This window comes from Kiritimatiellales bacterium (genome assembly GCA_041656295.1).
Classification (GTDB): domain Bacteria; phylum Verrucomicrobiota; class Kiritimatiellia; order Kiritimatiellales; family Tichowtungiaceae; genus Tichowtungia.
The window spans coordinates 57,672-115,342 of the sequence record JBBADV010000008.1; the positions used below are offsets into that span (position 1 = coordinate 57,672).

The 57,671-nt window shown below is 51.1% G+C and carries 48 protein-coding genes (2 of these 48 cut by a window edge); 28 read left to right on the top strand and 20 right to left on the bottom strand.

Annotation, left to right across the window (positions count from 1 at the left end):
* Positions 1–320, top strand: partial view of a UDP-N-acetylmuramate dehydrogenase gene (gene murB, locus WC959_06865; protein ID MFA5688850.1) — the final stretch only. Its footprint begins 625 nt before the window's first position; only the last 320 of its 945 coding nucleotides appear in the window; its start codon lies beyond the left edge, outside the window; its stop codon occupies positions 318–320.
* A 15-nt stretch (positions 321–335) separates the two neighbouring features.
* Here the strand turns inward: murB and WC959_06870 are convergent, their stop codons facing one another.
* Both WC959_06870 and WC959_06875 read right to left on the bottom strand, forming a co-directional pair.
* Positions 336–1,379, bottom strand: coding sequence for a 2-hydroxyacid dehydrogenase (locus tag WC959_06870; GenBank protein MFA5688851.1), 1,044 nt, complete (start codon positions 1,377–1,379; stop codon positions 336–338).
* A 92-nt stretch (positions 1,380–1,471) separates the two neighbouring features.
* Positions 1,472–1,750 (bottom strand): hypothetical protein, encoded by a 279-nt coding sequence (locus tag WC959_06875; protein ID MFA5688852.1) that lies wholly within the window; start codon positions 1,748–1,750, stop codon positions 1,472–1,474.
* A 176-nt stretch (positions 1,751–1,926) separates the two neighbouring features.
* Between WC959_06875 and gltX the strand changes: the two genes are divergently transcribed.
* Entirely contained in the window at positions 1,927–3,225 is a 1,299-nt protein-coding gene (gene gltX / locus WC959_06880) for a glutamate--tRNA ligase (protein MFA5688853.1), read from the top strand.
* A 126-nt stretch (positions 3,226–3,351) separates the two neighbouring features.
* Here gltX and WC959_06885 read toward each other — a convergent pair whose 3' ends face one another.
* The 6 genes from WC959_06885 to WC959_06910 are packed head-to-tail and all read right to left on the bottom strand — an operon-like array spanning position 3,352 to position 9,007.
* Positions 3,352–3,957, bottom strand: coding sequence for a hypothetical protein (locus WC959_06885; GenBank protein MFA5688854.1), 606 nt, complete (start codon positions 3,955–3,957; stop codon positions 3,352–3,354).
* On the bottom strand, positions 3,941–5,011 hold the full coding sequence (gene aroB, locus WC959_06890; protein MFA5688855.1) for a 3-dehydroquinate synthase: 1,071 nt from the start codon (positions 5,009–5,011) through the stop codon (positions 3,941–3,943). The genes WC959_06885 and aroB overlap by 17 nt, the downstream gene beginning before the upstream one ends.
* Positions 5,012–5,065: 54 nt before the next feature.
* Positions 5,066–6,205: a trypsin-like serine protease gene (locus WC959_06895; protein MFA5688856.1), complete on the bottom strand. Its 1,140-nt coding sequence runs from the start codon at positions 6,203–6,205 to the stop codon at positions 5,066–5,068.
* The gene (tsaB, locus tag WC959_06900; protein MFA5688857.1) at positions 6,171–6,857 is read right to left on the bottom strand and encodes a tRNA (adenosine(37)-N6)-threonylcarbamoyltransferase complex dimerization subunit type 1 TsaB; all 687 of its coding nucleotides are present in this window, start codon (positions 6,855–6,857) and stop codon (positions 6,171–6,173) included. Before tsaB ends, WC959_06895 begins: the two co-directional genes overlap by 35 nt.
* Positions 6,858–6,867: 10 nt before the next feature.
* Positions 6,868–7,296, bottom strand: coding sequence for a tRNA (adenosine(37)-N6)-threonylcarbamoyltransferase complex ATPase subunit type 1 TsaE (gene tsaE / locus WC959_06905; protein MFA5688858.1), 429 nt, complete (start codon positions 7,294–7,296; stop codon positions 6,868–6,870).
* A gap of 22 nt (positions 7,297–7,318) precedes the next feature.
* Positions 7,319–9,007 carry a TIGR03790 family protein gene (locus WC959_06910; GenBank protein ID MFA5688859.1) on the bottom strand — a complete coding sequence of 563 codons (1,689 nt, stop codon included), beginning with the start codon at positions 9,005–9,007 and terminating at the stop codon, positions 7,319–7,321.
* A 54-nt stretch (positions 9,008–9,061) separates the two neighbouring features.
* Between WC959_06910 and WC959_06915 the strand changes: the two genes are divergently transcribed.
* Complete coding sequence (locus WC959_06915; GenBank protein MFA5688860.1) at positions 9,062–9,694, top strand: hypothetical protein; 633 nt, start codon at positions 9,062–9,064, stop codon at positions 9,692–9,694.
* 9 nt (positions 9,695–9,703) lie between these two features.
* On the opposite strand, the gene WC959_06920 is transcribed toward WC959_06915, so the two are convergent.
* The gene (locus WC959_06920) at positions 9,704–9,964 is read right to left on the bottom strand and encodes a hypothetical protein (GenBank protein MFA5688861.1); all 261 of its coding nucleotides are present in this window, start codon (positions 9,962–9,964) and stop codon (positions 9,704–9,706) included.
* A 314-nt stretch (positions 9,965–10,278) separates the two neighbouring features.
* On the opposite strand from WC959_06920, the gene WC959_06925 reads away from it, so the two are divergent.
* The 8 genes from WC959_06925 to WC959_06960 all read left to right on the top strand — a co-directional run bounded on the left by WC959_06925 (position 10,279) and on the right by WC959_06960 (position 17,468).
* Entirely contained in the window at positions 10,279–12,240 is a 1,962-nt protein-coding gene (locus tag WC959_06925; GenBank protein ID MFA5688862.1) for an ATP-dependent helicase, read from the top strand.
* A gap of 140 nt (positions 12,241–12,380) precedes the next feature.
* Positions 12,381–13,115, top strand: a complete 735-nt coding sequence (locus WC959_06930) for a DUF481 domain-containing protein (GenBank protein ID MFA5688863.1) — start codon at positions 12,381–12,383, stop codon at positions 13,113–13,115.
* A gap of 80 nt (positions 13,116–13,195) precedes the next feature.
* Positions 13,196–15,226 carry a methionine--tRNA ligase gene (gene metG, locus WC959_06935; GenBank protein MFA5688864.1) on the top strand — a complete coding sequence of 677 codons (2,031 nt, stop codon included), beginning with the start codon at positions 13,196–13,198 and terminating at the stop codon, positions 15,224–15,226.
* A gap of 3 nt (positions 15,227–15,229) precedes the next feature.
* A complete protein-coding gene (locus tag WC959_06940; GenBank protein ID MFA5688865.1) occupies positions 15,230–15,892 on the top strand; it encodes a hypothetical protein in 663 nt (220 codons plus the stop codon).
* Positions 15,889–16,158, top strand: coding sequence for a hypothetical protein (locus WC959_06945; protein MFA5688866.1), 270 nt, complete (start codon positions 15,889–15,891; stop codon positions 16,156–16,158). The genes WC959_06940 and WC959_06945 overlap by 4 nt, the downstream gene beginning before the upstream one ends.
* 16 nt (positions 16,159–16,174) lie before the next feature.
* Positions 16,175–16,648 (top strand): HAD hydrolase-like protein, encoded by a 474-nt coding sequence (locus WC959_06950; GenBank protein ID MFA5688867.1) that lies wholly within the window; start codon positions 16,175–16,177, stop codon positions 16,646–16,648.
* Positions 16,633–17,334 carry an MBL fold metallo-hydrolase gene (locus tag WC959_06955; GenBank protein ID MFA5688868.1) on the top strand — a complete coding sequence of 234 codons (702 nt, stop codon included), beginning with the start codon at positions 16,633–16,635 and terminating at the stop codon, positions 17,332–17,334. Before WC959_06950 ends, WC959_06955 begins: the two co-directional genes overlap by 16 nt.
* 5 nt (positions 17,335–17,339) lie before the next feature.
* The gene (locus tag WC959_06960) at positions 17,340–17,468 is read left to right on the top strand and encodes a hypothetical protein (GenBank protein ID MFA5688869.1); all 129 of its coding nucleotides are present in this window, start codon (positions 17,340–17,342) and stop codon (positions 17,466–17,468) included.
* 146 nt (positions 17,469–17,614) lie between these two features.
* Here WC959_06960 and WC959_06965 read toward each other — a convergent pair whose 3' ends face one another.
* From WC959_06965 to WC959_07000, 8 genes are all read right to left on the bottom strand, one after another.
* A complete protein-coding gene (locus tag WC959_06965) occupies positions 17,615–18,940 on the bottom strand; it encodes a phosphomannomutase/phosphoglucomutase (GenBank protein ID MFA5688870.1) in 1,326 nt (441 codons plus the stop codon).
* A gap of 31 nt (positions 18,941–18,971) precedes the next feature.
* The gene (locus WC959_06970; GenBank protein ID MFA5688871.1) at positions 18,972–19,433 is read right to left on the bottom strand and encodes a DUF1573 domain-containing protein; all 462 of its coding nucleotides are present in this window, start codon (positions 19,431–19,433) and stop codon (positions 18,972–18,974) included.
* Between the two features lie 17 nt (positions 19,434–19,450).
* On the bottom strand, positions 19,451–20,464 hold the full coding sequence (locus WC959_06975) for an ABC transporter permease (GenBank protein ID MFA5688872.1): 1,014 nt from the start codon (positions 20,462–20,464) through the stop codon (positions 19,451–19,453).
* The gene (locus WC959_06980) at positions 20,461–21,756 is read right to left on the bottom strand and encodes an ABC transporter permease (protein MFA5688873.1); all 1,296 of its coding nucleotides are present in this window, start codon (positions 21,754–21,756) and stop codon (positions 20,461–20,463) included. The genes WC959_06975 and WC959_06980 overlap by 4 nt, the downstream gene beginning before the upstream one ends.
* Positions 21,756–23,585 carry an ABC transporter substrate-binding protein gene (locus WC959_06985; GenBank protein MFA5688874.1) on the bottom strand — a complete coding sequence of 610 codons (1,830 nt, stop codon included), beginning with the start codon at positions 23,583–23,585 and terminating at the stop codon, positions 21,756–21,758. The genes WC959_06980 and WC959_06985 overlap by 1 nt, the downstream gene beginning before the upstream one ends.
* 20 nt (positions 23,586–23,605) lie before the next feature.
* Positions 23,606–23,941 (bottom strand): preprotein translocase subunit SecG, encoded by a 336-nt coding sequence (gene secG / locus WC959_06990; GenBank protein MFA5688875.1) that lies wholly within the window; start codon positions 23,939–23,941, stop codon positions 23,606–23,608.
* Positions 23,942–24,021: 80 nt separating this feature from the next.
* A complete protein-coding gene (gene tpiA / locus WC959_06995) occupies positions 24,022–24,777 on the bottom strand; it encodes a triose-phosphate isomerase (protein MFA5688876.1) in 756 nt (251 codons plus the stop codon).
* A gap of 402 nt (positions 24,778–25,179) precedes the next feature.
* Positions 25,180–28,197: a PD-(D/E)XK nuclease family protein gene (locus WC959_07000; GenBank protein ID MFA5688877.1), complete on the bottom strand. Its 3,018-nt coding sequence runs from the start codon at positions 28,195–28,197 to the stop codon at positions 25,180–25,182.
* Positions 28,198–28,319: 122 nt separating this feature from the next.
* Here WC959_07000 and WC959_07005 point away from each other — a divergent pair, with 122 nt between their 5' ends.
* From WC959_07005 to WC959_07025, 5 genes are all read left to right on the top strand, one after another.
* Positions 28,320–29,258, top strand: coding sequence for a serine O-acetyltransferase (locus WC959_07005; GenBank protein ID MFA5688878.1), 939 nt, complete (start codon positions 28,320–28,322; stop codon positions 29,256–29,258).
* Positions 29,259–29,343: 85 nt separating this feature from the next.
* On the top strand, positions 29,344–29,541 hold the full coding sequence (gene rpmI, locus WC959_07010) for a 50S ribosomal protein L35 (protein MFA5688879.1): 198 nt from the start codon (positions 29,344–29,346) through the stop codon (positions 29,539–29,541).
* Positions 29,542–29,563: 22 nt separating this feature from the next.
* Positions 29,564–29,920, top strand: coding sequence for a 50S ribosomal protein L20 (gene rplT / locus WC959_07015; GenBank protein ID MFA5688880.1), 357 nt, complete (start codon positions 29,564–29,566; stop codon positions 29,918–29,920).
* A 186-nt stretch (positions 29,921–30,106) separates the two neighbouring features.
* Positions 30,107–33,880, top strand: coding sequence for a DUF3857 domain-containing protein (locus WC959_07020; GenBank protein ID MFA5688881.1), 3,774 nt, complete (start codon positions 30,107–30,109; stop codon positions 33,878–33,880).
* 64 nt (positions 33,881–33,944) lie between these two features.
* Complete coding sequence (locus WC959_07025; protein MFA5688882.1) at positions 33,945–35,183, top strand: anaerobic sulfatase maturase; 1,239 nt, start codon at positions 33,945–33,947, stop codon at positions 35,181–35,183.
* Positions 35,184–35,254: 71 nt separating this feature from the next.
* Here the strand turns inward: WC959_07025 and ilvN are convergent, their stop codons facing one another.
* Both ilvN and ilvB read right to left on the bottom strand, forming a co-directional pair.
* Positions 35,255–35,755 carry an acetolactate synthase small subunit gene (gene ilvN, locus WC959_07030; GenBank protein MFA5688883.1) on the bottom strand — a complete coding sequence of 167 codons (501 nt, stop codon included), beginning with the start codon at positions 35,753–35,755 and terminating at the stop codon, positions 35,255–35,257.
* A 91-nt stretch (positions 35,756–35,846) separates the two neighbouring features.
* Positions 35,847–37,574, bottom strand: coding sequence for a biosynthetic-type acetolactate synthase large subunit (gene ilvB / locus WC959_07035; protein MFA5688884.1), 1,728 nt, complete (start codon positions 37,572–37,574; stop codon positions 35,847–35,849).
* A 634-nt stretch (positions 37,575–38,208) separates the two neighbouring features.
* Between ilvB and WC959_07040 the strand changes: the two genes are divergently transcribed.
* The 5 genes from WC959_07040 to WC959_07060 are packed head-to-tail and all read left to right on the top strand — an operon-like array spanning position 38,209 to position 46,126.
* The gene (locus tag WC959_07040; GenBank protein ID MFA5688885.1) at positions 38,209–39,447 is read left to right on the top strand and encodes an AGE family epimerase/isomerase; all 1,239 of its coding nucleotides are present in this window, start codon (positions 38,209–38,211) and stop codon (positions 39,445–39,447) included.
* Between the two features lie 17 nt (positions 39,448–39,464).
* Entirely contained in the window at positions 39,465–40,811 is a 1,347-nt protein-coding gene (locus WC959_07045; protein MFA5688886.1) for an MFS transporter, read from the top strand.
* Positions 40,812–40,835: 24 nt separating this feature from the next.
* Entirely contained in the window at positions 40,836–42,014 is a 1,179-nt protein-coding gene (locus WC959_07050) for a hypothetical protein (GenBank protein MFA5688887.1), read from the top strand.
* A gap of 10 nt (positions 42,015–42,024) precedes the next feature.
* Positions 42,025–42,744: a hypothetical protein gene (locus tag WC959_07055; GenBank protein ID MFA5688888.1), complete on the top strand. Its 720-nt coding sequence runs from the start codon at positions 42,025–42,027 to the stop codon at positions 42,742–42,744.
* Positions 42,745–42,760: 16 nt separating this feature from the next.
* Positions 42,761–46,126, top strand: a complete 3,366-nt coding sequence (locus WC959_07060; protein MFA5688889.1) for a hypothetical protein — start codon at positions 42,761–42,763, stop codon at positions 46,124–46,126.
* 233 nt (positions 46,127–46,359) lie between these two features.
* Here WC959_07060 and WC959_07065 read toward each other — a convergent pair whose 3' ends face one another.
* Complete coding sequence (locus tag WC959_07065; GenBank protein MFA5688890.1) at positions 46,360–47,367, bottom strand: LacI family DNA-binding transcriptional regulator; 1,008 nt, start codon at positions 47,365–47,367, stop codon at positions 46,360–46,362.
* Between the two features lie 197 nt (positions 47,368–47,564).
* Here WC959_07065 and WC959_07070 point away from each other — a divergent pair, with 197 nt between their 5' ends.
* The 7 genes from WC959_07070 to WC959_07100 form a co-directional block, all read left to right on the top strand.
* Positions 47,565–50,915, top strand: coding sequence for a hypothetical protein (locus tag WC959_07070; protein MFA5688891.1), 3,351 nt, complete (start codon positions 47,565–47,567; stop codon positions 50,913–50,915).
* Between the two features lie 147 nt (positions 50,916–51,062).
* Positions 51,063–51,740: a hypothetical protein gene (locus tag WC959_07075; GenBank protein MFA5688892.1), complete on the top strand. Its 678-nt coding sequence runs from the start codon at positions 51,063–51,065 to the stop codon at positions 51,738–51,740.
* A 3-nt stretch (positions 51,741–51,743) separates the two neighbouring features.
* Positions 51,744–53,309, top strand: coding sequence for an alpha/beta hydrolase (locus WC959_07080; protein MFA5688893.1), 1,566 nt, complete (start codon positions 51,744–51,746; stop codon positions 53,307–53,309).
* Positions 53,302–55,116 carry an alpha/beta hydrolase family protein gene (locus tag WC959_07085; GenBank protein MFA5688894.1) on the top strand — a complete coding sequence of 605 codons (1,815 nt, stop codon included), beginning with the start codon at positions 53,302–53,304 and terminating at the stop codon, positions 55,114–55,116. The genes WC959_07080 and WC959_07085 overlap by 8 nt, the downstream gene beginning before the upstream one ends.
* 75 nt (positions 55,117–55,191) lie before the next feature.
* On the top strand, positions 55,192–55,971 hold the full coding sequence (locus tag WC959_07090) for a PEP-CTERM sorting domain-containing protein (GenBank protein MFA5688895.1): 780 nt from the start codon (positions 55,192–55,194) through the stop codon (positions 55,969–55,971).
* Positions 55,972–56,064: 93 nt separating this feature from the next.
* The gene (locus WC959_07095; GenBank protein ID MFA5688896.1) at positions 56,065–56,832 is read left to right on the top strand and encodes a PEP-CTERM sorting domain-containing protein; all 768 of its coding nucleotides are present in this window, start codon (positions 56,065–56,067) and stop codon (positions 56,830–56,832) included.
* A 216-nt stretch (positions 56,833–57,048) separates the two neighbouring features.
* Positions 57,049–57,671 carry the 5' portion of a glucosamine-6-phosphate deaminase gene (locus WC959_07100; protein ID MFA5688897.1) on the top strand. It continues 139 nt past the right edge of the window, so 623 of the gene's 762 nt are visible here — the first part of the coding sequence; it begins with the start codon at positions 57,049–57,051; its stop codon lies off the right edge, out of view.

Genomic DNA, 57,671 nt, shown 5'->3' on the forward strand with positions numbered 1-57,671 from the left:
AATTCCGGCGTACGCACCACCCCGACTGGCGCACAACGCCGTGCGCCGGAAGTGTTTTTCGTAATGTCGAACCCACCTCCGGATTATCGGCAGATGGGCGCCGGAAAGCCGCCGGCTGGTTTCTGGCGCAGTCCGGCGTCTGCGGCATGAAAACCGGCGGCGCATACATTTATGAAAAGCATGCCAACATCATCATTGCCGATTCAACCTGCACTGCCGACGATGTTCATCAGCTCGTTGAAAAAATGGCCGGCGCCGTAAAACAAAAATTTAATATCGAGCTTATTCCTGAAGTCCGCTTTCTTGGAAAATTCAGTTGAGCAGAGTTTTGTTTTTCAAAAACAGCGTCCGGTTTTTTTATGCAGGCATTCCGGCTTTTCGCAACGGTAACAGATCTCATTTAGAAGCGGTTTATTGTCGAAATAATCCCGGATGTTATGCAGCGTTGTTTCGGCGATGTTTTCAAGCGCCTCTCGAGTGAAAAATGCCTGATGCGCCGTGACGAGCACGTTTGGAAATGTCAACAGGCGCGCGAGGACATCATCGGTCAGGATTTCACTGGAATGATCTTCGAAGAAATATTGATCCTCCTCTTCGTAGACATCGAGCCCGGCGCAACCGATTTTTTGCGATTTCAACGCATTAATCAGATCCTTTGTTTTAATCAGTCCGCCGCGACTGGTGTTAATGAGCATCACACCCTGTTTCATTTTTCCAAGGCTTTCGGCGTTAATCAGGTGTTTTGTTTCTTTGGTCAGCGGACAATGCAGACTGATGATATCAGACTCTCTATAAAGTTCGTCGAGCGAGACATAATCCGCGCCGGCGTTTGCCGCCCATTCCTTATTCGGGAATACATCATACACCAGCACACGCATGCCGAACCCCTGCAGAATTTTTACAAGAATCTGCCCGATACGTCCGGTGCCGATCACGCCGGCGGTTTTGCCATTGAGATCAAATCCGAGCAGGCCGTTCAGCGAAAAATTACTGTCGCGCGTGCGAATAAACGACCGGTAAATTTTCCGGTTCAGCGAAAGAATCATGGCGGCAGCATGTTCAGCAACGGCGTACGGCGAATAGGCCGGCACGCGCACCACATGAATCCTTTCATATGCCGTTTCCAGATCCACATTATTGTAGCCGGCACTGCGCATAGCAATCAGACGGATCCCGTTCTGATGCAGCGATTGCAGTACGTCTGCTGAAATTTCATCGTTTACAAATGCACAGACTGCATCATAACCCGCTGCGAGCGACACCGTATCTTTTGTCAGCCGGTTATTGATATATTTTAACTGAAAGCCATAGCGCTCATTTGCACGGTTAAACGATTCACGGTCGTACGGCTTTGCATCAAAAAACATAATTTTTTTCATGCCGGCACGTTATCAAGCCTGGACGGCATAAACAAATTTTTACGGCAGAAATCAGTTTGTTATGAAAAAACGGTTCGTCACGGAAGAGCGTCTCAGAACTGCCTTTGCGTTGCGAGATCGGGCAGGCCGTAGATTTTCAGATACTCGGCGCGGTATCTGTACGCCTGTCTCATCAGCCATCCGATTTTATTATTAAACTTTTCTTGAGAGGCGTTGCTCAGATATCCGTCCTCAGTAGCCGGGGAATTCTCTCCAGATGTCGCCGGATGCTTTTGGTCATGTGGCGCAGGCAGTGCGCTCCGCTCGCCGCGGTGCTCTGCCGCTAGACTGAGCAATCCAAGCCTGGTGATCATTTTATCATTTACTCTCATCTCTGTTATTCCTGTTCATTCCGGCATCCAGGCCGGCGGGTGTTATTTTTTTTGACCCCGACAGGGGTAATATTTTTCTGCCTGACTGTCTGATCTGATTGCGACTGATACAGTTCTAAATTTTCGACTTTCAAGCTTTTGACTTTCAGACTTACGACCTTTAAACTCCGCTGCTTATGAAAACCAGAACCCGCTTTGCGCCGAGTCCGACCGGTCATGTGCATATTGGCAACATCCGCGCCGCAATTTTTAACTGGCTGTTTGCACGCCACACCGGCGGACAGTTTTTGCTGCGCGTCGAAGATACCGATATTGAACGCTCAACGCCGGAAGCGATTCAAACGCTGCTGGATGCCATGGAATGGCTGGGACTGAATTTTGATGAAGCGCCGCTGTATCAGACGATGCGCAGACAGGCGCATATTGCCGGCGCGCAAAAACTGATTGAAGCCGGATATGCCTACGAAGAAACTGCCGGCGAACGCGCCGGTTGCGTCCTGTTTAAAATGCCCGGCACGGATATGGAGTTTACTGACATTGTAAAAGGGCATTTGAAAAAACCGGCGGCGGATATGGCGGATTTCGTCATTGTGCGCTCTAACGGAACGCCGGTGTTTCATCTTGCCAACGTGCTCGACGATATAGAGCAGGGCATCACGCACGTTATTCGCGGCGACGATCATGTTGAAAACACATTCCGGCACATTGCCCTGTATCGTGCGCTCGGTGCGCCGGTGCCGCAGTTTGCGCACCTGCCGATGATTGTGAACGCACAGGGCAGGCCGTATTCGAAACGCGACGGCGATGCATTTGTCGGCGATTTCAAAACCAACGGATTTCTGCCCGCCGCGCTGTTCAACTATCTCGCGCTGCTTGGCTGGTCGCCCGGCGACGGACGTGAAGTGATGTCGCGCGACGAAATGGCCGCTGCATTCGATTTATCAACCGTACGCTCATCGCCGGCGCAGATGGATATGCGGAAAATGCTCTGGATGAACGGCGAATATATCCGCGCACTGCCGCCGGCGGATTTTGCGGCAATCTGCCGGCGCGAACTTTCCGCCGCCGGAATTGCGCCGGACGAAAACTCCACCGCAGTTTTTGCATTGATGCAGGAGCGCATCAAACTGCCAGCGGAAATTACCGGAGCAACAGAATATTTTTTCCGTGACGATTACGAATACGATGAAAAAGCGGTGCAAAAAAAGATAAACAGTTCCGCCGCCGGAATTCTCGAACAGATCATTGCATTGCTTGAATCACTGCCGGAATTCGGCGCCGGAAACATTGACGCAGCGCTGCATCAGTTTGTTGAAAGCAGCGGATTAAAATTCGGCGACGTCATGCCGCCGCTGCGCATCGCCGTATCCGGTCAGCCGTCCGGCCCCGAACTCGCGCATGTGTTGGCAATTCTCGGCAAAGAAAAAGTGATTGCGCGAATCAGAAAAACACTCAAACAGTTTTGTGCCGGCTGATTATTGATGTGTTTCTGCTGAAAAACCGGTGGCGAGAGCAGCAGTATCGATACTGCCGCCGGCTCCATGAGTCAAAAAATGATTTTGAGGCCCAACTCTGCTTCGCACAGTAACAACAAATATGCTCTAGCTGCGTCTGGTTCGCCGGCGTTTTTCAAACAGATTAAGCTGCGGATCTTTAAGCAGATCATAGTTTTTGAGAATACGCAGAGTTTGGAGCAGATCGGACTTTTCGTAGTTTTTAGAAACATCAACGCTGGAAATTAATTCGAGCATGATCGTGCGGAATAAAATGACGCCGTCGATTCCGTTTGCGCGCATCATCGCAAGCGTTTCCTCCTGCGGCGCGGCGGCGGCGCTCAGATCAGAAAGACACAGAATCGCGGCGATATTTCCGGGGCCGAGAATTTTGCGCGCTTGGCGCATCACCGGCAGTTCGGTGAACCGGAAAATATCAGGATTTTTTTTAAGGACAGCCGGACTGAAGCGGTCTGTGTGCCAGCCGCGAATACTGACAACGGCGCGCGGCACTTTACTTAATTCCGGCGCACCCCAGAGCATTTTTTCCGGTATCACGGCGGACGCCGGTGCGGTGGGATGAGCAATCAGCAGATCAATTTCCTCAACATCAAGTTTATGCCGTGCAACCACCTGATGTTTATTCGGCTGGATGACGAGAAAACCGAGCGATTCAAAATATTCCCGTACAATCTGGTCATTCACGGATGCCATACCAAACCTCCTTCAGCAGTTCGTCGGGAACTTCACAACCGAAATCTACATGTCCGATTTTATCCGGCAGCACAAACCGCGGACTGCCGTTTACAGATTTTTTATCGGCGCGCATCACGCCGCGAACTTTCGGCCAGCGCAGTTCCGGCGTTTTTACCGGCAGTGACAGAGATGCGAGCAGCTTTTCAATCCGTTCCGCATCTGCAGCTGAAAATCCGTTGAGCGCGGCGGCGAGGCGCGCGGCATATACCATACCGATTGCCACCGCTTCACCGTGCAGAACAGCTCCGTAACCGGCAACGTTTTCGATGGCATGCGCGAGAGTATGGCCGAAATTTAAAATTCCGCGCAATCCGCCTTCACGTTCATCCTGCCGGACGATATCGGCTTTAATTTCGCAGCAGCGAGCAATGATTTTTCCCAGATCCGCATGTGCTACGCCCGCCTCAAGATCAGCAAATAAACCGGCATCCCGAATGATGCCGTATTTTACAACTTCCGCCATTCCGGCGGCGAATTCGCGCGGGGGCAGCGAGTTGAGCGTGCAGACATCCATCAGAACAAATTCCGGCTGGTGAAATGCGCCGACAAGATTTTTACCTGCCGGAATGTTGATGCCGGTTTTACCGCCGACGGAGCTGTCAACCATTGCCAGCAGTGTGGTCGGTACCTGAATAAACCGGATTCCGCGCAGCCAGCTTGCGGCGGCATATCCGGTTAAATCGCCGATTACGCCGCCGCCGAGTGCGATCAAAAAGCCGTTGCGGTCGATGCCGTATTCCGCTGCAATGTTGTAGAGCTTAAATAAACTTTCCTGGCTCTTGATGGATTCACCCGCCGGAAAAATTTCAAGCGCCGGGAAAATATTCATGGTACCGAGCGATTTAACAACGCGGTCAAGATACAGCGGTGCGACATGTTCATCCGTCACCAGCAGGCACGGCCCCGTTAATCCGGCGGCGGCACATTCACGCCCGATTAAATCCAGATTGCCGTAGCCGATCTGCAACGGATACGACCGTTCACCCAGTTCAACATTGATATCAAAATTCATATTTTCACCGGATATTAATCAGAAAGCAGGCAAGGTTTCCAGCCTCATCGATGTTTACGGCAAAGAAACATTCAGGCGATAGAAGCCGGCAGCGCCGGAGTTTGTCACTGTAATAGAAGAGTTCGAGCCGGTGCCGGGGAACACCGGCGATGCTGCCAGCCAGTTTGTGTTGAGCAAATCGCTCACCGACGTCAACCAGTATTGCCGTGCCGGATTGCCGTAAAAATACACTGTCTGCAAATCACCCGCCTCAAAACTGTCAATTTTAAAATACGACTCCGGATCAGTCGGATCCGTACCTTCAAGATATTCTTTTAAATTTGAATATCCATCGCCGTCAGTATCCGCGGCTGCGACCAGACCGGTAATTGATGAACTGTATTGCGATTCCCAGCCGTTCGGAATTCCGTCGCCGTCGTAATCCGCCAGAGGGTCGATCACTGAATTAATCCAACCGGCATAGGCCGGAATCGATGTCGCCAGCAATGTGTCGTATTGGGCATACCGTGTTGCGGTATATGTATTAATGCCGGCAATCTTCCATGTCCCGCCATCTTTAATAAAGATGCCGCCGCCGGAATCGCCGACGGCATAGCCGCACTCATAAGGTGTATCAGAAGAGTTAAAATACATAATGATCGATTGGCTTACAAATGTGCCATTGGTCACCGGCCATTGATAATTCCCCTCAATTTTCTGTGTACCCCACCGCCGTTCCCCGCGCCCGGAGCTGCCGGCAGTCCAGTTTGTTGTGTGAGTCGTTCCGTTATACCCGTAGCCGGTGATAACCGCTGATTTTTTCAAGAAGCTTGTCGTCGGAAATGTTCCGGTATACAGCGGATAAAATCCGGGAAAAGTTTTATCGTATCGAACGAGTGCAAGATCGGCGGTCGGGTGGAATACAATTTCTTTTTGAGTGTATATCTCGCCGTCAACCGTGAGGTTTCCTGTTCCGCCATCATCCGCAACGTGTCCGGCGGTTACAATCCAGTTTGAAGCAACAGCAGATGCAGAACAGGATTTATAATAATAGGTATAATTCCAATTCAGATTATAGGCTGCTCCGGCGGCACCCGGTGAATTCGTTGCAACTGTATTGTCAGGGACAACCAGGGCAGAGGAAACTCCCGCCGTAAAAACTGTTCCGGACAAAATCTGTTTAAACTGTTTTTTCAACTGCATATTTCGGTTCACTAAAAACCGCCGGGTGCATGTACAGCGGTTCGGGCGGTTCAGATATTTTTTGTGCGAGCAGGGCAACGTCGCGTGCGTGCGGAAACTCCGGAGCACCGATCGCCGGAAATATTTTTTCCAGCCGTTCCGCTTCCGGACTGGTAACAACCGTACCATCCGGAATGGCAGCCTCTTCGTACGGGATCAGTTTCCAATCGTCAATGAATTGCACATCCGGCGAGGACGCTGCGTCCACATGAAACATTCCGAGCCAGATTTGCCCGCGGCGTGCGTCGCCGGCGACAGCGATTTGCTGTGGAGCAGACTTTCCGGTCTGCTCGTGCGCAGACAGGAATGTCTGCGCCACCCGATACGCCAGCGCTGCGCCGCTGCTGACAGCACGGACTTCCTTTTTATCCGGCAGTGCGAGCGATTGTGCGATGGCGAAACTCATGCGCATACCTGAAAACGAACCGGGACCGCGTCCGACAGCATACAGTGAAATATCGGCATACTGAATTCCGCTGCCGGTGCGGATCTCTTCAAGCGCATCAAAAATAACGTTGTGCCGGATGCGATCGGCAATCCCGGTTTTTTCTGCCAGCAGTTTATCGCCGTCAAGCAGAGCAACGCTGCCTTGCCGCGACGAACATTCTATTCCAAGGACTACCATAGTAAATCTTTTACAATCGAAATGAATTTTCTACAATCGAAATGATCCGTTGATCTGAATTTCCGCCGCGGGCAATTCTTAGATGGATTGTATTTTCCGGTAAAAGTTCAGCGCCGCGTTCCGGCCACTCAACGACAGTGATTCCGGCAGAATCTATAATTTCATCAAGTCCGAGATCGAGCGCCTCTTCCGGTCCGGAAAGCCGGTAAAGGTCAATGTGAACAAATGAGATATCACCGGTGTATTCAGCAATCAGTGTATACGTCGGGCTGCATACGGGTTCATGGATGCCGGCCGCCAGCGCAAGTCCCTGCGCAAAACAGGTTTTCCCGGCGCCGAGATTCCCGTGCAGCGCAATCCTTGCGGGGAAGTTCAGTGCTTGAAAAAACTCACCGGCAATCCGCCGGGTTTCATCGGGACTGTTTGAAATCCATCTCATTTTCATTACAGAAGCATCATATTCAATTGTCAGATTTCGTGTTAAACGCAATGCCAAATCCCTGCGGCTCGCTGCGAACCTTCATCCCGTCCTCATAAATTGCGACCGCCTGAATCCGGTGCGGACCTTCCCCGATAGTTTTCTCGGCGAAAAGGAGCTCAATGTCAGCGGCATACGGCTTGCGGTCGAGTTCACGTCCGTTCCATAGCAGTGCAATTTCTTTTGGCTGTTCTTCGCCGGCCGGAGCGACCCGGACTTTTATCATTCCACCGCCGGCATCAGCCAAATCACTGATTTTCACCGCGCGGCCTTTTTTATTAATATAAACTGGAATATCGCGATAACCGCCGGGCGTTGTCGGCAGAGGCGCCTGTGCGATAATGCGCACTTCATGATAACCGTCAGCCATGTCTTTGAAAGGGAGGTCGATTAGAGCATTATCTTCGACCGGCTTAATTTCTACGCCGTTCAATGCAGCGCTGAAAAGCGGTTTAGAAATCGGCAGCGGGAATTTGGCCTGCGCAACAAATGCGGCGTCAAGACTGCTTTGAATCGGCATTTTACTCAGTCCGACAGTTTTAATCTCCACCGGCAGTCCGGTTATTTGCGACAGCGGATCGCCGAGCAGCAGAATTTGAACGGGACTGAAAATGGATTGAAAAAAACTTTCCATTGCAGTGCAGCCGGCAGCGTAATGTGTGAAAAAACGTGCATGCGGAAATTTCAGCCATACATTATACGGTTCGGTCACGGTGCCGGCGGTTACGGTGGCACCGGCGTCGAGCCATGCCGTGCATTTGGTTTGCGGTTTTTGAAACTGCGCTGCCCAGCTTGTCAGATGTTCCGCCATCGCACCGGGCACAAACGTTCCAAATGCCGCCGGTGTTACATGTTCCATGCCTGTCATCACACCCATCAGATCAGTTTGAGGCGCCGCCGGTGTGTTGGTGGAAACTACGACATTCGCACGCATTGCCAGCTCTGCTTTAACGTCGGCAAACTGCCATTCGCGCGGCGCGGAGCGCGCGGTGTCATCGGTGGCATTCAAAAGAATTTTCGGGCTCGCGCCGTGCCGGCGCGCCAGCACGCCGTTCGTAATGCACCGCAGAACAACCTCCATACCGCTGCCTTGTTCGCCGGTGTAACCGAGCATCATCGACGGCAGGGGCATTTCGTCTTTCAACCCCGCTTTCATACTGTCAAATGAACGCGGCGGATTTTTCGGTTCGCCGGCCTGCATCGGTCCGGCAAAAAGTTTTGAGGCAAACAGGCCTTTTTCAACCATTTCCACCGCCGGAACCCGGCCGCGCATAAACGTAATTCCCATTAATGACATCTGCTGCCGGTCGTTCGCTGACGTTAAAATCCGGATTGGAAAATCCACCGAATAGACCCACGCCACAATCTGTTTATCCAGTCCGCGCTCTTTAATCATTTGTTGCGCCGGATCAAAAATCAGCGTTTGAAACTCCTCCGGCGTGCATTCCGCCTTGCCGCCGGAAAGTGCCGCCGGAAGATCAAGGTAAATCAGATTCACGCCCGGTACGCCATGCAGGCCGGCAAACACATTTGCCGCATGCTTCGAATCCTGAGAATTTTCATTGACCAGCACGGCAATCCGGTGCGGCTGCTGCGCCGGCGCGGCCAGCGCGATGAAAACCGCCGCTGCCGGAATTAAAATATATAAAATGCTTCGTCGTTGAGTTTTCATACGAAAAAGAGTACGGATTTGACAAAAATTAAACAAGAACGGATAGTCCTGAACGTGAAAGTATCGCCGGTCATTCTAATTTCATTTGCCGCCGCGCTTGCCGGTCCGGCGGCGATGCAAAGTTTTGACCGTTATCAAATCATTCTCGATAAACATCCGTTCGGTGATATGCCGCTTGAGGGAGATCTCGCCATTGTGCCGGCGGAACAATCGTTTGCGCGGAATATGCGGCTCTCGATGCTGTTCGAAAGCGGCGACGGTTCGGTGCGGGTCGGCATTGTGGATGACGCCAATAAAAAAAGCTACATCCTCGCAGTCGGAGAACCGCAGGAAGGGCTTGAATTAATTGAAGCCGACATCATCGCTTCCGAAGCCATGCTTAAGCGCGGCAGTGAGGTTGTGCTTTTTAAACTCGAAGCCGGTACGCCGCAGCAGGTATCCAAATCTGAACAGACTTCGCGGCAGAAATCCTATACTGAACGCCGGAAAGCGTTACTGCAGCGCATTGAGGAGCAAAAAAAACCGGAAGAGCCCCCGCAGCCGCGCCTGACCGGCGAAGCACTCCGCAAACATCTTGAAAACGTTCAGATGGATGCCATTCGACAAGGTCTGCCGCCGCTGCCGATCCCGCTCACGCCGGAAATGGATGCTCAGCTCGTCAGCGAAGGCGTACTGCCGCCGCAGTAACGGAGAGTTTCACCGGTGCATCCTGAACAGAATAAACCGCCCGATACACATCAGCACCGGTGATGTGGAAAGAAACAGCAGAATGCCTGCCCAGAGTTTCCGCCCCGGATCAATCAGGGCAACCACGGCAAGAATGAAAGAAAACGATGAGAAAAACATCCATGTACAGAATGTCGCAACCCGTAATTCTTTCTCAGCGAGAAATGTTAACACGCCCAGCACAACCAGAATTACACAAAATATTATTTCTACAGTTTTTAACCGCATCATCGTCATAGCATATCCTCAAGCCAGTAATGAACTCTGATATGAGTTTATCGCGGAAATTTTAATGTTCAATAAATCTTCGACCATTTGCGCAGAAATTAGAATAATGAGCCATAATTTCCAATTTTTTTATGGGAATATCCTGAAAACATCATGTTTTAAAATTTATAAACACAAACTTTTCGTAAATTTGCGCGGCATTTTCACCGCATGCAGGCACATGAGAATAACATATTTTTCTCTGCAGGATTTCCAGGGTCAGCCGGATTTTTCTTTACGGACTGGAAGATATAAAACTACTAAGGCATATTCATATCATGATTGATAATAGAACAGGCGATTTTGATTTCTCCGGCGAACTCAACGAAGAACAGTACGCCGCTGTCAGTGCGCCGGACGGCCCGGCGCTGGTCATTGCCGCCGCCGGCACCGGCAAAACGCGTACGCTCGTTTACCGTGTCGCATGGCTGATTCAGCAGGGCGTCGATCCGAACCGCATTCTTCTTTTAACGTTCACCAATAAAGCCGCACGCGAAATGCTTGACCGCGCCGAAGCGCTCACCGGCGGCGCAGTTAGCGGAATTCTCGGTGGGACATTCCATCATCTGGCCAACCGGATTTTGCGGCAGTACGCCCCGCAAATCGGATTCGGCAATGACTACACGATTCTCGATCAGGATGACGCAAAAAAGCTGGTGAAAAATTGTATCGACGATCTTGATTTGGCAGACAAGCATTTCCCGAAACCGCAGGTTCTGCTGAGTCTGTTCGGACTCGCCTCCGGTTCGCAAAAACCGCTTGAAGACGTTTCGTATGATTGGTTTAAGGACACACCAAAGCCAATTCAAATAAATATCGATGATGTACTCGATTTGCACGCGCATTATGTGAAGCGCAAAAAAGAGCTGAACGTCATGGATTTCGACGATCTGCTGTTTTACGTCCTCAAACTTTTCCAAACCTCAACGCCGGTGCGCGAACATTTTCAGGAACGTTTTCAATATGTACTCGTCGATGAATATCAGGACACAAATACAATTCAGGCGGAGTGGATTCATCTGCTCGCGGCGAAACACCGGAATTTAATGGTGGTTGGCGACGATTTCCAAAGCATTTATTCCTGGCGCGGCGCCGATTATAAAAATTTTCTTTCGTTTCCTGAACGTTATCCCGATGCCAAAACGTATAAACTCGAAATAAATTATCGCAGCACACCGGAAATCCTCGATGTTGCGAACGAATGCATCAAAGGCAACCTGCAGCAGTTTCAGAAAGAGCTGCGCGCCGTGCGTGAAAGTATCGCAGAACCGACACTTGCCATGCTGCGCGACGGCGATGAACAGGCGCGTTATGTTATTTCTAAAGTTGATCAGCTCCGGCGTGCAGGAACAAAACTTTCCGACATCGCGGTATTGTACCGCTCGCATTTTCACGCAATGGAACTGCAGCTTGCGCTCACGCACGCGCGCTTCCCATATCAGGTCACATCCGGTATCCGCTTTTTCGAGCAGGCGCACATCAAAGATGTTTGCACCGTGTTGCGTCTGCTCGAAAACCCGGCGGATGAACTTGCATTTAAACGCCTGCTTGAAATGTTTCCGAGACTCGGGCCGAAAACTGCCGATAAAATCTGGAAAAAACTCGGCTCTAAATTTGAAGCGCGCAAAGCGGAGGCTCATGCGCAGCTGCTTGCCGCTCTGCCGGCCGTCGCAGTTTCAATCTGGAAAGAAATTCAGCCGGTGTTTCTCGCCTGCGAAGCTGAAACACTTTGTGACGATCCCGGCGAAATTATTTACCGGTTTAATAAGGCGTTCTATTCCGGATACATGATTGAAACATTTGAAAATGCTAAACACCGGCAGGAGGACCTCGACAGCTTAATCGACTTCACTGCGCGCTTTGAAAACTGCGCCGCATTTTTAAGTGAAATGGCGCTGCTATCAAATCTCGATGCCGAAGATGATCACGCGCTTGCGGCGCAGGACGGATTGCGGCTCAGCACCGTGCATCAGGCCAAAGGACTGGAGTGGAAAGCAGTTTTCATTATCTGGCTCAACGAAGATTGTTTTCCGAGTAAAAGATCAACTGAACAGATCGACGGCGAAGCGGAAGAACGCCGGCTGTTTTACGTGGCCACCACACGCGCCGAAGACCGGCTTTTCCTTTGCTGTCCCGAAATCCGGCGCAATCGCGACGGCAGCATTATTCCTTACGAACCTTCCCGTTTCGTTCGCGAAATCCCGCCGCACCTGCTCCAAACGGCCGGTGGATTTTTTTGAATATCTTCAGCGCATCACACGAATTAGAGCACATCATCCTTCATGGGAATATGATGTGCATTGATTTTCTCATTTTCTTGCAGTCGGAGCGGCGCAGGATATAATCGCGCGCTGTTTTTATGAGTTTGAAAAGCGGTTTGATGAGTCGATATAAATCCAAATTAATTATTCTTACGCTGGCACTGTTTTCCGGCGCTGTATGCGGCAATGTCCCGGAAAAACAGCGCAACTGGAATGCAAATCTTTACGGCGGATTTACAATGAAAAACGGCAATACGGATGAAGATTCATTCCGGTATGGCGGGGTTTTTGAATATAAAAATGAGACGCTTTACCGCTGTATGACGCGTTTCGATGGGCGTTACCGGAAAACGAATGATAAGCGGAGCGAAGCAAAAAATGAAGCCGCCGCCGAATTGCGCCGGCTGATCACTGAAAAATGGTTTGCGTCTGCCACCATGAATGTTCAGCACGATGATATGAGGGACATTCGCTATCGTATTCAAGGCGGTCCGGGGGTTGGTCATTATTTTTTTGATACGAAGGAGTTGGGCCTCGATATCAGTACCGGTGTCGTTTATTTCCATGAAAAAAGGGAGTTGGAATCGGAAAACTCGGTGGACTGGCGCATCGCGCACCGGCTCACCTGGAAAATTACAGAAAATCTGGACTGCTGGTTTAATTCGGAGTTTCTGCAGAATCTGGACGAATCCCGGGATTTCCGTATGACAGTGCGTGCCGGAATTAATAATAAGATCAACCGGCATTTCAGTCTGACACTGACGATGCTGAATGAATATGATAACGATCCGGACAGCGATGATATTGAAAAAAACGATTTTGAGCTGAGCGCCGGAATCCGGTATACATTCTAGTCGAAAACCGTAGAGTACGCAGATAGAAATGGATGAAGAAGCCACGCTCGGACACGAATAAAAGCATAGATTGAGAGGGCATGCTCTGTATTCAGGATCGTGTAAAAATTGAAGAGTGGTATATGAAAGAAAAAACCTATTACGTTACAACACCGATTTATTATGTGAATGATCAGCCGCACATCGGCCACGCGTACACCACTATTCTTGCCGACGTGCTTGCTAATTATCACCGCATGCTCGGCATTCCCGCCTGGTTTCTTACCGGCACCGATGAACACGGACAGAAAGTTCAGCAGGCCGCCGAAAAAAACAGGCTGACGCCGCAGGAGCAGGCAGACAGCACGGTTGTCCGTTTCCAGGAACTGTGGAAGCGCCTCGAAATTACAAATGATGATTTTATCCGTACCACTGAATCCCGTCATAAAGAAATTGTCACGGAAGTGCTGCAAGACCTGTACGACCGTGATGAAATTTACCGCGCCGAATATGAAGGCTGGTATTGTGTGCCGTGCGAACGTTTTTTCACCGAGCGTGATCTGGTTGAAAATAAATGCCCGGAATGCAGCCGCACAGTCGAGCCGATTAAAGAAACCAACTATTTTTTCCGGATGAGTAAATATCAGGACTGGCTTATCGAATACATCGAAACGCATCCGGAATTTATTCAGCCCGATTTCCGTGCTAATGAAACACTTGGATTTCTCAAAAATAAAAAACTGCAGGACCTCTGTATTTCACGCCCGAAATCGCGCTTATCGTGGGGCATTGAACTGCCGTTCGACAAAGATTTTGTAACGTATGTCTGGTTTGACGCACTGCTCAATTATATCAGCACGATCGGCTATAAACGCGATAATGAAAAATTCAACCGCTGGTGGCCGGCGTCGATTCAGCTCATCGGCAAAGACATTCTTACCACGCATACTGTTTACTGGCCGACAATGCTCAAAGCCATGAACATTGAACTGCCGAAAACTGTTTTTGCACACGGCTGGTGGCTCACCGGCCGCACGAAAATGAGCAAGAGCCTTGGCAATGTCATCAATCCAATGGAGATGATTGACCGCTACGGCACGGACGCTTTCCGCTATTTTCTCATTGCCGAAATGACACTCGGGCAGGACGCATCATTTACCGAGGACGCCTTTGTCCGGCGCTACAACAGCGATCTGGCGAACGATCTTGGAAATTTGGTCAGCCGTACAATTAATATGCTTGGCCGCTACTGCGATGGAAAATTTCCGGCAGTGGGAGCAAATGCTCTGGCCGGCGCGCCGGAAAAAGAACTGTGGGACACCGTCCAGCAGGCAGTGGACGAAATAGAAAACTCCATCGACACGATGCGGTTGAATTCCGGCGTTGCGGCGGTGCTCGCCGCCGTGCGCAAAGTAAATCAGTATTTTGAAATCAGGCAGCCGTGGTCACTCGCAAAAACCGGTAATGCAAACGCGGTTGGAATTACACTTGCACTCGCCGCCGAAAGTTTGCGCGTCTGTGCGGCACTGCTGTATCCGATTATGCCGGAACGCTTGAGCGCCCTGCGCGCGGCGTTCGGACTCGGAAAACCGGCGCTCGATCAGCTTCGTATCTTCGGCGTTATCGCTGCCGGAACGCCGGTAGAAAAAATTGACGCGCTGTTTCCGCGTGTTGAGGTTGAAAAGGCGGCGCAGACTTTCCAGTCTGCGCAAAGCAGACAGGACTCGCAGGGAGGCGTTGTGAGTGCAACGCAGCGTCTGGAAGAGGCGGTAATTCCGCCCCACGGAGAGAAAGAAAAGGTTGAGGGCATCATTACCTACGACGACGTGATGAATGTAAAACTGCGCACCGCAAAAGTTCTGGCGGCGGAAAAAATTGAGAATGCTGATAAATTGCTTAAACTGCAAATTGAAGTCGGTGACGAAAAACGCCAGCTCGTTGCCGGGATTGCACAATATTATTCGCCGGCAGATGTTGTAGGGAAAACGATCGTCATCGTTGCAAACCTGAAACCGGCAAAAATCAGGGGCATCGAATCCCAGGGAATGTTGCTTTGTGCTTCAACCGAAGATGTGTTAAAGCTGATCACCATTGACGGTGAATTACCCGTCAGCGGGGCGGTTGTTAAATAAAGAATGAAAACACTGATTCTAGTCCGGCCGGCGGCAGCAGAAAAGTTCTGTCCGGCGCACGATCACGATCGCGGGTTGAGTGCGCTCGGCCGGTGTGATGCGCGGATAATGGCTGCCAAACTGGCCGAAATCATACCTGATGTAGATGCTGTAGTCTGCGGTTCCGCCGTGCGCGCCTATGCCAGCGCCGAAGCCTATGCCGCTCAGTTTTTCAAACCGGTGGAAGTGGACGAGCGGATTTATAGTGCAGACGAAAAAACCATGTTGAAAGTTGTCCGCTCGCTAAACAATATTGATCATACCGTCGTGCTGGTCGTGCACGGTGCGGTGCTGGACAGTTTTCTGACGGCGCTCACCGGCATTACGTATGAATCAGCACCGAAATCTGCCGTCGGCGTAGTCCGGCTGCCGGTGAAAAAATGGCGCAACGTATCTTTCGGGCATGCTAAGCTCGAAACCAGTTTTTCACCGCGGCAGGGTCCCGCGCGCGCGGTCCGGCAGACAAAAATTACCCCGTATTTCCGTTTTTTGCAATGGCGCTTTGCAAAAGCTCAGCGGTTTGAAATCATGATGGTTATTCTGATCAGCATTCTTGTTATCGTCGGAATTGTTGCGATTGCGGTGATTGCAACAACTCGCATCGGCGGATTATCCGGAGGCCGATGAGCCTTATGCCGCGCGGGTGGATATTTTTTGATATCGACGGAACACTGCTTCATGCCCATCGCGTCGGACGCGAAGCATTCCCCATTGCCTTTTATCATGCATTCGGCTGGGAGCAGGGCGTTGAACACATCAACTTTTTCGGTGCAACCGATCTTGGAGTTTTGCGCCGTGTCGCCGCCGAACGCTGTGAAATATTGACGCCGGAAATGGAGCGGAAATTTTTCAATTCTTGGAGTTTTGCGCCGTGTCGCCGCCGAACGCTGTGAAATATTGACGCCGGAAATGGAGCGGAAATTTTTCAATTGCCTAGCGCCGGCGGTGGAAGAACGGCTCGCACAACATGCACCGGAAGTGTTTGTTAATGTTAAGCCGCTGCTTCAAACATTAGTCGCAGACTGGAACCTCGGGATCATCACCGGCAATATTCTGCCGACTGCGCGCTCTAAACTTAAATATGCCGGACTGCTTGAGTTTTTCGACAAACGCGGGTTCGGCTGCGGCAGTTACGAAGACCGTGCTGAAATTGCACGGTGTGTTTTAGCACGCATTGGAAATCCGGCGCGCTGTATATTAATCGGGGATACACCGAATGATATTTTCGCGGCGAAAAAAAATAATATGTCCGCTGTTGCCGTGGCCGCCGGCGGATTTGATGCACCGGCGCTGCATGCCGCCGGCGCCGATCTGGTTCTAAACGATTTTTCTAATGCTGCGCCGCTATTCGAACTGCTGGAGCATATATGGTTCAAGCGTTGAATGTTACTGTGCTGTCCAATAACTGCGTGTTTAAAAAAGGATTGCTTGCCGAACACGGCTGGTCGCTGTGGATTGAAGCAGACGATCATATTTTTCTATGGGATACAGGGCAGGGGCTTGCCATTGAACACAACGCGCGCGAATTGAATTTGGATTTGCGCCGCATCGAGGCGGTTTTGCTAAGTCACGGACATTATGACCACACCGGCGGACTGCGCAATGTTCTGAAATATGCACCGCATGCAAAAATATACTGTCATCCGGCGGTGTTCCAGCCGCAGTACCGGCGCGAGCCCGGCGGGAAAAAATCGCGCGAAATCGGGCTGCCGTTTTATACGCAGGAAACACTTGAGGCAGCGTGCGGCGGACTGATCGCTTCCGCAGAACCGGTAGAAATTATTTCAGGAGTTTGGATGAGCGGCGAAATTCCACGTGATCACGGCAGTGGCTGGTCCGTAATTTTTATTTCGATAAAGACTGTACCGTGCCGTGCCGCGTTCCGGACGATCAAACACTCTTTGTTGAAACTCCACGCGGCACCGTCTTGCTCACCGCCTGTCCGCACGCCGGCGCCATCAACATCATGCACGCCGCCGGGAGAGTCACCGGCAACATGGGAATTTACGCCATCTTCGGCGGATTTTTTATTCCCGGCGCCAAACCCGGGGCGTCACTGCCGGTATTGAATGAAATGAAAAAACGCGGAGTAAAAATATTTGGACCGGCACACTGCACCGGCGGTTCTGCCGGCGTCGAACTGCGCATCAACTTCCCCGGTGAATATCTGGAGGTCTATGCCGGCAGCCGGTTCAGTTTTTAAAATGATTCAATGATTTGCGAGGTTGGGGCATGCGAGCTCGCGCTTCCATGCAAAATGCCGCCCTTTACGACTCCGGCGAAAAAAACACAACTTCGAGATCCCATCTGTTATTTCATGCGTGGAACTTCGTATAATTTATGGGCGATTTACATACGAATCAGCGCGAGAACTTCGTCACGTTTTTGAGTCATTTGTTCCGGTGTTTTAGCTTCGAGGTTGAGGCGGACGAGCGGCTCGGTATTGGATGAACGGACGTTGAACCACCAGTCGGAATATTCATAGGAATTGCCGTCAAGCTGGAAGCGATGTGCGTCGCCGTATGTTTCGTCAAGACGTTTAAACACCGCCTGAACATCGTCAACTTTTGAATTAATTTCGCCGGACGCAAAGTAGCGTTTGACCGGCTTAACAAGTTCGGACAGTGTTTTACCGGTTTTGCTGACGAGGCTGGCAACGCAGACGGCAGCGAGCGAAGAGCTTTCAGTGTAATAGTTGTCGCGGAAATAATAGTGCCCGGAAAGCTCGCCGGCGAATACAGCATCCGCCTCACGCATTTGCGCTTTGATAAAGGCGTGGCCGACGCGGCTCATCATTGGACGTCCGCCGGCCTCTTCGATGACTTCTTTCACCGCCCAGCTGCTGCGCAGGTCGTAGTAAATCGCGGCGCCGGGGAATTGTTCAAGCATGGATTGCGCGATGAGTGCAGTGATCATATCCATCGTGACAACATCGCCGTTTTCATCCAGAAAACCGGCGCGGTCGGCGTCGCCGTCGAACGCGATACCGAAATCATAGGTGCCTGACTTCAGCTTGGCGGAAACGTCGGTGAGTGTTTTAAGGTCAAGCGGATTGGCTTCATGATTCGGAAAGGTTCCGTCGAGTGTGTCGTACAGCGGTGTAATATTGAATATGTCATCAGTGAAAGTGCCGGCTTCAAGAATGCCCATGCCGTTTGCATAATCGATAACGACATTAAGCGGTGCGCGCATGTCGGCAAACGCGCGGATGTGCTCATAATACTCTTTTTTAATATCATACGTTTCAATTTCGCCGGCTGCGGTTGCGGGTGCATCGAAGGTTTCTTCATTTACAATGCGTTCAATATCGGCAATGCCGGTGGCGCCGGAAACCGGAATCGCCTGTTCGCGGCAGATCTTCATACCATTCCATTCGCCGGGATTGTGCGAGGCGGTGATGATGGCACTGCCGTCGGCCCCGAGTTTACCGTTGGCATAATAGGACATCGGTGTAGAGACCAGTCCAATGTTAATAACATTCACACCATGCATGGAAAGTCCTTTGGCCATCGCCTCAAAAAGCGGCGTGGAGTGCGGGCGCATGTCGTGACCGATAACAAATTTTTTCGGCTTGAGGAATGTTGCCACCGCGCGTCCGATTTTGAACGCGATGTCTTCCGTCAGATCTCGACCGTAAATGCCGCGAATATCGTACGCTTTAAAAATGCCAGCCATAGTTTTTCTCCTTAAATAATGAATGCCTGATTTAATCAGAAACCGGTGTTGTTTCAACAAAACCTTCCACATAAAGTGTAAACGGCGGCACCGCCGGATCAGCGGAAATCAATTGGATCGTGCGTTTTTGCAACCCGCTGCGTCCGGCGGCGGTGAACACCGCCGTCACGCTGGCGCTTTCGCCGGGGCCGATCATCCGCCTGTCAATTTTCACGGCGGTGCAGCTGCATGAACTTTGCAGTGACTGCAGTGCAAAACTTAGATCGCCGGCATTTTTTATAACGAACACATTGGTGACAACTGCCGTTTGGTTCACGGTGCCGAAATCAAAAACCGGCGCGGCACAAATTAATTTTACGCCCTGCACCGCACGCGCCGGCAGTGCAAATAAAAGCGTCGCAAAAATAAGTAGAGCGGGGCAGATATTCCTGTCTGCCCGCTGCACCGACGGAAGCACAGACAGGAATGTCTGCGTCACCGAAAAGATTTTCATCCCGCATTTCATTTTTATTAATTTTCCTCCGTGCGCAGGCGCGGATCGAGTGCATCGCGCAACGCATCACCAAGCAGATTAAATGCGAGGACGAGTCCAAAAATTGCAAGCGTGACGAATGCCATTTCCCACCAGACGCCGTGCCACAGGCGCATACGTGCGCTGTTAATCATAATGCCCCATGACGGTTCGCCGACAACGCCGATGCCGAGAAAGCTCATGAATACTTCGGTGCTGACAGACGCCGGAAACCGCAGAGTGAAGGTGACGATGACGACGTGAAAGACGTTCGGCAGAATGTGGCGGAACAGTATGCGCGGCCAGCTGAGTCCAAGTGTTTTCGCCGCCTGCACATACGCCTGTTCTTTGTGTTTAATCACTTCGCCGCGAATTAAGCGGCAAAGTCCGACCCACGTGGTTAAACCGATACCAAGATAAATTCCAAGCAGTCCTTTGCCGACGACCATGGCGATGGCGAGAATAAAAAGCAGTCCGGGCATTGATGCCACGGTGGAATAAAACCACACCACAACATCGTCGACACGCCCGCCGAAATATCCGGCGAGGCAGCCGAAAAATACGCCGATCGGAATAGCAATTAATGCCGTGATAACGCCGACGCGATAGGCAATGCGTGTGCCTTGAATCAGGCGCTGCATCACATCGCGGCCAAGCGCATCGGTACCCATCCAGTGTCCGGCGGACGGCGGCTGATAGGCGATGTCGAGATCAGTTTTTTGATAGAACGCAGTTTGGTCTTTGATTTTATAATATTGATAAACCGCTTCGCCGTAACATGCCAGTACAGTATAAAACGTCACAATCCACAGACAGGCCATTGCGAGCCGGTTTTTTTTCACCCGCCGCCATGCATCACGCCACAGAGAATTATTATTTTTTAATGTGGGACAGGCTTCCAGCCTGTCCACGGCTGCAGAGTTGTGGGGCAGACATTCCTGTCTGCGCCGCATTTTCCATCCCGGCCCGGGCAGGCCGGAAGCCAGTCCTGTATTCTGTTCGCGATTTTTCATTTCAGCTTCACCCGTGGATCCACAAGTGCATAACAGATATCCGCCATGAGGTTGGCGATAACAAACAATATGGAACCGATGAGTACAATCGCGCGCACAACATCAACGTCCGCCGAATTGATGGCGTTGATCCCGAGATAGCCGAGCCCCGGAATGCCGAAAAAACTTTCGAGCAGCAGACTGCCGGTGTAGAGAAACGGAATCGCGATAACGACATTAGTCACAATGGGAATCATCGCGTTTTTTAAAACATGTTTGAACAGAATTCCGGCGCGGCTGACGCCTTTAGCCTGCGCGGTGCGAACGTAATCGCGGTGCATTTCGTCGAGCATGATAGTGCGGTAAAAACGCAGTTCAGCACCGAGTCCGCTGATGACGCCGATGATAACCGGCAGAATTAAATAGCGCATACTTTCAAAGCCCCACACCGGAAACCAGCCGAATTTATAACCGAAGTAATACTGTCCGGCGACGATGTAGACGAGATAGTTGATGCTCATCAGTGCGACGGAAAACACAATAAAGAAACGGTCGATCCATGTATCGCGCCAGTACGCGCAGAAGAGCGACAGAATTACAGCAGTGATTAATCCGGCGATAAAAATCGGTACAGCCAATGTTAACGAAGGAATAATGCCGTCGCGCAACAGTGTTGAAACGCGCTGGTTCGTGCTGTGCGAAATTCCAAAATCAGCGTGTACGAGCTGGGTTAAATAGAATAGAAACTGTGAATCAAAAATATTTTCTCTCAGGCGCAGCAGTTGTATCGACTGAATTTTCACCGGCGCATCGCCAGTAAAAATTACCGGTGGCGTATTTTCAAACTTAACAACGGTTTTAAACGTAGACGCGACGCCCTCGTCGCGTTCATTAAAAATAAGTTTCCCGTCTTCAAAATGCGCCGGGGACGTTGCGTCTATTTTCAGTTCGTACCGTGTATTTTCGCGCAGCGCAAACCGCAGCGGGATGTTATATCTGCCGTGCGGCGCAAGTATAATCGCGCCGTTCATCCAGATTACACCCGGAATGCCATGCCAGTCGCCGGCGGCGCGGCTGAAATCAGAATCTGCACAGGCACGCGTTGGAACACCGCGTTTAAAAAAGGGGAAAAGCGGCTTGTTAAATCCGCGCAGTTCGTCGAACTCCTCCAGCGATTTCGGTTGCGCGTGCGGGCCGAGTACCTGCCGTGCCGGACTTCCGCCGACGACATTAAACAGAATGAACGTAATTAAAATTACGCCGAACACCGTCGGGATCATTTGCAGCGAACGCCGGAGAATATAACGCAGCATTATTCCTCCTCCCCGTGCGTTTTTTTCCACTGCTCCCACGCGGCATTGTCGACGCGCCGGTATTTGACCATGGTGTACGGAAAACTGTGGGATTTATAGTTGCGCATCCAGTTGTGAATGAGTGCGAAATCCATCGGCTGATACATGAAAATCCATGGACAGTCTTCGATGATGATATCCGCCATTTTTTCACACAGCGCATCTTTTGCGGTACCGGGCAGCATGGTGCGCATCTGTTCATAGAGTTTATCAAATTCGGGATTTACATAATTGGCATGGTTCGGCCCCGGCGAAACATTGGCGCTGTGGAACAGCTGCAGAAAATTTTCAGCATCGGGATAGTCGGCAACCCATCCGAGCGAAAAGAGCTGCGCCTGCCGGCGATCCATTTTATCGAGAAACGCCGGCCAGTTATTATATTCGGCTTTCAGTACAACGCCGATTTTGTCGTACATGCCCGCCATGAGGTCGACCATCTGGCGCATATCTGCCGTTGCACCGCCGAGTTCCAATACAATTTCCAGCCGCCGGCCGGTGGCCGGATTTATGCCGTTTGGATAGCCGGCTTCAGCGAGCAGCTGTCCGGCTTTTTCGAGATCGAATGAGTATGCGGTCGGCCCCGGTTTAAATCCGGCGAGTGGATCAGGCAGCGGGCCATACACCGGCGTGATGCGTCCGTTAAAATAAGTGACGAGCAGTTCGGGGCTGAATGCGCATGAAAGCGCCTGCCGGAGAGTTTTATTCGGGCCGACGACCGGATCGTCCATATTAAAGCCGATATAAAACAGATCGAGTGTCGGTTCTTTGAGCAGGGTAATTTTTTTGTTCTGCAGTTCGGCAGACAGGTCGTTGTCAAGTGTGATGACAACATCCCAGTTGTCGCGCGAAATTCCGCTGAAACTGAACTGGCCGGCGAGAAACATCATCCACGTTGTAGTAGGATCGTCGACAACGAACTGTACGATACGGTCGAGGAACGGAACCTGTTTCCCTGCGTCATCCAGTAAGCCGGCGGTGCGGTCTTCTGCGGTGCCGGTGGAGGGATAGAGTTCGATGCGGCCGGTTTCCTGCCATTTCGGATTGCGGACAAATTCGATGCGGTAGTTGCGTGTCCACCGTTCAAGAATGAACGGGCCGGTGCCGACGGGATGATTGACGAATTCTTTGCCGTAATATTCCACCGCTTCGCGCGGCACGGCAAATGTATAATGCATGGCCATGATCCACAATAACTGCGGATACGGTTCGACGAGTTTAATTTGAAATGTGTAGCGGTCCGGCGCGGAGAGTCCTTCTACCGGCGCGTCATAGTTGGTCGGCGCATCGCCGGCGGATGCGGCGCGAAATTCATCAAGCCCGACAATGCGGCCGTTGAACGCCCAATAGCCGGCAGACATGGTTTTCAGATCGGCAACGCGTTTGATGGAGTAGACAAAATCTTCGGCAGTGAGTTCGCGGCCCCGGTCGCCGGGAAAACAGTTATCGTCCTGAAAATAGATTCCTTTACGGACACGGAATGTATAAGTGAGTCCGTCGCCGGAAATTTCCGGCAGCGCCTCGGCAAGCAGCGGCTGAACGCGGTAGGGGCGGTCGAGATAGGCGTAATCAAGCAGGCCTTCATAAATGCGGCCGATCATCATGGAGGAAGCGACATCGCCGGCGCGCGCGGGATCAAACCCGCGTACGCGGGGGGTTTGTCCGTAAAGAACCTGTTCCTCTTCAAAGCGCAACGAATCGAGTTCGCCGCGCCCGCAAGAACCAAGAAACAAAGTAAAAAAAACGACAGAAACCGGCAGGAAAAAATCCCAACCGCTGTTCCGCCGTTTCATTTAACTCAGATCTCCGGAGATTATTCAGCCGGCATCACCGGCATTTCAGATGCTGCCGGTACGGCGGCCGGCATTACCGGCGCCGGAACAGCCGCGCCGTCCATCAGCGATTTGTTAGCGCTGCCGGAGAACATCAGGCCGAGCACCAGCGTATTTATTAGAAAAATAATGCCGATCACAATCGTGGCTTTTGTCAGTACATTGCCGGTGCGCGCGCCGAACAGTGTATCGTTACCGCCGGCGCCGAATGCCATTCCGAGTCCGCCGTCTTTCGACTTCTGTAACAGAATCAGACCGATCAGCGCCAGGCTGCATGCCGCTTCAAGAATAATCAACAGTGTACGAATAATAATCATTTCAAACCTCCAGACCTTAGACTTTAGACCTTAGGAATTCAAAGCTAATGCCTAAAGCCCATGGCCTAATGCCTTTTTTCTTATACTCCCGCTTTAACAATATCAATAAATGAACGCGCCTCGAGCGCCGCGCCGCCGATCAGTCCGCCGTCAATATCCGGCTGATCCATCAGCTCTTTTGCATTATTCGGCTTCATGCTGCCGCCGTACTGAATGCGCAGGCCGTCCGCCGCTTCGTTGCCGACCATATTACGCACGATACCGCGAATGAAAGCGTGCACTTCCTGTGCCTGCTCTGATGTCGCCGTTTTTCCGGTGCCGATCGCCCAGACCGGTTCATAGGCAATCACCAGTTCGGCATACTGCTCCGCCGGAATGCCGGCGAGGCTGCCGCGCACCTGCTCTTCAACTACTTTATTCGTATCGCCCGCTTCGCGCTCTTCCAGCGTTTCGCCAACGCAAACAATCGGGCGCAGTCCGTTTGCCAGTGCTTTTTTTGCTTTTGAATTCACGAACGCATCCGTTTCTCCGTAATAGGTGCGGCGTTCGCTGTGGCCAAGAATTACATATTTTACATACAGCTCGCGGAGCATCGTGTGAGAAATTTCGCCTGTGTACGCGCCGTCGTCCTGATCGCTCATATTCTGACAGCCGAGCTTGATTTCAGTGTCGGCAATTTTATCGCTCACTGTTTTCAGTGCCGTAAACGGCGGACAGACAACCACTTCAACATTATTAAAGCTCGAAAGATCAACCTTTAAACCGTCAACCAGCGCCGCCGCTTCCGCGACCGTCTTATTCATTTTCCAGTTGCCGGCAATAATTTTTTTACGCATCAAACTGCTCCTTCAGGTTTTAAAATTTTCCACAAATGAGCCGAGAATTTACCGGATCCTACCGTGAAACGTAAAGTGTAAAGCTTGATTATAAAATTATAAAAACCGGAGGATCGTGAGAAAGATGTTTCGGCGAAGGCACGCAGCCCTTTGTGCGCCGTTAATGCGAATATTCCATTTTAGTGACGATCAAAAAACTGACCGTTCTATCGCAGAACCGCCGAAAAAATACGGAGGGCAGATGGCGCAGACATTCCCCTTTGCGCGTGACTCAAATTTTGGATTCTGCGGAGGTCGGTTGACAAAAACTTTAATCCTTTAAGAAATAGCACTTGCGTTGCAACTAAAATTCAGTTCATTTTTGATGCACATAACCAATCGTGTAATACCGGAACTTAACGCTTAGTTGTCGCTGGATTTCAGCATATCTTTCGGCTCACTTGCCTCGGTGCGGCAGATGTGAGAATAGTCTTCATAGCGCTGAATAAGCGGCTCGGTGGAAAGATCGCCGGAGCGGATCAGAGCGATGTTTTCAAAAAGTTTTGCACAAAACTGTTCTGAAATGTCCGGCAGCATTGAGATCCGGTTTTCCGTGAACTGATTTTTCATTTTTTTATTATCGCGCTCCTGCAGATGATATACTGCCTGAATTTTTGCATTCAGTTCCGGCGTATTGCATGCGCCGGAAAATTTCTGCTGAACGGCAAACGTATAAACCGGCAGCTGACAATCCAGATTTAATGCAATTTCCTGTTCGAGCTGACTCGGCTTTGCGGTGTGCGATTTGCCTTTATAATCAATTACCAGCAGCCGTTCGAGTTCGCCGCCGGAATTAAAAATTAAATCAATGCGGTCGATTTTCCCTTTGAGTCCAATTTTTTGGTCGCCGGATTGTAAGGTCACTGGCATTCCGGCGGTACTGCCGAATTTCATTTCGAACAGCGCCGGGAAACGATTTTCATCCTGTGCGGTGTCGATATCGAGCTGAATATAATTTTCGATAATACGCCGGATCTTCTGTTTTTCATTTTCCCAAACGGCCGGATGTCCGAGCAGATGACGTCCGCTGTTTTCGGCGCGCCGGAATTCGTCCCGCATAATTTCATGCGCGAGATGTAACATTTCATCGGAATGCGCCGGATCGAATACGGCGAGCGGAATAGATGTCGCCATTTTTGTTTTTGAGAGCTGCCAGGAAAGTAGACGCGACGCCTTCGTCGCGTTTCCTTCTCCATCGGAGCGCGACGAAGGCGTCGCGTCTACTTTATTCGCATAAACACCGCTTTGTCCGGCGATGGCGGAATAAATTTCTTTAAGGATATTGTGAAGGATACTGCCGCGATCCATTCGATCGGTTGCATCTTCGTGCAGGCGTTCCGGCCTGATTTTTAATATGTGTTCGAGAAAAAATACAAACCGGTTGTATGCCAGCGATTCGAGCGCAGTAGCACTGAATTCCGGGTTGCTCACCATCCATTTCTGGATCATAGACGCGACGTTTTCATCGCGTTTTTCCGTGCATAACGGACGCGGCGAGGGCGCCGCGTCTGCTTTTTTCAAAGACGCATTTGTCTGCCGGACTTCATCTTCGGCGCGGCAGAGTTCCGGCGGTAAAATGGTGTGAAATGATTCGCCGAGCTCCGGCGTTTTAATTCCGGTGACGGCGCGCATGCGTTCAAAAAACTCGCCGGCCGCACGCTCCTTGCCGTCGGCATCGGCGCGTGTGAATGAAAGCGTGAGAAAGTTTTTGGCGGTACCCATTGCGGTGAGAAAAAGAATTTCTTCCTGAATGAGCGCGGCTTTCGTTTCCGGCAGTGCAAGACGCGGACAGAAGATTTTCCTCTCTTCTAAAAACCGGCGCAGCGCTTTACGTTCGGCACCATTCAGCAGTGCATCGGCCGCCGGAATTTGCGGAAACGACTGGTCGTCCATTCCGGCGATGTAAACGGACTCAAATTTCAGACCGGCGGCGTCCATCGGATTGATAATCCATACACCGCTTTCGGTTGCGGTCTCATCTTTCAACGTAACGTTTTCGAGCAGTTCTTCAAACAGTGATAAAAACTCCGGCGCCGGCAGCGCTTTTTCGAAATCGGCGATTTCATCGATCAGCGTTAAAACTTCTTCCGGCAGTTCGAGTGAATGCTGTGCAATTAATTTCTTTAGGGGGAATGCGACGGGAACGCCGCGTCTGCTTTCAAAAAACCCGGCGGCTTCAGGCGGCAGGCGGCGCAAAAAAGGCGGTTCATTTTTGTGGAGCCGTTCAACCAGATTCCGGCGCGTTTCAGCACTAAGATCTTGCCACTCAATCCCCGGCATTGTTAACAGATCGCACAGCCGGTCGCGCGCCGGTTTTTGCGGAAACGCAAGCAGGGCGAGCAGCGCTTTAACGCGCGGATGCGCCGGTGCCGGCGTGCCGCGCCGGAAAAAGCAGGGGATGTTAAAACGCCGGAAAACGTCGGGGATAATATCAGTATACGGTCCGAGGTTACGCAGAATCAGTGCAATATGATCCGGCGCTCTGCCGGACTCAATTTCTCGCGCGATCCGGCGCGCGGCATCTTCAATTTCGCCATACGGGTGTGCCGCTGTAAACAGTGCGACACGCTCGCGCGACTCGGCTTCAAGCAGATGGCTGTCGTCTGTTTCAAGTGCATCAGCAAAATCTTCGAGCCACGGCGTCCACTGTTCTTCGGCGCCGCGCATCAGCTCACTGTGCACCGAAGCGCACAAACGCTCTTCGGCTGCCTCGGCATGCGATGCCGGCAGCACGGACACAACTTGAACGCGGTTTGCGCCGAGCCGGTTTTTCAGTGCGGCAACAAAACGTTCTTCAAACGGATTCAACCAGCGTACGGCGCGGAAAATGATCCCGGAGTTCGGCGTAGGGCAGACATTACTGTCTGCCTGCGCCGCATTCATTTCCGGCGGCAGTTCGCCGGATTCTGCGAGTTGCAGCAGCGCAGTATTTACAGTAAAGCGGTCGGCAATATTTTTTTCCCGGCAAAGCTTCTGCCACGCTGTGAGCAGCTGTCCGGCCCCATGCAGTTTATGTTCCGGCGCATGCGCGAGCAGCCAGGCGATGATGTGCTGTTCATCGCCGGCGAAGCCGGAAAATGTTTCCACCGTTTTTTTCAGAATTTTGCGGCGTGCGCCGGCAGAAATTCCAGCAAGCGGATTTTGCGGTGCAAATGACACTCCGGCGGCAGCTTCTTCATACAGAAAACCCAGTTCGGCATCGCCGGGAATTTTCCCATGTAAAATTCCGGTGCGGCGCGCGGCGCGAATGCAAAGCTGTTCGAGTTTCCGGCGCGTAAAATGGCGTGACGCATCCAGTGCGCCGGTTTCGCAGACACGCCGGCATTCGAACTGCCGCTTTGCCAGTTCGGTCGGAAACACAATCAGAGCGCCGGTATTCATTTAAAGAACCATAACCTGTAATGCAGAGGAGTAAAATTCGAAAATAACCATTAAGTGAGAATCAGCCGGTTGGCTTGGGCTTTAGGGTTGAATTCCGGGGGCAGAACAATTTTACTCACCGCATGAAACCGGTTTCTGAATTGATTGATCAAACGGCGGCGGCGCTGGCGAAATTATATTCGACAGGCGATGAAGATCGTCCGGAAAATATCCTGGGGAATTCTCCGGCGGCGGCCAACGTAGTTAAAGCGTTGAAAGTTCTGCTGCACATTCTGTGCCCGAAAATTTCGCCGGCAAATCAACAGGAATTACAACGCTGGATGAATGCGCAGTTAAAAGAGTTCCGCGATTTGCTGCTGCCGGAAATTGAAACGGCGATTCCGTTCCGGTGGAAATCGGCTTCAGGGCAGCGCGAAAAGATTGCACCGGAGACCGATGTTCACAATGAAGCGGTGCGTGTGCTGTCGCTTTTTTTAAAAGAGCTGCCGTTTATCCGTGAAATGGTGATTGATGACGTGCGCGCAGCGTATAACGGCGACCCGGCGGCGCTGAGTTTTGCCGAAGTGAAGCTGGCCTATCCGGGACTGCTCGGGATTGCCGCACACCGGCTGGCACACGAGCTTTACCGGTTGAATGTGCCGATTATTCCGCGCATCATGAACGAATGGACACATGCGCATGCCGGCATTGATATCCATCCCGGCGCGACAATCGGGCGCGGGTTTTTCATCGATCACGGTACCGGCGTGGTGATTGGTGAAACGGCACGGATTGGGAAGTGCGTTAAAATTTATCAGGGGGTGACGCTCGGCGCGAAGAGCTTTCCTCTCGACGAGCACGGTTATCCGGTGAAGCATGTCCAGCGCCATCCGACCGTGGACGACGGTGTAGTGATTTATGCGAACACGACGATTCTCGGCGGTGATACGGTGATCGGGCATCATTCAACGATCGGCGGAAACGTATTTTTGACGAAAAGCGTTCCCCCGTACAGCCTTGTAACACGCAGCGGCGAAGCGGCGACGGTGCGGAGCAAGGAAAATAATGCTGCGGGAATTTGACAATTTTTTACTTTAAAGACTAGACTCAGCGCGAGCACTTATCTATATTACCACGCTTTTATGGACCAATTTCAGGAGCATCAATATGCCGAAACAAAAAACAAAAAAAACTGCGGCGAAGCGTTTTAAGAAAACGGCAACCGGAAAATTGAAATATGCCCACATGGGCGGAAGCCACATTCTGACGGGTAAAAGCCGGAAGCAGAAACGCCGTCTGGGCAGCAGCAGTATTGTGTCGGCTGCAGATGAGAAACGCATTGCCCTCACTATACCTTACGCTTAATTTTTATCAGGAGTAATACACCATGCCAAGAGCAACGAATGCACCGGTATCACGCCGCCGCCGCAAGAGCCGTCTGGAACTTGCTAAAGGTTTTTACGGCGCGCGCAGTAAACTTTTCCGTCAGGCAACTGAAGCGGTCGACCGCGCGCAGGCGATGGCGTACGTTCATCGCAAACAGAAAAAACGTAATTTCCGCCGTCTCTGGACGGTACGCGTTAACGCCGCCTGCCGCATCAACGGGATCAGCTACAGCCGCTTCATCGAAGGTCTGGCCAAAGCAAATGTAACCTTGAATCGCAAAATGCTGTCTGAAATCGCCATCTATGACGAAGCCGGATTTGCGAAACTCGCTCAGACCGCAAAAAATGCGCTTGCGTAATTCGGCGCGGTAAACCGTTGCAAAAATCCCGACCGGAAACGGACGGGATTTTTTTTATTTTAAAATACGGTTTCGCTTATGCTGCATCTTTTATTGAATTTGATCGCCGGTGGATAGTAGACTGCCGGAAAACATCAAACGTCCGTGTTCCTGATTTGCGATATGTCTTAACCCTGAACGTCAAATATGAACTCAATAAAAAAACTGATTTTAATTTTTATCACCGCGCTTTTTGCGTCATTTGCCGTTGCGCAGTCACTGCCGGCGGATTTACTGGATGTGGAATCGTTGCGCGCAGTGTCGCTGTCGTTAACGCCAAATGTTTTTCCGGATGCCGATCTGCTGCTGCTTGATGATGTAACGCGTGTACGCTATGAGCCGGATGGATCGGAAAAATATGTCAGCGATATGGCGTATAAAATTTTTACCGAAAAGGGCCGGCAGGAAAAATCGGCGGTACGCATCAGTTACCGCACGTCGTATGGCATTGCGCGTTTCAACCGCGCCGAAATTATTAAGCCGGACGGGCGCATTGTGCCGGTGAATCTTGAAGTGCAAACACGCGAGACGATTGATCAGAGTCAGATGAACGCGAACATTTATGATCCCGGTCATAAAGTGATTCAACTGACAGTGCCGGATCTGGGAATCGGGGATATCCTGCGTTATACGGTTTCCGGCGAAAATCATAAAACTGTAGTGCCGGGCACGTGGAGCGAGATTTTTGTTTTTGAGGATAAAAATCCAATCCGCCGTGCGGTTTATGAAGTGGATGCGCCGGCGGCGCTGCCGCCGGTACGCATTGAATTAAAGGATGAAATTCCCGGCACGGTGCACGCATCGAAAACAGACGCCGGTGACCGCATGATTTACCGCTGGGAAGTGCGCAATGTGCCGCGCATGTTTGAGGAGCCGGGCATGCCGGCGGCATATATGGTGGCGCAGCGTCTGCTGCTCAGCACGATTCCGGACTGGGAGAGCCTATCGAAATGGTATTGGCATCTTTCTGTGCCGCGTCTCGAAAAAACGAATGATGTGATGGCGGCGAAAGTGAACGAACTCATCGCCGGAGCGGCAGGCCGCCGGGAGAAAATTGAAACTATTTTCCGTTTTGTTTCACAGGAGATCCGTTATATGGGCTTGACGCTGGAAGAGGAGGCGCCGGGCTATGAACCGCACGATGTGGATTTAACATTTAACAACCGTTACGGCGTTTGCCGTGACAAAGCGGCGCTGCTCGTTACGATGCTGAATCTCGCCGGCGTTGAGGCACGGCCGGTGCTGATTAATGTCGGCCCGAAAAAAGATGCCGAAGTTCCGCAACCGTGGTTCAATCATGCAATCACGGCGGTGCGCGACGGCGGCGGCTGGCTGCTGATGGATCCGACGAATGAAAACACGCGCGATCCGCTGCCGGGATATTTGTACAACCGCAGTTATCTGGTTGCGACACCGGAAGGTGAAACGCTGTATACATCGACGGTCATGCCGCCGGAAGATAATCTGTTAACGATTACTGTCGATGCCGCACTCGCCGGTGAAAATTTAATCACCGGCACTGCGGAACTGAATTTCGGCGGCGTGAATGACACGATCTATCGCGGGCGGCTCGCAACCCTAAAACCCGAAGAGCGCCGGCCTTATTTTGAAGAGCGGTTGAAACAGGCGTTCGGCAGTGCACGGCTGATAGAATTCAAAATTCTGCCGGAGGAGGTGCGCGACACAACACAACCGCTGCAACTGACGCTGCGGTTTGAAATTGATCATGCTCTTGCCGCCGGCGCCGATGAATCCGTTTTTCAGATACCGACACTGCTGAATCAGTTCGGGCTTTTCGGCCGGTTGATCGGTGCCGGCGTCGGGCTTGAGCGCCGGCGCTACCCGCTGCAGATTCAACTTACCTGCGGCACAAAAGAAACGGTGCGGCTGGATTTAAGCCGCAGCGGCAAAACTGTTGTCACACTGCCGGAATATGAAACGATCGATACACCGCAGCTTTATATTTCGCGCCATGCGGAAGCTGCCGGAGATGTGATTTCCGCCACTGCCGCCGTTATGCTGCGCACGGTGGAATTTTCGCCGGAAGAATATCTGACGCTGAAACAGAATCTGAAAATATCGGAGCGCAATGCGCGGCAACGTACCGTGCTGGCAAACAGCGGTTTCCCACCGGATGCCGATGTTGCGATCCTCGACGAAAAAGTTTTTTATACATTTGCTAACCCGCAGCAGTGGCGCGAAGACCGGTTTGTAAAACGCAAAGTGCTGACGTATGCCGGGAAAAATGAAACGGCGGATTTGCATCTTGCTTATAATACCGGCATGGCACAGGCCGTGCTGAATTATGCCGTTGTTACGGCACCGGACGGCACCGAAAAATCGATTGACCCGAATACTGAAGTGAATCTGATGGACGCACGCTGGTGCGGTGAAGCGCCGCGTTATCCGGCGGAAAAAATTCTCGTTGCGACTCTGCCCGGCGTTGAAATCGGCAGCGTGATTGATACGCACACCACGGTGTTTTATACCAACATGCCGTTTTTTTCTACGGCGGAACTGCTCGGCAGTTTTAATCCATCGGCATCAAAAATCATACAGTTCCGCGCGCCGCATCATATACAGATACAGTTTTTGCCGTCCGATCCATTCATTCAGCGGCGTGTTTTTCATGAAGGTGATTTGACGGTGTACGAGTGGTCACTGAACCATCCACCGCAGATCGTACCGGAAGATCATTTGCCGCCGCTGTGGCTGGCAGCGCCGGCAGTACTCGCATCCACCGGTGACTTGCACGAATACACCGCGCAGGTTCGTAAAGCGCTGGAAAACGCTGCCGGCGAAAGTAAAAACACGCGCAAGTTCGTCACAAAAATCACCGGCAATGCAAAATCACGCGACCTGAAAATTAAAGCGATCCGGGATTTTGTCGACCGCACTGTGCGTGCTGCCGGTCCCGGATTTTCACAACTGCCGCTTTCTGCCATTTCTTCGGCAGACCGCACACTTGCCGAAGGCTACGGCGGCAGCGCCGACCGCGCTGTTCTGCTTTATGCGCTGCTCGCCGAAGCCAGACTGAATCCGCGCTTTATTCTTTCGTCGGAACTTCCGCGCAGTACCGGCGCGGTGAATCAGCCCGGAATTGCAGCATTGCAGCGCGATGAGTTTAATACCGTGCTCGTCGCGGTGGAAAACGATGCAAAACAAAAAATTTATCTCGGTGATACCGGCCAATACGCCGTGCCCGGAACATTGCAGCACACATTGCGGCCGTCTATTAATTTACATTCCGGTGCGATCGAATTTCCGGCGCCGGTGATCCCTGACGGAACCGAAAGGGTGTATACGATTGCACTTGATGAAACCGGCGCGGCTGAAATGAAAGTGTCTGAAACATTCCGCGGAACAGATTTCGAACTGTTCCACCGCCGGTTTGCACAATTCACACCGGAAGAAAAGCGGCGCGCATATCAGAGTATGCTGACCGGAATTTCACAGTCGGCACGGGCTGCCGGTGAATTAACAACCACATTCGAAAATCCAGGCAAACTTGAATTTACTGCGGTTGTCGATGCTCTTGCGATGCGCGCCGGCGACCGGATGTATTTTAACCTGCCCGGTGGGCTTGGCGATCTGCTCGGACTGCGCGCCAGCAAGCGCACGCATCCGTTTTATATAGAAACCGCCGTTAACCGTATCGTTGCTTATGACATCGCGATTCCGGCGGGCTGGGAAATCAGCGTCATGCCGAAAACGGTTCGTATTGAACTTCCGGCGAACGCCGGTTTTGTTGAAGTCCGCTCCGGTGTTTCCGATACCGGCCGTCTTGTCATTGTGCAGCAGGCGCAACTCCTGCCGGCAATCATTCCGGCGGAAGAATACGGACGGCTGCTCCATCTGAATGATCAGCTTACTGCACCGGCGGCGGACACGGTTATGCTGAAAAAAAGAGCGGTGCGATAGCTGCTTTTTTGCCGGCGGTCTTCAGCTTGTGTTTTTCGGTGCCGGAATGTATGTTCCGGTTCTTATGCTAAATCGAAAAAGACCGTTTCATCTGATGGCAAAACCGGCAGGGCCGGATTGTAATCTTGCGTGCAAGTACTGCTTTTATCTGGAAAAAGAGGCGCTGTTCAATGAGCAAAAAGTCCACCGGATGAACGACGAAGTACTTGAGGCGTACGTCAGACAGTATTGCGAATCACAGAATACGCCGGAAATTCTGTTTGCCTGGCAGGGCGGTGAGCCGACGCTGATGGGAGTTGATTTTTTTAAAAAAGCGGTGGAACTGCAGCGCCGGTACGCCGCCGGACGTCCGGTGCAGAATGCGTTTCAAACCAACGGCACGCTGCTGGACAATGAATGGTGTAAATTTCTGGCAAAAGAAAAATTTCTAATCGGCCTGAGTCTCGACGGCCCGCGCCACATCCATGATAAATTCCGTGTGTATCGCGGCGGACAACCGACGTTCGACCGCGTAATGAAGTCGTTAAAACTGATGAAAGCGCACCGGGTTGATTTTAACACGCTGACCTGCGTGACCAAACAGAACGCGCAATATGCACTGGAAATTTATGAATTTTTGAAGGGTACCGGCAGCACGTTTCTGCAGTTTATTCCGATCATTGAGCGCAAGCCGGATGATGCGGCGGAACGCCTCGGGCTGCAGCTGGCCATGCCGCCGGACCTGCTCGCAGAAGATACGGACGACCGCGTGATGCCGTGGACGGTTCAGCCGGAGCAGTATGGGGATTTTCTGGTCGCAATTTTTGACGAGTGGGTGCGCAACGACGTCGGCAACGTGTTCGTGCAGATTTTTGATGTGATGCTGAACGGCTGGATGGATCTGCCGCCGCCGCTGTGCGTGTTTTCCGAACGCTGCGGCGATGCAATGATTATTGAATATAACGGCGACATTTACGCCTGCGATCATTTTGTTTATCCGGATTACCGGCGCGGCAATATTCTTGAAACGCCGATGAGCGATCTGGCGGCATCACCGGAACAGCGGCAGTTCGGCAATGATAAATTTGATAAACTGCCGGGCTACTGTAAAAAGTGTGACGTCATGTTTGTCTGTCACGGCGAATGCCCGAAGCACCGTTTTTTAACCACACCGGACGGGCAGCCCGGACTGAACTGGCTGTGTGCCGGCTATAAAAAATTCCTGCATCATATTGATCCGTATATGCGCACCATGGCGCAGCTTATCCGCAATCAGCGCCCCGCCGCCGATATTATGGCGATGATTCCGCCGAAGGCAGGATAGAATCTCGAATACCGAACAAGGAATGCTGAACTTTGAAATTCATTATTCCTTGTTCGATGTTTTGCGGTTCATCACGTTGTTGTCCCGCCCCGCGCAAGCAGAACTTTGCCGGTGCGGATGAGTTCGATGACGGTAAACTTTTCAATCATCTCAACCAGTGCATCGATTTTTTCCGGATCACCGACAACTTGCAGAATCATCGACTCTTCGGTGAGGTCGATCGTTTTGCACCCGAAGTGTTCGGCAATCTGCAGCGCCTCTCCGCGCCCGCCGGAATCAACGGCAATTTTGATGAGTCCCATCTCTTTGATCACTACATCGTCATAAGTGTGATCGGTACAGCGTATGACATCGATCAGTTTGCTGACCTGCCGCAGAATCTGGTCAAGACCCTCCGGTGAACCGCTGACACCGATGGTCATGCGCGAAAAATTCCCGTCCATCGCCGGTGAAACAACGAGCGATTCTATATTGTAACCGCGCCGTGAAAATGTCTGTGCAATACGCGCCAGCACCCCGGGCTTATTTGAAACATAAACGCTTAATGTGTGAACGTGTTTACTTTTCATCATCACTCCTTTTAAAAATCTTCAGCCGGCAGGCTCCAGCCTGCAGGAATCCGTTGTTCATGGAAGCCCTGTATGAAGTCCGGTCTTTTCCTTCTTATGTTGATCCTGTCGGGCGTTCCAGTTTCTTTCCGGCACGGGGAGCCTCGATGATCATCTCTTCAAGGCGTTTCCCGGCAGGCACCATCGGGAAGACGTTATCGGTCTTTTCAACTTCGCAATTAATCAGACACGGACCGTCGTTATAATCGAGCGCAGCTTTGACAATCCGTTTTACATCACCGGGGCGGCGCAGGTTAAAGCCTTTAATTCCGTACGCCTCCGCAAGTTTGACGAAATCCGGATTGCCTTCGAGATCAACGCCGATTTTCCGGTCATCATAAAACAGCTCCTGCCACTGCCGGACCATGCCGAGATAATGGTTGTTCAACACAACAAATTTTACCGGAAGTTTATACAGCGCCGCTGTCGCCAGCTCGAATCCCGTCATTTGAAAACCGCCGTCGCCGCAGAATGTAATAACGGTTTCGTCCGGACGGCCGAACTGCGCGCCGAGCGCTGCCGGAACGCCGAACCCCATTGTGCCGGCGCCGCCGGAACTAAGAAAATTATTCGGATGATCGGTCTTATAAAACTGCCCGGCCCACATCTGATGCTGGCCGACGTCGGTAACAACGATCGCTTTGCCGGCGGTGAGCTTGTAAAATTCGTCGATAATATGCTGCATTTTCAAACTGCCGGCGCGTTTGAATTTGAACGGATATTTTTTCTTCCAGGTGTCCAGCTGCTCCAGCCAGTCGCCGGTCTCCAGGCGTTCGGCGTGCTTCGTCAGCTCTTCAATAAACAATTTTGCATCGGCGACGCAGTGATAATCCGGCTGGATCATCTTGCCGATTTCCGCCGGGTCAATATCAACGTGAATAACGGTGGCTTCGCGGCAGAAACAGTTTGGGTCGCCAAGAATGCGGTCGTCAAAACGCGAACCGATATTCAGCAGCAGGTCGCACGCACACAGCGCCTTATTGCCGTATGCGGTGCCGTGCATGCCCGGCCAGCCGAGCGACAGTTCGTGCGTCTCAGGGAAGGCGCCCTTGCCGAGCAATGTCGTCAAAACCGGAATATTCATCTTTTCGGCGAGCCGGCGAAGTGGTTCGCTTGCGCCGGAAATAGTTACGCCGTGACCGGCGAGCAGCAGCGGACGCTTGGATTTGCTGATTGCTCCCGCAATCTCTTTCACATGTTCAACAGCGATCGAATCCGTAATTGTATATCCCGGAATATCCATTTCCGCATGCAGGTCACCGGTAAAAACTCCGGCGGAAACATCCTTCGGGATATCAATCAAAACCGGACCGGGACGGCCGGTCGTTGCAATATGAAACGCCTCGCGGATTGTGCGCGGGATCTCATTCGCCGTCTTCAGCAGATAGCTGTGCTTCACGACCGGCATCGTGATGTTAAAAATATCCGCTTCCTGAAAAGCGTCCTTGCCGAGCATCCACGAAACCGACTGGCCGGTCAGCGCGATCATCGGAACACAATCCATGTGCGCCGTCAGCAAACCGGTGATAATGTTCGTTGCGCCGGGACCGCTTGTAACCAGGCAAACCGCCGGTTTTCCGGTTGCACGGGCATAACCGTCAGCCATATGTGCGGCACCCTGCTCATGACGAACCAGCACAAACTTGATTTTGCTGTTGGTTGTAACCAGCGCATCGAAAACGGGAATAACCGATCCGCCGGAATAGCCGAAAATGTACTCGACGCCTTCCGCTTCTAAACACTTAATCAGTGCCTGACCGCCATCCATAACTATTTTTTCCATCATTTTCTCCTGAAAAATACAATCTTATAAATATGATGATGAAAAATATGCCTATTTTTACTTTTGTCAATGGTTCAATTAAAAAATACGACAAAATTTGCATCTATTTTTGAGTAGAAAATTTTATAAAACCTTAAATCGTATAAATACCGTATTTTCCTTATATGAGATTATTTGTGTTGGAAGTAAACGTAACGAAAACGGTATATTTATTTGATAGTTTATCGCGTTATTAAAAAATCTAAATCAACAGAACCGCTCAGTGTGAATGGCGATAAAGCAGTAACCGGCAGATATCGGGAGAAACGGAGGGGAAAAATCTGTGAAGGCCACGATTCAAAAAACCTTTTATACCCAACTACCCATCTGTGCAGAATTTTCATATACATTAATTTGACCAAATAAAATTTTTCATAAAAACAGTATCAAAATCAATCCGTGCAAATAATTATTTATTATTTAAGTTGACGGTGCAGAATATTTTTGGAATATCTTCATCCAGCGATGCGGAAGTATACCACTGAACAATGAGATGAATACATTTTTCGCGAACACCCGCCGAAGATCGGGACTCAAAAATTTGGTTAAGTGAACAAACATACTGAATGCCGAATATTAATTTATGAGAGGTGTTATGAGTGACAAACTGAATTATGCAGTGCTGAATGGAAAGGCATTTGATCCGGACAGTCTGCTTAACATGCTCACAGAACATCTTTTCACAGAAATTATTCCGTTTTGGGAAAAAACCGGTCCGGATCCGCTGGGCGGATTTAACACTTGTTTAATAGATGACGGCACGCTGGTGAGTCGCGATAAATTTATGTGGGGGCAGTGGCGCGCAGTATGGGTTTTTGCGCGATTATATAACAGTTTCGGAGAGGCCCGCTGGCTGACGCTGGCGGAACAGATTGCCGGTTTTGTGTTGAAATACGGCTGGAGTGAAAAAGATCAGGCGTGGCGGAGCCGGTTGAGCAAAGAGGGTGCTGAACTGGAAGGCTGCACCAGTATTTATACAGACGGCTTCGCGATGTATGCACTGGGCGAACTGTTTAAAGCGACGGCAAATCCGGTGTACGAAATATGGGCGCGCCGGACAGCCGATGCGGCAGCCATTACACTGAAACGCCCGCACGATACCATTCCGCATTCGCCGTATCCGGTTCCAGCCGGCGCGCGCGTGCATGGAATTCCGATGCTTTTTTCGCTTAAGTTTCAAGAACTCGGCGATCTGTTTGATGACGATGAATACATTGCTCTGGCGCGATCGCTGCAGGATGAAATTTTTACAAATTTTTACCAGCCGGAATGGGATCTGCTGGTGGAACGGACGACGGATACCGGCGGTCGTTACCCCGGCGCGGACGGTCGTGCGGTAGTTCCGGGACACGTTCTTGAGGACATGTGGTTTCAGATTCATATTGCGCAGGCCACCGGCAGGACAGATTTGATTCTGCGCGCACTGGAGATCAGCCGCCGGCATCTTGAATTCGGCTGGGATGAGGAGTCCGGCGGCGGTTTATTGCTGGCAAAAGATGCCGAAGGCAAAACGCCGGTCGGCTGGAATATGCCGGATATGAAACTCTGGTGGCCTCACACGGAGGCGCTTTATACCTGTCTGCTGGCCTGGCGGATTTCCGGTGCGGAGTGGGCGAAAGAGTGGTATGCCAGAATTTTTGAATATTGTATAAAATATTTCTATATGCCGGACGCCGGTGAATGGCGGCAGAAACTGACGCGTGAAAATCAACCGTTTACCGGTACCGTTGTGTTTCCGGTGAAAGATCCGTTTCATCTGCCGCGCAGCCTGATTTTGCAAATCGAATTGTTACAAAATGCATGCAGTCAAAAAGAAATTTTATCTGCCGTCTGATAAAAGGAAAACGACTCATGAGATTATTTAAGTTGAAAAAAACAGTGGAATTGCGCCCCGATCTGGTGAACGAATGTAATCAGGTGACGGATAAAAGTATTCTGGGCAAAGACCGGCTGAAATTCGGTGTCGGTTCCGTCATGTATCAAAGCGAAGAAACGGCATTTGTTCCGGTGCACACTGTGGTCGTTCGCGCACTGGGCGGAGCGGACGTTTATCTCGGACTTATTTCTGCGGTTGTAACATCTTCCGGCGCGCTTATGCAGTGGGTTGGTGCGGTACTGCTGCGCCGGTTCCGTTCAAATAAAAAAGCAATGCGGGCGGCGTTAAGCGCCGGCGTTTTTTTCGGTACACTGCTGGTGGCACTCATGCTTGTTGCCGGAATTTTTCCGGCGTTGCGCGTAATTATCTGTCTGCCGCTTTATATTCTGTTTGTTTTCGGCCTCGCCGGTGCCAGCGGCGTACAGGGGAATATTGAAGTAAGCTGGATCGGTGATCTGGTGCCGCTGTCGATGCGCGGCTGGTTTACCAGCATGAAGTGGGTGATTTCGGCGCTGGGTGTGTTAACGCTCATGCTGCTGTTCGGGCAGATTGCGCAGCGCTGGCCGTATTTCGGTGCGTACGCCATTCTGTTTCTGTGTATTGCGCTTTCGCATGTGCTGGCAATCTGGCTGATGAATTCCGTAACGGACCGGATTCCGCAGCCGGTATCATTTATCAGCAGTAAAAGTGACGTTGACCAGGTAAACTATTTAAATCCCAAACTCTGGAATTATATCTGGTTTTATGTCTGCTGGGCCGGTGGGCGAACAGCGATGCTGACGTTTACCACTGCGTACATGCTTGACTACCTGAATTATTCAATGGGACGGATCGTACTGATTTTCGGTCTTACGAACCTCATCAACATCGTCATGCTTTTAATTATGGGCAAAGTGTCCGATAAGTGCGGCACACGCCGCCCGCTGGCATTTATTTCCGGCGGCATGGGACTGTGTATGGTGCTGTGGGTTTCATCGGCGTGGCTGGGCGTCTGGCCGATCATTTTGTATCAGTTCATCAACGGCGCCGCCGGCTCGACGCACATGATGCTTTCAACCAATTACGGACTGGAGATTTTTCCGGAGAAGGGCCGGGCGGCCTATTTTGCCATTGCCCGCATGTTCATCGGAATCAGCTCTATGGCGGCGGCTGTTATCGGCGGAATGATTATGAGCCGGCTGCGCGGCTGGCATATCACGCTCTGGGGTGCTGAGTTTAATCACTATCATATTTTCTTCCTCGGTTGTTCGCTATTCACCGTCGGATGTGTAATTCCGCTGATAATAGAAGGAATATCGAAGAAAAAACAAAACGGCTGCTAATCACCTTAAAACAGGGAATATATTATGATAAAAACAATAAAACAACTGTCGAAAGACGAAGCGGTTGATAGAGCTCGGCGCGGTCTGGAATTTTTTATTCGTCATCAGAACAAAGAAGAAAAATCGGCGGAGCGCGGCCGGTTTCCAATGATCTACGATTGCAAAGCGAAAAAAATGCTGCGTCTTTCTACCAACTGGACCACCGGTGTCGCCATACAGGCCTGCTTGCAGGCGTGGCGCGCTCTGGATGATCAGCGCTATCTGGATGCTGCCGGCAGGGGAGTAAACTATCTGCGCAGCCTGCAGGAATTCAGTCCGACTCATCCGCGGCTGCGCGGCGTATTTCATGAAATTTCACCGCAGAGCGAGCTCGCCTGTCCGCGCGATGCAACCACGGCGGCGTGGTCGCTGCTGGACTGGTATCAGGCTTCCGGCGACCATGAAGCACTGGAGCGTTCGATTTGTTTTGCCGAATGGTTTCTGTCTGTCGGCACCGAACGCGGCTTCACCTATTGGAATACATTTTTTAACGACAAGGAATGGATACCGGACTGGTCCGGCAGTTTTCATATCGGCGAAGCGATTTATTTCTATCGGCTGAATCAACTGCGCCCGTCGCCGGAATATCACGACATGTGTCTGACTTCGGCGCAGCACTTCGTCAAATATCATTTAGCTGACGACGGATTCGTCACCGTTGCAGTCGATCCGAAAACGTGGCAGGAAGCGGCGCCGGACGATCCGTACCGGAAATTTATTCCGGATGGCTGGGAAATTATGCATCAGTACAACAGTGATTTCGCCGGTGTTGCGCTGGCGTGCGCGCACATGCTTGATAAAGAAACGGATTATATTACGCCGGCGCAAAGTTTTCTTGACCGCATGGTGCGTAATCAGCGTGCTGACGGCGGTTACGGCCCGGAAGAATTTTCGGTGCGCAGCGCCGGCGGAATGGTTCCGGTGGAAATGATGATGCATGACCGGCTGTTCGGCGAGCGTTATACCGGATCAGTTGCGGCAGCGATGAATTATCTCGCCGATATTCAGTGGGACGAAAAAGATTCGCCGGCGGACGGCGCATTTCTCGGCATGACCGACGATTATTATACGGATGATGTAACCTACAACATCCGCGCCGCGTCCTATGCAATCATGGCGTTAATCGAATACGGCACCGGTGTAGAGCCGTTCAACGTTCTGTAAAGGAGGGCATATGAATATACATTTGAAACAGCTTGGTCTGTTACTTGCCGCCGGAAATTTATATTTCTGCGGCATCGCCGGCGCGGCCGATGTGATCTATGCACAGGGGTTCGCCAATAACACCGGTGCTGGAACCACTCTTGTTCATTATGGCTGGGCGTTGTATGTTGATACAGGCGCCTCAGATTTTTCTGCCAGTGCAAACCGGATTGTTACCAATATGAATGGGCCGGGAATAACTAATGTCAACGCGGCAGCCCCGTTTGGAAATTGTATTTCAACCGGATTTTATAATGGAAATTCAGATAAAGTTGCCCTGGCATACGTCCCGTTTCCGTCAGGCCATTACAAAGACATCACTGTAAAAGCTGATATAAGAAACTCATCGAATGATGCCGAGATGCGGTTTGCGTTTGAAATCGGCGGAAACTGGTATGTTTCAAATGATATTTTTAAATGGAATCATGCCAGCACGTTTACAACTGTAACTATCACACTGACGCCGGCAACAGAGCTTGCCTCTTTGAATTTTACTCCGGGGCCGGGCGGAAGTCTGGTTGTTGATTCAGGCACGGCAATCAGCTTTTCTTCGATTTCCGGTGAGGTTACCAAAACCGGGTTTTTTCATAATCCCAAAGCAACAACACAAATGCGTGTCGACAACTTTATCATAGAAGCCACTCAAAGTGTTTCACCGGGGATTAAATTATATCTTATGTTATCAAATTAACCCGAACAGTTACTCCATGAAAAACAATATCAAATTAATTTTATCAGCCGGGACCTTTTTTTGCATTGCCGGAATTGCTGCCGCACAACCGACTGTAATTTACGCGCAGGGTTTTTCCAATCATTCCGGCGAACCCAAAGATGTTTCCGCTTACGGCTGGCAGACGTTTACGCGCGATACAGCCGTTGATTCAACTGTGAGCAGGCGCATTGTTTCCACTGCCGGATCGGATCTGCTGACGAATGTGAATGCGCCGACACCATACGGTGACCGGATTACTGCCGGATTATATAATGCCAATTCACAGCGCATCACGCTTTCATTCACACCGCTGCTTTTAGACCCGCGCAACTATTCAGAAATCACCTTCAGCTTCGATTTGAAAAATTCCGCCGCGCCGTCGAAAGCACGCTTCGCGTTTCAGGCCGGCCGCAACTGGTATGTTTCGGAGCGTTCATTTAATCAAATTACAGAACTGTTTGTGAATTACTCAGTGACGCTGCAGAATGAAAAATTTCTCCGGTTGAATTTTGTACCCAAAAAAACATTAAGTATCGATTCCAGACGCGCCATCCAGTTTGCAAAAATTTCCGGTGATATAATTAATGCCGGATTTTTTCTGGAGCCGAATACCGGCGATGATCCAACCGCCATGCGCATTGATAATTTTGTTGTAACTGCGGTGAAAAATGCAAACGCTGCAGATGTTTCAGCATCAGATAATTCTGCCGCCGCCAAAAAAGTTTTAGTTTATGGCACAGCTCTGCAGCAGTCGCCGGAATTTATGAACGCGCTGAAAGCGGCTGATTTTGAAGTGGAACCGGCGGATGCCGGAAAAATTTCGGCGGTGTCACCGGAATCTGCACGGACGATTGTATTCGCAGATGTCTGTCCGCCGGAAAGCCGTCCGGCACTCGCGCGTTTTCTGCGCGGCGGCGGAAATATTTTTGTCATCGGCCCGGACGTGTTCGATTACCGTCCCGTCCCGGCAAACTCGGTGCAGCTCTGGAGTTTTGCCAGCAACGCCGAAATCATTTATCCGCGCCGGACGGAGCCCGGGGTGCCGGTCGGAAGCCTTGAAGCCGCTACCATAACTAAAGTTGTCGGACCGGACGGCGCGCCGGCGCTGAATGTTAAAACCCTTGAGAAGGGAATGGACAGCACGATGGTTTCATTTCCGGCAAAAGTGTCGGCGCTGAACCCGGCACGCAACGTTCTGGTTATCCGTGCCAAAGGCAGCACCTACGCCGAACTTTTACTGCTGGAAATTTGCGATCGCGGCGGCAGCCGGTGGATTTCATTTCTGCCGGTAACATCGGAGTGGGACAGTTACGCCGTAACGCTCGCCGATTTCATGCCGGAAAAATGGGCGGACGCACACAAACCGTATCCGCTGCTGAATCCGGAACAGATTAAAACCATCGGTATTGGCATTCACAATTCCGTCACCTGGCGTGAAAAACCGATGGAGTTTTCGGTCGGCACCATCGACCTCGCCGAAAATTCCGCCGGCGTGTATACGCCGACCGCACTGCTGCCGAAAATGCGTATTCCTTTTCTGGAGTTAGGCATTACCGCACCGCGCTGGATCTTTGATCCGTTTGCCGGCGCTGCGCCGTTGAAGAACGCCGGGAAAATAATTCCGGTTCCCGGCGCCGGAAAATTTGCGGCCGGTGAAATCGCCGGAATTTCTTCTGCCTGGATCTGTCCGCCGCCGTACATGGAACATCCCGGCACACAGATGGGAACTGATCATAAAAAAGATTATGACACCAAGGCCGAGCACGCTATGCGCCGGATTTCTCTTTACTATACCGGTGCGCTGGACAGTGACGTTGCGGAGCTGAGATTTTTTGCCGGCGGTGAACATACCGGCGCGTCGCTGTCGCTGTTCGGTTTTGAACCGGTAGAGTTTGTAAAAAATCCGGCGCTGGTTTCCTCGCTGATCTCCGGAATAAACTACGCACTGTTTTCAACAAAAATTCTCTCCGTGTCGCCGAACACTACGCGGCCGGAATATAATAAACAGGCGAAACCATTGATTAAAGTGACTCTGTATAATCCGACCGATCAGATTGTGCGCGGAACCTTAAAAGTTTCCGCTGGTGCCGGAATGCTGCACGGCGAAACTGCGCTGGATGTTCCACGCCGGAACATCGCCGTAAAAACGGTGGAGCTGACTGACGTACCGGAAAATTTCCCGTTCAAATCATTCGATTGGCAGGCTGTTTATGAATGGGACGGCGGCGCCGATCAGCTGACCGATCACGTTGATGCCGAGCGGATTTTACTGCACGCCGCGCGGCACATGGTTCGCATTCAAAAATCGCACGATGATGGACGGCTAACGAATCATTTCTTCGGCGATGCCTACGGTGTGCGTGCCATGTATTTATATTTAAACTGGCTGAAGAAAAATCCTGAACAGTTGAAAGATAATGCCGATTTATGGGAGGATATGTCACCGGAAGCAATTGAAAAAACAGCCCGGCGGTTTACAGAAATGATTCTGACGCGCCAGAATCCGGACGGTGCGATTCCAATGGGCTACGGCGAGCATCAGGGCGTTTATAATAATGCCGACGGCGGTAATATTTGTGTGGCGCTCATGCAGGCCGCGGCGCGCATGGATGATGCCGAACTGCGCGAACGGATCTATTCGTGCGGCCGCCGGTTCCTCGATGTTGCCGAAACATTTTATATCGACGAAAAACTCAGCCGGCAGTTAACGAAAGACCAGCCCAAAGATGCTGAACGGAACTGGACCAAAGCCGGACATTACGGACTCGGTTTCGGTTCCGACGGCAAGCTGACGAAAGCCGGACCATGGTATGTTGTGCCGGATGTGATGGGTGCGCAGGCGATTATTGCGGTGGAAAAAAATGATGAACATTACCGGAAAATCCTGCGCCGGAATACGGATGCATTTCTGGACGCCGGATACAGCGCCGCCGGATATTTCCAGGCTGAAGCTCTCGTCTGGTCGTATCTGACATTTGATGATACAAAACTGCATAAGGCGATTGAAAACCGTTTGAGAGATACATTTATCAACGGGCTCCTTGAAGGCCGTGAAAATCACTTCTGTGATCTCGGCGGAAGAGGCTCATTGCGTGCACTCAGTCTTTTGTTTTATCAGCAGCTGGTTGAAAACAGCACCGGTTCGCGCGCTGCGCTGCTTAAATATCTGTGGGGCACCGGCTCGGAAAGTTCAAACGTTTCCGTGCGGCGTCAGGCGGAAATTCACCCGCGGCCGCGCCATGGTGAATCCATCGCCGCCGGAAAACTGGCGGAATACACATCCATCTGGATGATTGAAATGCTCGACCCCGGCTGCACCGTGCTGCCATGTTTTGAACATGTCATGCAGTCGGCGAAATAATGAAAGCCAGATCAAACCCGCCGGCGGCCGAGGCGGAAGCGAAGAAACGGGTGTGTCGGTCCGAAGCGTTCATTCCTGTGGTTTAATGAAGGACACACGATGCCGTTTAGATCGCGGCAGGATGGTTTACAGCCGGCTGGATAAAATGCTGAATAACCTGCAGCGCTGAAAAATGCACTCGATGTGGCAAATTTTTTTTCGCCAACCACCGGTAAGAATTAAAATTGCGGGATTTATTCTGGGGCAACAGCGGCAGTGCTCGCACGGACAATGAGTGACGGCTTTAAATTAAGAGAACGCGCCGCCCGCTGTCCGGTGACAATATCCATTGCGGCACCGGCGAGTTCACGAGACGGCAGGTGAATGGTGGTTAACGGCGGATTAAACATGGCAGCCATCGGAACGTCGTTATATGACGCCAGCGAAACCTCCTGTGGAATCTGAATGCCGGTTTGCATTAGGCGGGTCGCGAATGCAGTGGCAATCATATCGCCGACGCAAATTAGAGCGGTTAATTCTCCGGCGGTTATTTTTTCTGAAAGCTTTTGCACAGCCGGATCGCCGGCGGGCAGGGAATTGCTGAGCGTGTCCAGCGCGACAAATTCAACGACTTTTAATTTTAATCTGTGTTTCGCAAGTGCTGTCTGCAATGCGTTTTCGCGCACGACGGATGTGAGCGACCGGTCTCTGATAAAACCGATTTTTTTATGTCCGAGTGAACGCAGGTGATCCACCAGCAGTTCCGCGCCGGAATATTCATCTGAGCTGCAGGAAATAATATTTTTCTCCGGCGTTTTCAGCCCGATTTGGATAATTTTTTGCCCGGAACGACCCATCTGTTTTTTCCATTCGGAAAAATCAATGGTTCCCACCACGATAACGGCATCCGGGCGGTATCCGCGCAACAGATGGACAGCTTGCAGGGGTGTGACGCCTTTTGACATTCCGGCGACAATGACGCTCAGTTTGTCCTGTACCGCACGCTCATTGATTTCGTCCAGAATAATGCTGAGGTAGGGATCATGAAATGAACGGACAACGACACCGATCAAATTGGTTTTACGTCCGAACACAATATTTGCGGCGAGGTTAGGGCGGTAGTCCATTTCACGCGCAATGCGCAAAACTTTTTCGGCGGTGCGGCGCGCAATCCGGTCCTGTTCCCAGTGCCCGGACAGAATCCGCGACACAATGGACTGCGTAACACCGGATGCTTTTGCAATATCAATCTGACTTGCCATGGTAATGATCCCTTAAATTATGGGTGAATTTGTCAATTTTTCACCGGCGGTTCAATTTAAATTTAAAACATGCAGAAATAAACAGCAGCAAATAATTATTTATAATTTTAGTTGACGAATCGATTTTTCTACGGAACACTGAATTTCATATCCGGCGCTGTCGTGCCCGATTCGGAGTTGAACACATGATTGCCTGCATGACAATAGAACGTTACAGACAGAAACGCGCACTTAGCGCATTATTATTTGCAATGCTGTTTCTTCTGCCGGCAGCAGTATTCACGGCACCGGAAATCATTTATGCGCAGGGTTTCGCGAATAACAGCGGTTCAGGAAAACCGCTGCGGGATTATGACTGGAAAGTATACACCCGTACCAATGCGTTGGATGAGACCGCAACAAGCAACCGGATTGTTATTAACAATGCCGCTGCGATGGCGAACGTCAATGCCGCCGCACCGTACGGCGATGGAATTGTGGAGGGTTTTTATAATGCCAATTCACATCACATCTCTCTTTCATACACACCGCTGGTGATCAGCAACCTCATGAACATCACGGTGCAGTTCGACATGCGCAATACGTTGGACGTTTCAACCACCAGAATTGCAATTGAAGCCGGCGGGCAGTGGTATGTTTCGGCCAATGAATTCAACTGGACGCACGCAACGCAGTTCAGCACCGTTTCGCTGCGGCTGGACGAAGCGGAATTTCTGCCATTAAATTTTTCGGCGGGCAGTGAACTGGCGCTTCCGGCAAATGCCGCGCCGGTTGCATTCTCTGCACTCGGCGGACACATCACAGCGGCGGGCTTCTTTTTAGAACCGAATAACGGCAGCTCTTCGACGCAGATGCGGGTAGATAATTTTACGGTGAGCGCCGAAGTAATTCCTATTCAATCATCACTGTTTTTTACAATCCTGTCACCGCCGGCACTCTGGGAACGGGTTTATGTGTATGGCGATGCGCTGCTGTCGTCGCCGGAGTTTTGCGATGCGCTGACGAGTGCCGGCATGCGCGCCGTCCGGTTATCCGCAGACCGGTTGAATACGTTTTCGATTCATTCCGCCCGTACGGTAGTTTTGGCGCCGGAAACGGTTTGTCCGCCGGAAAGCCGGCCGGCGCTCACACAGTTTTTACGCAACGGCGGCAATATTGCGGTAATCGGCGCCGGCGCATTTGATTACCGGCCGGTGCCGGCAAATCCGGTGCCGCTCTGGCGCGCGTCCACCGGCGCGACGATTACCTATCCGCCGCAGATCGGAACCATGAAGTGCGATAAACCGGCGCGGTCGGAAATCACCGCGCCGGACGGCGAAAAAGCATTGCATTTTGAAACGACCAGCCGCGGAATGACCAATGTGCTGGCGACGTTCAGCGTGTCACCATCACTGCTGAATTCAAACCGGACGGTATTGACGTTTCTGGCGAAAGGCAGCACCTATGCTGAACTGCTGTGGTTGCAAATTACTGATCATTCGAACGGAACGTGGATTCATTTTCTACCGGTAACGCCGGAATGGAAAACGCACATCGTTTCGCTCGCCGACTTTATTCCGGAAGGCTGGTCGGACGCGCTGACGCCGTATCCGCTGCTGAATCCGGAAAACATCAGCAAAATTTCGATCGGAATCAACAACGCGGTAGTGTGGCGCGAAAAACCGATGGCGTTTTCCATCGGTTCAATTGATCTTGCCGAAAACGCCGCCGGAATTTATGCGCCGACATCGGTGCAGTTGAAATACCGGATTCCGTATCTGGAACTCGGCATCACCGCGCCGGAATGGATTTTTGATCCATTCGCCGGATGCGCCGCGCCGGAAAATAATGTGAGTATCACTGCCGCGCCGGATTCCGGCGGACTGGCTGCCGGCACTGATGCCGGAATTTCTGTCGCATGGATTTGTCCGCCGCCGTATCTGGAACATCCCGGTACGCAGATGGGCACGGATACAGCCAGCGAATATAACACCAAAGAAAAACGCCGGATGCGCCGGATTCCGCTCTGGAACGGCACGGCCGGAAATTCCGGTGCGCCGGCAGCGCCGGTAGCAGAACTGCGATTTTTTGCGGCGGGAGAACTGTTTGGCGCCGGCGTTGCGCTGTTCGGTTTTACGCCGGACGAATTTACAGAAAAACCGGCGCTGATTTCGTCCCTGGCATCATCATTGCATTACGCGCTGTTCACGCCGAAAATTCTGTCGGTGATTCCGAACACCACCAGCGCTGCCGAAACGTCGGTGCCGAAGGTGAAAGTGACGCTGCATAATCCGACCACCAATATTATTCGCGGCACATTAAGCGCGAATGCCGGCGCCGGAAGAGTCAGCGGTGCGATGAGTATGGATATTCCGCGCCGGAATAAGGCCACCCGCGAACTTGAGCTCGATGCCGTGCCGGCTGATTTTCCGTTTACAGCGTTCGACTGGGAAGCGGTGTATGAATGGACCTCCGGCAGCGACCGGTTTGCCGACCACGTGGATGCCGAACGGACACTGCTCTACGCCATCCGGCACATGATTCAGATTCAGGCAGCGCACGATGACGGACGTTTAACGCACCATTATTTCGGGGATGCTTATGGCTCGCGCGCGATGTTTCTTTATCTCGAATGGCTGCGCCGGAACCCGGCACAGCTCGCTGAAAATGCTGACTTATGGTACGGAATTTCAACGAATGCGATTGATGTTACGGCACGCCGGTTTACGCAGATGATGCTCGACCGGCAGACATCTTCCGGCACAGCCAAAGGCGCGGTTCCGATTGGTTACGGTGAATATAATATGCCGTACTTCAACAGCGCCGACGGCGGAAATATTACACTGGCGCTGGCGCAGGCGGCGTCGCGCATGAGCGATGCGGCGCTGCGCGAAGAAATTTATACGTTTACCGGCAGGCTGCTTGATCTGGTTGAAACGCTGTACACCGGCAACGGATTGTACCGCACCGGACTGCGCGGCGGAGTTCCCACCCAGGCTACGCTGTGGTACGTCATGCCGGATGTGATGGGCGCGCAGGCGATTTATGCGCTCGAAAAAAACAGCGCGACCTATTCAAATCTTTTCGCGCGCAACACACGGCTGTTTATTGAGCTGGAATACAGCGCCGACAGTTATTTTCAGGCGGAGGCGCTGTGCTGGGCGTACCTCATATTTAAAGAGAGCGATCCGGAGTTGAGCACCGCAGTTTCTGACTGTCTGCGACAGACATTCCTGCCGGGAATGACCAGCGGCGGCGAAACGCATTTTTATAATATGGGCGGGCGCGGTTCGTTGCGTGCGCTGCCGCTGCTTTATTATCAGCAGCTGATTGAAAACAGCGCCGGTTCGCGTGCGGCGTTGCTGAAATATTTGTGGGGCGCTGGGTCGGAAAGCTCCAATGTGTCTGTGCGCCGGCAGGCGGAGCTGCACCCGCGTCCGCGGCACGGCGAATCGATTGCCGCTGCCAAACTGGCGGAATATACATCGGTCTGGCTGATGGAACTGCTGGATCCCGGTTCAACACTGCTGCCGCGGTTTGACGCTGTGATGCAGCCGGGACAGAACTGAAATTACTGATGAGTGGAGGTGAAAACAGGTCAAAAACAAGTTTAATAAATAATTATTGATTATGTGGTTGACAGGTTTTGATTTTCAGGGATAGTAAATGAATAAATCCGGCCGGGTTATCGCCGGTGATAAAAGGAGAACAGCTGTATGAAAGCAGGAAATAAAGCATTCGGAGCGGTTTTATTTGCAACTCTTTTTTCGATATCCAGGGCGCTGGCGGCAGAAACGCTGTACGCACAGAATTTTTCCAATAATACCGGTACGGAACAGCTGGCTTCGGCCTATGGCTGGAAGGTGTTTTCCCGTTCATCCGATGTGTCAAAAGCGAGCAGGCGTATCAGCCGTTATACCGGGTCAAAAATTCAGATGAGAAATGTGAAGGCGCTGGCGCCGTACGGCAAAGACGAGGCGAAAGGATTTTACAGTGCTAATTCGCCGCACCTTTCGCTTTCTCATGTGCCGCTGGCAATCAGCCGCGCAAAACATCCAAATGTCACGCTGAGTTTTGATCTGCGGACAACAGCGGCGGCATCTACCGCGCGGTTTGTGTTTAAAACGGCGGACGGCTGGTATGTTTCAGAAGAGATGTTTGCATTTCCGTCCACGTCAAATTTTCAGACATTTGCGGTGAAACTTTTTGGCGATACAAAATTCCTTCAACTGGATTTTAAAACCGGTAAACTGGGAATTAATCCGGCGCCGGCGGTCGCCGCCTCTGAAATTACCGGCGATATTGAAAATGTCGGTTTTTTCTTTGAACCGAATACCGGCGCAGATGCCACTGTGATGCGGGTTGATAATTTTGCAGTAACCTCGGGCTCATAATATATGTCCGCTTTTTTGCAATATAGAAAGAATTTCCGGCGGCATCTTATTCCGGCGGCGGTTCTATGTGCGGCGCTTTTTCATGCGCCGCCGGTTCTGTGTTCGGAATTCATCATTTATGCGCAGAGCTTTGCAAATAATGTTGATAAGGTAGGTCAGTTCTGTGCCGATTATGGCTGGAAAACATATTCCGGCAGTGCCGCCGGCGATTTTTCATCGAACAGTAAACGGATCACATATTTTTCCGGCGCCGCGGTGATGGCAAACGTGCGCGCATTGTCGCCCTATGGACAGGAAATAGACCGGGGCTGTTATCTGGTAAAATCAAAACATATTACACTGGCGTATGTTCCGTTGCCGGAGGGCGTTTATTCCAACCTTAATTTAAAATTTTCCATCAGGCATGACGCGCTGGAAACCCAAACGTATTTTGCATTTCAAGCCGGCGATACCTGGTATGTTTCGCAGGATACGTTCAGCAATACAAACGCGTTTAAGGAATGTTCCATTGCGCTCGCCGGCGATGTGCAGTTCCGGCGACTGAATTTCACACCGCGGTCTGTATTGGAGATTAGCAGCGATGCGCCGGTGGCGTTTTCTGAAATTACCGGTGATATCATAAATGCCGGTTTTTTACTTGAGCCGGATGGTACTGTAGACACCAATATGCGGGTGGATAATTTTGTGATTACCGGCGGGGGCCGTGTGTCGTCTTCCGGGACGATATTTGCCGTGAAATCGTTTCTTCCGGCGGATGCCGGCTTTACCGGCTTCGACGAAGCGGTGGTGTATAAAACTGCCGGCTCGGAACAGTTGCATTTTTATCTGTATAAACCCGCAGGCTGGCAGTCGTCAGACCGGCGCCCGATGATTCTCTTTTTTCACGGCGGCGGCTGGATCGGCGGCAGTCCGTCGCAGTATGCAAGTGCGTGCCGGACATTTGCGGATAAAGGATTTGTTACCGCCACGGTGAAATACCGGCTGGCGGCAGCGGCGAACCGTCCGCCGGGCATGGATACGGTTACGGCGCATTTTCGCACGGTCGAAGATGCAAAAAGCGCATTCCGGTATACAAAAGCCAATGCGGCGGCATTCGGCGTTGATCCGGCCAAAATTATCACTGCCGGCAGTTCCGCCGGCGCGCATTTGTCGATCTGCGTTGCACTGCTGGATGTATTGAATGATCCGGCCGACAACCTGGATATTGTGCCGGACCCGGCAGCGGTGATTCTGATGTGTCCGGTAATCGACACCGGTCCGCCGCCCGGTTATGAAATAATCTATAACCGGTTCAAAAACCGTTACAAAGAATTTTCACCGATTGACAATTTGCGTTCCAACATGCCGCCGCAACTGATTCTGCTGGGCGATAAAGATACGATTCTGAGTGAAGAGCATGCCCAAACATATCAGAGCAAAGTGCGGGCGCTCGGCAGCGTGTGTGAACTGGTCATGGTTGCTGGCGCCGGGCATTCGGCATTTTACACCGGGAAGTATGCCGAAGCGGCGATTCAGGAGACGACGGATTTTCTGGAAACATTTAATTTAACGGGTGAATACCATGAATAATTTTAAACGGCACGCGGTACCGGTATTTGCGCTGGTTTTTGCGGCGGTTATGGGAATGACAAAAACCGGAGCTGCTTTTCTTTTTGCCACAGCCGGCGATGCTCCATCTGAATACGGATATATTTATGCCCAGAATTTTGCGAATAACAGCGGGGAGAGCCAGTATGTAGATGTCTATGGCTGGCACGCATATTCACAGACGAATGCAGCAGACATCACATCAAAAAACAGTAAACGGATTATCGCATACATCAATGGAAAAACTCCGGTGAAAAATGTTGCGGCGCTTTCTCCGTTTGGTGACGAAACGACCACCACCGGAGTTTATGTGGGAAATACGTGGCAGGTTTCTCTGGCGTATGTTCCGCTTCCAATTGACATGAGCACTCAGCCGAATATTATTCTCGGCTGTGATTTGAGAATGGCAACGAACTGTTCAATCGCCCGCTTTGCATTTCAGGCCGGCGATACCTGGTATGTTTCCGAAGACACATATAATTACACGCATGCCACAGAATATAAAACCGCCAGGATCGGCCTGTTCGGTGACGCAGAATTCCGGGAACTGGTATTTGTGCCCGGAACATCATTGCAGTTAAGTCCCGAACCGGCGGTGCCTTTTTCCAGTATCACCGGCAATATTTCCAATGTCGGATTTTATCTGAATCCCAACACCGGAACCACTGCGGTTTATATGCGGCTGGACAACTATACGGTTGAATCTGTTGAAACTGCAGCTGTTACCTCCGAGATCGCTCCGTCACAGATTGAAGAAAGTAATTACGTGCCGGTTGAAGAGGTGTTTATTCCTCGTGCTCAGTTTGAAGAACAGTTTGCAGTTTACGCTGGAAAACTGCGCGGCACCGGTGCCGCGCGCGTTACGCCGGAAATGACGGTGCTGTCCACCGAAAATCTGGATGGCTACGTCCGGCAGCTGGTTGCATATAATGTGGAAGAAAATGAACGGATCACCGGCTGGCTGCTGATTCCCGCCGGACTTGCCGTCGGGGAAAAACGGCCGTTAATGATGTGCATTCACGGCACCAGCGCTTACGGCAAAGATGCCCCGGTCAATAATTACAGCAATTATCCGACTGAAGACGTGACGGAGATTGAAAAACGGAATCAGCGTAAGTTCGGCGAGGATCTGGTTAAGCGCGGGTTTATCTGTTTTGCACCGGATCGCCCCGGTTACGGTGAGCGGGTACTGCCGGGCGCCACCGGCACCACAATTGAAAAAGCCAATGCCTACAAAGCGGATTTCGCGGCGCGCTATCCAACCTGGAGCTATGAATATGGCAAAGTCGTGCATGATCTTCAGCAGGCGCTGGATTTTCTTGTCGAACTGGATTTCGTGAATACGAATAGAATCGGCAGCATGGGGCATTCGCTGGGCGGACACGACAGCCTTGATATCGCCGCAATGGATGAACGCATTAAAGCCATCGCGCACAGTTGCGGCGGCGGATTTGTGTATGACTCAAAACTTTGGACGAGTCCGGCGACAGTGGAAAACGCGGTTGCTAAAATGAATCTTGGACAGTCCGCGCGCCGGAATCTGTTCCATCAAAAAATTGCACCGCGCGGCGTACTGCTGATGATCGGCCTGAACGATCCTTCCAGTCCGCTGGGAATACTTCCGGCGCTGGAACTGATCACCGAATATTATAAAGAACAGCTGCCGATGTACGGGCTGACGCGTCAGCATCCCTTTACTGTGCTGGCGCACACCGCCGGGCACGCGATGCCGGATTATATTCGCGAATATGCTTATGACTGGTTGGAAAAACAGCTGATGGAATACTAAATTTTTGCGAATGGATGTAAAACAGGACGCATCCGTTCAGAAGAACAGAAACATAACAAACAAGGAGAAAAGACAATGAATAAGACCTGTACGAGTAAAGTTAAAAAAGGATTCATTTGCGCAATGATTTCCTCAGTGATCCTTTCGTTCATTGCGCCGGCTTCGGCTGAGATAATCTATGCGCAGGGATTCGCCAATGAAATCGGTTCTGGCAGCGCTACGAATAAACCGATGAGTGATTATGATTGGGAAACATATTTTGGCACAGGTGCTACAACAGGCTCTTCCTCTGTGCGAATTTATACAACCCCTACAAATGCCGGAATAGTCAACGTAAATGCCGCAACTCCTTATGGCGAGAATATTATATATGGAGTTTATCAGGTTAATGCCGCAAACATTCAGTTTGCGTTTACGGCTCTTACCTTAGATAGAAATAACTATGAACAAATTACACTGCAATTCGATATAAGATCCGGAACTGCAGCAACGCATCATTTCGCAGTTAAAATCGGTGATGATTGGTATGTTTCGGCAGCGACATATGATTCTGAAAACATAAGGTTTGAGACTCACAATCTAGTTCTTGATACCGCAGATCTCATCGCGTTGGATTTCAGTACAGCTCCTGGTGCTAGAACATTAGGGCTTACAACAACCACTCAAAATTTTGCAGCTATCGCCGGTGATATTACGGCCGTTGGCTTCTTTGTAGATCCCGGAGCCGGCAGTACATATATGCGCGTTGACAACTTTATCGTCACGGCAATTCCTGAACCGGCGACACTGGGGCTGCTTGTTCTGAGTGTCGTTGGAATCTTCGGATTCCGTCGCATCCGCAAGGAACGCGCATAAGTGAATTAGGATAACAAAATTTAAATGAACGGATGTAAAACAGGGCGCATCCGTTCAGAAAAACAGAAACATAACAAATAAGGAGAAAAGACAATGAATAAGACCTGTACAAGTAAATATAATAAAGGGTTGGTTTTTGCAGTCGTTTCTGCAGTAATCTTTTCATTAGCAATTCCAACGCAAACCATTGCAGACATAGTTTATGCTCAAGGATTTGCAAACGATACCGGTAGTAGTGCAAAATTGTCTGATTATGGCTGGTATTCATATTCAAATACGAATGCTTTGAATGTATCCGGCAACAATCGGGTTGCACAGCAAAACGGTTCAGCGGCGTTAACCGCTGTAAATGCGGATACTCCCTATGGAGATAACATTCCTCAAGGGTTCTATACGGCTGCTTCCGGGGCCATTTCTTTGGCATATGTCGAGTTGGCGTTAAGCGGGTATACAGATATTTCTTTATCATTTGGTGTACGAAATTCTGTGGACACGTCTTCAACCCGGTTTGCGATTAAAGTCGGAAGTGACTGGTATGTTTCAGAAACAACTTATAATCAAATAACATCTTCTTTTGTGACGTACTCGTTGGACTTATTAGCAGACACAGAGTTTCGTGCGGTGAATTTTACACCCAGTGTCGAACTTGCCATTTCTACAGATCCAGTCGTAGAATTCGGTGATATTGCCGGAAATATTACTGCGGTTGGATTTTTCCTCGATCCTAATCATGGAGGGGCCACAACAACTATGCGCGTTGACAACTTTATCGTCACGGCCATTCCTGAACCGGCAACCCTTGGACTGCTTATAACAAGCATTGCTGGAGTTCTCAGCCTGCGTCGTGTCCGTCGTGCGTAAGTGAATTAACACAGTAAAAACGCCGGCATTGTGAATGCCGGCGTTTTAGATGAATGCAGGCCGCAGGACTGGGATGGCGCGCTGTCGCTGTCTGCCGCATAAATAGGAATAAAAAATTGACTCTGCGAGCCAACGCTACAATTTTCTTTTCATTTGCGTTCATTTGTATTTATTCGCGGTTGCAATAAAATAAGCAAAAACAACAGAAAGGAGATTATGAAAAAAACACAAAGGAAACCGGTTATTCACATTGGAAAAACCAAAAAAGAAATCAGCATTGCAGCGGGAGAGCTGGGTGCACGCCTGATTCGTAAAGCGATTAAAGAAAAAGGCCGGGCGAATATTATTGTGGCGACCGGCGCGTCACAGCTCGATATGCTGCAGACTTTGACGACAGCAAAAAATATTGACTGGACGAAAGTCACCGCCTTTCATCTTGATGAATACATCGGTCTGCCGATTACCCATCCGGCGTCTTTCCGGAAATATCTGTGGGAACGGTTTGTTTCTCAGCTGCCGCTGCCGCTGGCGGCATTTCACTATTTAAATCCTGAAAAAAATCCGGTGGCGGAATGCCGGCGCGTCAGCGAAATCATCAGAAAACATCCGGTTGATGTCTGCTTCGCCGGATTCGGTGAAAACGGACATCTGGCATTTAACGATCCGCCGGCGGATTTTAAAACTGCGGAACCGTATATCGTTGTAGATCTGGATGAAGCCTGCCGGAAACAGCAGCTGGGTGAAGGCTGGTTTAAAACGCTGGCGCAGGTGCCGAAACAGGCAATATCGATGTCGGTAAAACAGATTATGAAATCGAAAGCGATTGTCTGCACTGTCCC

Excerpts from the sequence above, each read along its gene's own strand:
- WC959_06870 (MFA5688851.1), bottom strand. The coding sequence starts at position 1,379 with ATGAAAAAAATTATGTTTTTTGATGCAAAGCCGTACGACCGTGAATCG.
- WC959_06875 (MFA5688852.1), bottom strand. The coding sequence starts at position 1,750 with ATGAGAGTAAATGATAAAATGATCACCAGGCTTGGATTGCTCAGTCTA.
- gltX (MFA5688853.1), top strand. The coding sequence starts at position 1,927 with ATGAAAACCAGAACCCGCTTTGCGCCGAGTCCGACCGGTCATGTGCAT.
- WC959_06885 (MFA5688854.1), bottom strand. The coding sequence starts at position 3,957 with ATGGCATCCGTGAATGACCAGATTGTACGGGAATATTTTGAATCGCTC.
- aroB (MFA5688855.1), bottom strand. The coding sequence starts at position 5,011 with ATGAATTTTGATATCAATGTTGAACTGGGTGAACGGTCGTATCCGTTG.
- tsaB (MFA5688857.1), bottom strand. The coding sequence starts at position 6,857 with ATGGTAGTCCTTGGAATAGAATGTTCGTCGCGGCAAGGCAGCGTTGCT.
- tsaE (MFA5688858.1), bottom strand. The coding sequence starts at position 7,296 with ATGAGATGGATTTCAAACAGTCCCGATGAAACCCGGCGGATTGCCGGT.
- WC959_06910 (MFA5688859.1), bottom strand. The coding sequence starts at position 9,007 with ATGAAAACTCAACGACGAAGCATTTTATATATTTTAATTCCGGCAGCG.
- WC959_06920 (MFA5688861.1), bottom strand. The coding sequence starts at position 9,964 with ATGATGCGGTTAAAAACTGTAGAAATAATATTTTGTGTAATTCTGGTT.
- WC959_06925 (MFA5688862.1), top strand. The coding sequence starts at position 10,279 with ATGATTGATAATAGAACAGGCGATTTTGATTTCTCCGGCGAACTCAAC.
- WC959_06930 (MFA5688863.1), top strand. The coding sequence starts at position 12,381 with ATGAGTCGATATAAATCCAAATTAATTATTCTTACGCTGGCACTGTTT.
- metG (MFA5688864.1), top strand. The coding sequence starts at position 13,196 with ATGCTCTGTATTCAGGATCGTGTAAAAATTGAAGAGTGGTATATGAAA.
- WC959_06940 (MFA5688865.1), top strand. The coding sequence starts at position 15,230 with ATGAAAACACTGATTCTAGTCCGGCCGGCGGCAGCAGAAAAGTTCTGT.
- WC959_06945 (MFA5688866.1), top strand. The coding sequence starts at position 15,889 with ATGAGCCTTATGCCGCGCGGGTGGATATTTTTTGATATCGACGGAACA.
- WC959_06950 (MFA5688867.1), top strand. The coding sequence starts at position 16,175 with ATGGAGCGGAAATTTTTCAATTGCCTAGCGCCGGCGGTGGAAGAACGG.
- WC959_06955 (MFA5688868.1), top strand. The coding sequence starts at position 16,633 with ATGGTTCAAGCGTTGAATGTTACTGTGCTGTCCAATAACTGCGTGTTT.
- WC959_06960 (MFA5688869.1), top strand. The coding sequence starts at position 17,340 with ATGAAAAAACGCGGAGTAAAAATATTTGGACCGGCACACTGCACCGGC.
- WC959_06965 (MFA5688870.1), bottom strand. The coding sequence starts at position 18,940 with ATGGCTGGCATTTTTAAAGCGTACGATATTCGCGGCATTTACGGTCGA.
- WC959_06970 (MFA5688871.1), bottom strand. The coding sequence starts at position 19,433 with ATGAAAATCTTTTCGGTGACGCAGACATTCCTGTCTGTGCTTCCGTCG.
- WC959_06975 (MFA5688872.1), bottom strand. The coding sequence starts at position 20,464 with ATGAAAAATCGCGAACAGAATACAGGACTGGCTTCCGGCCTGCCCGGG.
- WC959_06980 (MFA5688873.1), bottom strand. The coding sequence starts at position 21,756 with ATGCTGCGTTATATTCTCCGGCGTTCGCTGCAAATGATCCCGACGGTG.
- WC959_06985 (MFA5688874.1), bottom strand. The coding sequence starts at position 23,585 with ATGAAACGGCGGAACAGCGGTTGGGATTTTTTCCTGCCGGTTTCTGTC.
- secG (MFA5688875.1), bottom strand. The coding sequence starts at position 23,941 with ATGATTATTATTCGTACACTGTTGATTATTCTTGAAGCGGCATGCAGC.
- tpiA (MFA5688876.1), bottom strand. The coding sequence starts at position 24,777 with ATGCGTAAAAAAATTATTGCCGGCAACTGGAAAATGAATAAGACGGTC.
- WC959_07000 (MFA5688877.1), bottom strand. The coding sequence starts at position 28,197 with ATGAATACCGGCGCTCTGATTGTGTTTCCGACCGAACTGGCAAAGCGG.
- WC959_07005 (MFA5688878.1), top strand. The coding sequence starts at position 28,320 with ATGAAACCGGTTTCTGAATTGATTGATCAAACGGCGGCGGCGCTGGCG.
- rpmI (MFA5688879.1), top strand. The coding sequence starts at position 29,344 with ATGCCGAAACAAAAAACAAAAAAAACTGCGGCGAAGCGTTTTAAGAAA.
- rplT (MFA5688880.1), top strand. The coding sequence starts at position 29,564 with ATGCCAAGAGCAACGAATGCACCGGTATCACGCCGCCGCCGCAAGAGC.
- WC959_07020 (MFA5688881.1), top strand. The coding sequence starts at position 30,107 with ATGAACTCAATAAAAAAACTGATTTTAATTTTTATCACCGCGCTTTTT.
- WC959_07025 (MFA5688882.1), top strand. The coding sequence starts at position 33,945 with ATGCTAAATCGAAAAAGACCGTTTCATCTGATGGCAAAACCGGCAGGG.
- ilvN (MFA5688883.1), bottom strand. The coding sequence starts at position 35,755 with ATGATGAAAAGTAAACACGTTCACACATTAAGCGTTTATGTTTCAAAT.
- ilvB (MFA5688884.1), bottom strand. The coding sequence starts at position 37,574 with ATGGAAAAAATAGTTATGGATGGCGGTCAGGCACTGATTAAGTGTTTA.
- WC959_07040 (MFA5688885.1), top strand. The coding sequence starts at position 38,209 with ATGAGTGACAAACTGAATTATGCAGTGCTGAATGGAAAGGCATTTGAT.
- WC959_07045 (MFA5688886.1), top strand. The coding sequence starts at position 39,465 with ATGAGATTATTTAAGTTGAAAAAAACAGTGGAATTGCGCCCCGATCTG.
- WC959_07050 (MFA5688887.1), top strand. The coding sequence starts at position 40,836 with ATGATAAAAACAATAAAACAACTGTCGAAAGACGAAGCGGTTGATAGA.
- WC959_07055 (MFA5688888.1), top strand. The coding sequence starts at position 42,025 with ATGAATATACATTTGAAACAGCTTGGTCTGTTACTTGCCGCCGGAAAT.
- WC959_07060 (MFA5688889.1), top strand. The coding sequence starts at position 42,761 with ATGAAAAACAATATCAAATTAATTTTATCAGCCGGGACCTTTTTTTGC.
- WC959_07065 (MFA5688890.1), bottom strand. The coding sequence starts at position 47,367 with ATGGCAAGTCAGATTGATATTGCAAAAGCATCCGGTGTTACGCAGTCC.
- WC959_07070 (MFA5688891.1), top strand. The coding sequence starts at position 47,565 with ATGACAATAGAACGTTACAGACAGAAACGCGCACTTAGCGCATTATTA.
- WC959_07075 (MFA5688892.1), top strand. The coding sequence starts at position 51,063 with ATGAAAGCAGGAAATAAAGCATTCGGAGCGGTTTTATTTGCAACTCTT.
- WC959_07080 (MFA5688893.1), top strand. The coding sequence starts at position 51,744 with ATGTCCGCTTTTTTGCAATATAGAAAGAATTTCCGGCGGCATCTTATT.
- WC959_07085 (MFA5688894.1), top strand. The coding sequence starts at position 53,302 with ATGAATAATTTTAAACGGCACGCGGTACCGGTATTTGCGCTGGTTTTT.
- WC959_07090 (MFA5688895.1), top strand. The coding sequence starts at position 55,192 with ATGAATAAGACCTGTACGAGTAAAGTTAAAAAAGGATTCATTTGCGCA.
- WC959_07095 (MFA5688896.1), top strand. The coding sequence starts at position 56,065 with ATGAATAAGACCTGTACAAGTAAATATAATAAAGGGTTGGTTTTTGCA.